A 47,394-nucleotide genomic window follows, 5' to 3' on the forward strand; every position below is an offset into this window, starting at 1 on the left:
TTGCGGGCATTTCTATGCCGCTGTTCAGCGAGGAGCGGGCTCAGGGCAGAATAGAAGCAGCACTGGCCGCCAGAAATGAAGTGACCTATCGCCGTCAGGACGTGTTGCTGCAACTTCATACGCAATTATATCGCGCCTATTCAGGTCGTAGTCAGGCCATCACCAGCATTCAGAAGCTGCAACAACAAATTATCCCCAAACTTAACACCAGCCTGGAGCAGACACGCGTGGGTTATCAGCGTGGACTCTATAGTTATCTGGATTTACTCACTGTCAGACAGGATTTGCTCAACGCCAGACGTGCTGTTATCGAGGCTGCCACAGCAGCGCTCAAATACGAGGCTGAAATTGAGCAACTGACAGCAGAGCCACTGGCTGAAACGGAGTAAACAAAATGTATCAGAAAAAAATGTTTGAAAAACGATGGATTAACTTTTCCTTGAACAGCGGTCTATCAATCCTGTCGGCACTGTTGCTGATAACCGCCGCATCACCTGTTATCGCTCAAAACGAGCATGAACATGCTGATAAGCAAACTGAACAACACGAATCAGAGGCTGACCATAAGCATGATTCAGCGTCTGAGAGTTCTTCGCACAAAGAAGAGAAGTCGCACAGTGTCGATCAGCATCAGCATGACGAACAAACGCATAATTCAACTGAATCTCACAGTGAGCATGCTTCACCTGCGACCGCTAATGAGGATGAGCACGGGCATGGGCATGAAAGTGAAGAGGAAAATCACGTTGAAATCGATGATGAGATGGCCCGTCAACAAGGCCTCGCTACCGCGAAAGCCCTGGCCGGAGAGGTATCACTGACGACCAAGCTCTATGGCAGGATTGTACTTTCACCTGATCAGGTGAGTCAGGTCAGAGCCCGTTTTCCTGGCCGAATTACCCGCGTTAATGTGAACTTTGGTGATGAGGTTAAAAAAGGGCAGTTACTGGCGAGTGTGGAATCCAATAACAGTTTGCAGAGCTACAACCTGCGTGCTCCCATCTCAGGCACGATTACAGCAAAAGAAGCCAGCACAGGCGAAATCGCCACTGATCAAGTCCTGTTCATCATTACCGATACCAATTCACTGTGGGCAGAGCTTAAAGTGTTCCCTGAGCAGGCTGCTGCAATAAAAGCCGGGCAAAAAGTTCACCTGTTGAATGGTGAACGAAAGTTTGAGTCCAGTATCAAGCAACTGCTGCCAAGTAATCAGGCCCAGCCATACAGAATTGCCCGTGTTCCCATTAAAAACGCAGAAGCAACCCTGTTTCCGGGCTTATTAGTGGAAGCACAAGTCATTATCCAGCAAGAAACCGTGGACATCAGAATTCCCAACAGTGCCATTCAACGCTATGAAGGCTCACAAGTTGCCTTTCTCAAAACGGATGGAAAATATCAGGTTAAACCACTGAAATTGGGTATTTCCGATGGCAGATACAGCGAAGTGTTATCCGGACTCCGGCAAGGCGATGAAATCGTCGTAGAGAACAGCTACCTCATTAAGGCTGATCTGGAAAAAGAAGGCGCGGCACACGCCCACTAATACGGAGTTCTGCATGATAAATAAAATTCTATCGTTCTCAATTGAGAGACGGGGCCTGATGTTGTCCCTGATATTCCTCATTATCGGTCTGGGTGTATGGAGTTACCAGAAATTGCCGATTGATGCGGTTCCTGACATCACCAATGTACAAGTACAAATCAATACCAAAGCACCCGGCTATTCGCCACTGGAGGCAGAACAGCGCATCACTTACCCGGTCGAAAGAGCCATTGCCGGTCTGCCAAATCTTGATTACACCCGCTCCATCTCCCGCTATGGGCTATCACAAGTCACTGTGATATTTGAGGAAGGAACGGATCTCTATTTCGCGCGTAATCTTATCAATAATCGCCTTGCGGTCATCAAAGGCTCATTGCCTGAAGGGCTTGAACCTGAAATGGGGCCTATTGCGACAGGACTGGGCGAGATTCTGATGTACACGGTGACAGCCGAACCGGGGGCCAGACAGGATGACGGCACACCTTATGATGCCACCGATTTACGCGTGATTCAGGACTGGGTAATCAAGCCACGACTTGAGCGTGTTAAAGGTATCACTGAGGTGAATACCAATGGCGGCTATGACAAGCAATATCATGTTCAGCCCGATCCCACGAAGTTATTAAATTTTGGTGTCAGCCTCAGTGAACTGAAACAGGCCTTAATGCGTAATAACGATAATCGGGGGGCCGGTTATATTGAACGCTTTGGCGAACAAATTCTGGTTCGATCACCGGCACAGCTCAAGACTATCGAAGATATTCGCCATGTCGTGGTGAAAAATATTAATGATCGGCCAGTATTAGTCAAAGACGTTGCCGAGGTCGTCATTGGAAAGCCGCTTCGTAGCGGTGCTGGCACGCGTGATGGTAAAGAAACCGTTGTAGGCACGGTGATGATGCTGGTCGGTGAAAACTCACGTGAGGTTTCTGAGAGAGTCGCAAAGGAACTTAAATCGATTCAATCCTCACTGCCGGAAGGTGTCATCGCTGAAGCGGTCTATAACCGCACAACACTAGTCGACAAGGCTATCAAGACGGTGCAGAAAAACCTGCTGGAAGGGGCTCTGCTGGTCATCGTTGTGTTGTTTTTGCTGTTGGGGAACATCCGGGCCGCGTTAATTACTGCGGCCGTCATACCGCTGGCCATGATGGCAACATTTACCGGCATGGTCCAAGCGGGTATTTCTGCCAACCTGATGAGCCTGGGGGCGCTCGACTTTGGTTTGATTGTCGATGGCGCTGTGATTATCGTTGAAAACGCGATCCGCAGGCTATCTATCGCACAAAGACAGGCTGGGGGAATATTACCCTTAAAAGAACGTTTACAAGTTGTTTTTGAAGCCACTAACGAAGTAATTCGGCCTAGTCTGTTCGGTGTGACCATCATTACCGTCGTATACATTCCCTTGTTTTCCCTCACTGGTGTTGAAGGGAAGATGTTTGAACCGATGGCTGCAACAGTCATTATTGCCCTAGTTTCTGCCATGATCTTCACACTCACCATCGTGCCGGCTGCCGTGGCGACGTTCATGGGAGGCCGGGTCAAGGAAAAAGAGAGTCTGCTTATCAGTGGTGCAAAATGGCTTTATCGTCCCGTCTTGCTGCTCAGTCTGAAGTTGCGCTGGGTCGTTCTCCTTGTTGCCGCCATTATCGTTGCAGTATCAATCAATGTGGCCAGCAAAATGGGTTCTGAGTTTATCCCGCAACTTAACGAAGGGGATATTGCACTGCATGCGCTTCGCAGTATCGGCACCAGTCTTGAGCAATCCATTAAGATGCAAGAACTGCTCGAGCAACGGTTAAAGGAATTCCCGCAAGTTGATAAAGTCTTTGCCAAATTGGGGACACCGGAAGTTGCCACGGATCCTATGCCGCCGAATGTGGCCGATACTTTCCTGATCCTTAAACCAAGAAGTGAATGGCCGCAGCCGGACCTGCCCAAGCGTGAACTTATCGCTCAAATTGAAGCTGCAGTGAAACAACTGCCGGGCAATAATTATGAGTTTACCCAACCTATCGAAATGCGCTTTAACGAGCTGATTTCAGGGGTTCGCGCCGATGTGGGTATTAAGGTGTTCGGCGACGATTTGGACTTGATTAAGCAAAATGCAGAAGCCGTTCTGGCCGTGATTCAGGAGATACCGGGTAGTGCAGATGCGCGTCTTGAACAAGTGGATGATATGCCCATGCTGACGGTCGAGCCCAAGCGCATGGCAATGTCACGATATGGTCTCGATGTGGATGATTTGCAGGATATGATCTCTACTGCGGTGGGCGGCGGTATGGCCGGTCTCATTTATGATGGCGATCGACGTTTCAAGCTTATGGTGCGTCTACCGGAAAAAATCAGAGAAGATATTGAGGCGCTTTCAGTGCTTCCAGTCAGCCTGCCGGATGGCGATTATGTCCCTCTCTCTGAAGTGGCCACGGTCGAACTGATCCAGGCTCCCAGTCAGATTTCCAGGGAAAATGCCAAACGACGAGTGGTTGTCACCAGTAATGTCAGAGGACGCGATCTCGGGTCATTTGTCCAGGAAGCGCAGCAACGCATTGCAGAGCAAGTTGAGCTGCCCCCGGGATACTGGGTTGAATACGGCGGCACCTATGAACAACTGCAGTCAGCCAGTCAAAGACTGTCCATCGTCGTACCTGTAACGCTACTGATTATCATGGGCTTACTAGTGACCGTGTTGGGCTCGTTCCGTGATGCAGCCATTATTTTTACCGGTGTGCCACTGGCGCTAACGGGGGGCGTAATGGCGCTTCTGCTCAGAGATATGCCGCTCTCCATTTCAGCCGGTGTCGGATTTATCGCCTTGTCTGGGATTGCAGTGCTCAATGGCCTGGTGATGCTGGCATTTATCCGCGACTACTGGCATAGCCACGGAGACTTGCATAAAGCGATTGTCGAGGGCGCGATGACGCGGTTGCGGCCCGTACTGATGACCGCTTTAGTGGCAAGTCTGGGTTTTGTTCCTATGGCACTCAATACCGGTACCGGCGCTGAAGTGCAAAGACCGCTGGCGACAGTCGTGATTGGGGGCATTATTTCCTCAACGTTATTGACGCTGGTTGTGTTACCGGCACTTTATAAGTTGATTCATAGTAGAGATAAAAAAACCTAGCCGGCGATGCTGAGTCCGTTGCTGGTCATGATATGACAGCAGCGGCGTATTTCAGCACAAGAAGTCGCTGTGTTGTTGAGAACATTGGAGCGTTTTTATGCATAATCACAATAGTCAGGATGAGACAAATTCACGACGTATTGGCCTGGTGTTTTTGCTGAATTTTGGCTTCACCATCATTGAGTTTATCGGTGGCCTGCTGACCAACAGTACCGCGATTATGGCCGATGCGGTACATGATCTGGGTGATAGTCTTTCTATTGGTAGTGCCTGGCTGTTATCACGCTGGGGGCAGAAAACAGCTAATAATGAGTTCACCTACGGTTACCGCCGCTTAACCTTATTTGGTGCCTTTTTAAACAGTATTGTGCTTATTGCCGGTTCCATTTGGGTGCTCACTCAGGCCATACCCCGTCTTTCTGATCCAGTGATGCCAGTCACTGAAGGTATGCTCGCCTTAGCCATATTGGGTGTGACCATTAATGGGTTTGCGGCTTATCGTATTAGCAAAGGCAGTACGATGAATGAAAAAGTGCTGAACTGGCATTTACTGGAAGACGTGCTGGGGTGGGTTGCTGTGCTGGTTGTGTCGGTGATTCTGCAATTCGTGGACTGGCCCATACTTGATCCATTGCTATCAGTTGGGTTTACCTTGTTTATCTTGATCAATGTGATTCGCAACCTCTGGGCGACCGGCAAGATTTTTCTGCAGGCAGTACCCGACAAAACCCTGCATGATGAAATCCGACACAAACTCTTAAACATCGATGGTATCAGTGACATTCATCATCAACACCTTTGGTCACTCGATGGTGAACGGCATGTCCTGACGGCTCATCTCGTGATTGAAGGCAGCCTTGAAAACGGACGATACAACAGCGTCAAAGATTCCGTGGCCGAGACCTTAAAACCATTCAGCCTCGCTCATACCACCATCGAGATTGAATTGAAGCAAGAATACTGCCGTGATGAATCCGCTTAGTAATTGACGTTGAGGGACTAGTGACGCAGTTGTAATATGCGTCGGGCCCCATTCATCACAATGAGTGCTATCACCAAACCAATGATCAGGTCGGGGTAATGTGAACCTGTCCATGAAACCAATAAACCTGCCAAGATAACGCCAGCATTGGCTATGACGTCATTAGCGGAGAAAATCCAGCTGGCTTTCATATGAGCGCCGGCATGGCGTTTCTTCGCAATAAGCAGTAAGCAGGTCACATTAGCAGCGAGAGCGATTAGGCCCATCATGATCATAATGTTGGATAATGGTTCACTGCCATAGAGGAATCTTCGCAAGACTTCAGCCAGGACACCAACGGCAAGTATCAACTGCAACCAGCCGGAAAAGTGCGCAGCACGCAGTTTCTTATTAGCGCTATATCCAACTGCATAGAGGGAGACGCCATAAACTGCGGCGTCAGCAAACATATCAAGAGAATCGGCAATCAAGCCGGTCGATTCTGCCCACCATCCTACAAATAATTCAGTCACAAATAAGGTGGCATTGATTGCCAGTAACCATTTCAGAATTCCAGCTTCTTGTTGTGATGCTTTAGCGTCTTCATCTAATGCGCTGGCAAGATCCTTATCTGCCACGGGCACAGTTTTTTCAAGCGTGGCATCCAGCCCCAATGATTGCATCTGCGACTCAATCGTTGTCGCATTATCTCCATGGAATATGCGTACTTTGCGATTAGGCGTGTCAAATTCAAGTACAACGCTGGGTTCAATCCCGTCTAATGCCATGCGGATCATCCCCTCTTCAGAAGGGCAGTCCATTTTCGAAACTCTGTATTCACTGACATAAGTATGTTTAGGCATGAGGAAGCATACTTTCTTGATTCAAAAATATAAACTTAAATTCTATAGTAATCATAAAGTCAATTGACTAACCGATAGAAAGCTTTGACTTGTCAAAAGTACAGGCCGTATCCACCACATACGCATGCATATGAGCCAACAGGAGTAGCATGCTCATGAGACGACTATAGCTTTGTCATACATGGTTAATACCATAACCGTTAAGACAGCTATTGGAAATGAAGTCCTGACTTTGAAACCATAAGATATATGGTGTAATTGAATATTTTTTTAGATTAATTCTTCAAGCTATGACTAATAAAGATGAGAGCAGGAAAGAGCGGCTCCAGAATGATGCAGAATTCAAAAAAATGTATCAACACTAACATCTGCATCAGTTAAGCAGGCCTCTGATAAACTATTCTCAGTAACATCAGAGGAATTAGCTGAGGCATATAAGTCCGACGATTACTTGAATAGCCACCAATTTGCTAGACGCCTTTCAGCCATTCAAAATGGCAATCAGAGAGGTGCAAATGAGCAACAAACGTTATCCCGAAGAATTTAAAATCGAAGCCGTTCGTCAGATCACAGATCGCGGCTACTCAGTAGCTGATGTCTCGCGTCGACTTGGCGTCACGACACACAGCCTTTACGCCTGGATCAGGAAGTACGGTCCTGAAGCACCGCATTTTCAGCAAAAAGCGGATGCCGATGCTGAAATAAAGCGCCTCCAAAAAGAACTGAAACGCGTTACCGAAGAGCGAGACATCCTAAAAAAAGCCGCTGTAGATTCAACCTGTCAACGCAACACGTTTTTCAATTACCTGTTTTGGTGTATCAAATTTAAGTGTTTTCCTCGGGCGGTTATTTAGTTGCTCAGCCACTGCATTCAGTGTCTGTTGTGAATGCTGGGCCAAGGACGTCTTTTTAGGGAAGTATTGGCGAATAAGGCCGTTTGTATTTTCATTCGTCCCTCGTTGCCAAGGACTCTGGGGATCGCAGAAATACACTGCCACGCCTGTATTTGTCGTAAGTTCAGTATGTTTAGCTAACTCCATCCCTCGATCCCAGGTCAGTGACTTTCTAAGCTCGACAGGAATTTCTTTGAACTTCTCTATCAGTGCATGGTTCACCGACGTGGCATCTTTGCCTTTTAATTTAACGAGGATGGTATAGCGGGACTTTCTGTCAACTAAGGTCGCAATATGTGTGTTGTTGCTACCAGATACTAAGTCTCCTTCCCAGTGACCGACAGAGCGACGGTTATCGATATGTCTGGACCGCTCATGAATAGAGACACCGTTGACGATATTGATGGTGCCTCGCTCTCCCTTACGAGAGTGCCGCTTCCCATGTCGAAGGCTATGAGAGCGGCGAAGATGCTTAACTAACTGATGGTGTAATGCCGCCCTAGTGCGGAAATATAATGTCTTGTAGATCGTCTCTGCCGAGATTTGCATTGTTTTTTGACGAGTCATAGTCTTTTTCAGCCACCCCGAGATTTGCTCAGGTGACCATTTTAGTTCCAGTTTTTCCAGAACCAGTTGCCTTAACTCCTGGTTCTGCTCAAGCAGACAAGGCTTTGGCCTCCTTGCCATTCTGCTGGCTCGGTTGTTGGCGTCTACGGCTTTATAGTAGCGTCTGCCACGATTGCGTTGGATTTCTCTTGAAATGGTAGAGGGTGAACGGCCCAAGAACAGGGCTATCTCTCGAATACTTTTCTTCGCTGATAACCCCGCCCTTATTTCCTCTCGTTCTGCCAATGTCAGGTGCAGCGAAGCTCTTTTTCGGTGTGGTGGCTTGATACCTCCGGTGTCTCTTAAAATGGTGAAAATAGTACCTGGTTTCGAATCCAGAATTTTAGCTATTTCACTAAAGCCTATGCCTCTCTTCCATGAGTCAAAAACAAATTCTTTTTCTTGTGTCGTAAACATTCGTTTCATCCAAAAGATCTCCAATAACCGATGTTTTACCATGGTTGTTGCATTGATCCATTGAATCTACAGCGGCGTACTTCGCCAGTCACCCCGAGTGAGGTACGCCTTTATCAAACGATTCCAGCGTATTTGGCCGGTCAGGAAATTGTGTCGGTTGCTGGATGTTCACCCCAGTGGTTTTTATTCCTGGCTCAAAACACCCAAATCAAGCCGTGCTATAGCCGACCAGCGTCTATCAGGGCTTATCAAACAGTTTTGGTTAGAGTCCGGCGCGGTCTATGGCTATCGAAAGATTTACAGCGACCTACGCGAATATGGTGAGCAGTGTGGCCCGAACCGTGTGCTGCGTCTGATGAAGCAGGCCGGTATCAAAGCGCAGGTTGGGTACAGAAAGCCTCGCTCATCAAAAGGAAAGCCGCATATCGTCACGCCAAACAGGCTGAAACGTCAGTTCAGTCCTGCCACGCCCAATGAAGCCTGGGTGACGGACATTACGCATATTCGAACTCACGAAGGCTGGCTCTACCTGGCGGTCGTTGTTGATTTGTATTCCCGAAGAGTAGTCGGCTGGTCGATGCAATCCCGCATCACTAAGGAGTTGGTGCTGAATGCCTTGCTTATGGCTGTCTGGCGCCGAAACCCGGTCACTCCTGTCACTGTGCATTCCGATCAGGGAAGCCAATACACCAGCCATGACTGGAGCGCATTTTTAAAGGCACATGGCCTGGAAGGCAGTATGAGTCGGCGTGGTAACTGTCATGACAATGCGGTTGCAGAAAGCTTTTTTCAGTTGCTCAAGCGTGAGCGAATTAAACGAAAAATCTATTCAACCAGACAGGAAGCGAGAAACGACATCTTCGATTACATCGAGATGTTCTACAACTCAAAACGACGACATAGTTTCAATAATCAGTTGTCGCCTGTAGAGTTTGAAAATCGATTTCATAAACGGCTGATCAGTGTCTAAAGAATTGGTGGCTATTCATTAATCCTTAAACCGATGCTTCTATTTGCCAGAGGGCACAAATAAGTGAAGGTAAAAATACTAGTAGAAAACCTCCTCTGATTCATTACATTTTTGTCATATTCGATGTAATCAATTACAAGTTCATTACATTTGTTCCATATCGAAATAGCCCGTCCTATTATTTCTCTTAAGGCCTGTCTTTACGCATAAAAAAATAACTTTGGGGGCATCGTTCGCACATAGATTTATCCCTCTTCACGGGCGATGAGCAAAAGTTTTTCATATTCTTAACGGCGTTCGATATTCGCCTAACGAGCAGTTCATGACTAATCATCGCGCTATTGACCTATGTCAAGGACACAGGTTTAAGCTTGAACTAAGCTGTTAGTCAAACCAAAGTTTCAAAACGAAGCTTTGATGTTAAAAGTCTGGCAATAGGAGTAGGGCATGCTTGTTAATGAAGTGGCGAAAACATTAAACATAGGTCCTGATACTGTCCGGTTTTACACACGTATGAAATTGCTACAGCCTCAAAAGAATCAATTTAACGGCTATAGAGAATATGGCGATAAAGATATTAATCGGTTGAAGTTTGTATTAGCCGCAAGACAGCTTGGTTTCTCGGTTGATGATATTCAGCAGATCCTGGCCGACGCCGACAAGAAGAGGTCCCCTTGTCCCGAGGTAAGGCGTCTACTGGCTAAGCGACTGCAGGAAACAGAGCTACGTTTCAGGGAAATGCAGCAATTAAGGAAAAGGATGAAACAAGCGCTCGCTCAATGGAAACAAATGCCCGATATGGAGCCTACAGGTCAAATGATTTGCCATTTGATAGAAGAATTTACTGTCCCATTTGCGACGGAGGAAAAGTAATGAAAATACATTCAACACATCAAAGTGAAACAGCTAAGCAAGGTTGCTGCTGTACAAACAATTCCACCGTCGTAACGAAAGTAGGCATTGAGCAATTAGTCAGTGAGTTACCAGTCAAACAATTAAAAGTTGAAGGTGCTAACTGTGGTGGCTGTGTACAGAGCATTGAAAAAGCCCTTCAATCTCTGAACGGTGTAAGCAATGCCAGCATGGATCTGGCCAGTGGTGTCGTATCAGTGGGCGGAACAGTCCAGACAGATGAACTAATTGCCACCCTGGAAAAAGCAGGATACCCAGCGACTGTTTTGGACTAACTCGGGATTTACACATGAACACAAAGAATACAGAAGCCTCAGACAAGCCCGGCCAACATAGTGCTGAAAAAAATACAGCCTATGTTTGTCCGATGCACCCGGAAGTAAGGTCCGAACAGCCGGGCGATTGCCCGAAATGTGGTATGCACCTGGTGCCAGAAACTGAGCTCAAATCTCATCATGAGCATCCACAGCACACGGGCTCAGAAACCTCTGGCAATGAACCTGATTGTTGTGGGGGGCATAAAACTATGTCCCAAATGCATCATCAACATGACACAGCTGTCAAAAGTAAAACTGCTGTGGAGAGTGAAAATGATGGTGTTCCCCAAGGCGGGGAAGGCCCTGTCTATACGTGTCCGATGCACCCGGAAGTAAGATCTGAACAGCCGGGAGATTGCCCGAAATGTGGTATGCACCTGGTGCCAGAAACTGAGCTCAAATCTCATCATGAGCATGCACAACACACGGACTCAGAAACCTTTGGTAATGAATCTAATTGTTGTGGAGGGCATAAGACTATGTCCCAAATGCATCATCAACATGACACAGCAACCAAAAGTAAAAGTGCTGTTCAGGGTGAATACGATAATGTTCCTCAAGGCTGGAAAGGTCCTGTATATACCTGCCCGATGCATGCAGAAGTTCGCCGCACAGAGCCGGGCTCATGTCCAATATGCGGTATGGGTCTGGAGCTGGAATCTGCTGCAATGGCGGTGGATGAACCTAATCCCGAGCTTGTCGATTTTACCCGGCGTTTCTGGGTCGGCGCAGCGCTAACCATTCCACTCCTTATCCTCACAATGAGTCCATACATTGGATTTAGTCAGATTCGTGAGCTTTTGGGAGAAAGCTTATCTCTGTGGTTTGAGGTGTTGCTAGCAACCCCGGTTATCCTCTGGTCCGGCTGGCCTTTTTTCGTACGTGGCTGGAATTCGTTCCGCACTATGAATCTGAACATGTTCTCACTGATAGGCATGGGTGTGTCAACGGCTTATCTATACTCAATGGTTGCCATGATTGCCCCGGATATATTTCCATCTGGCTTTCGGGATCCAGAAACAGGACATGTGGGCGTCTATTTTGAGGCAGCAGCTGTCATCATCACATTAGTACTGCTTGGACAGGTGATGGAACTGCGTGCTCGAGAGGGTACCGGTAAGGCCATTCGAGCACTTCTGGATTTGGCTGCCAAGACCGCACGCGTTATTCGAAAAGATGGTGAGGAAGAGGAAATACCATTAGAAGACGTTCACGTGGGTGATCGGATCAGAGTTAGACCTGGCGATAAAGTGCCTGTAGACGGGGTTGTGGTCGAAGGTCGTTCCTCAGTCGATGAAAGCATGATCTCTGGTGAACCTGTCCCTGTTGAGAAGACTGAGGGTGAGAAGTTAACCGGGGCAACCATTAATGGGACAGGTAGTTTGATAATGGAAGCGACGCGAGTTGGCTCTGACACGATGCTCGCCCAAATTGTGGAAATGGTTGCTGCGGCGCAACGATCACGTGCACCGATACAAAAATGGGCTGACATGGTTGCCGGCAAGTTCGTGCCAGCTGTAATAGGCATTGCAATCATCTCTTTCATTGCCTGGTCAATCTTGGGACCAGCCCCCGCCTTATCCTATGCACTGGTATCAGCAGTGGCGGTCTTGATTATTGCCTGTCCCTGTGCGCTGGGTCTGGCTACTCCAATGTCGATCATGACTGCAACGGGGCGTGGTGCACAGGCAGGTGTATTGATAAAAAATGCTGAGGCATTAGAACGCTTCGAAAAGGTCGATACGCTGATAGTCGATAAGACAGGCACGCTGACAGAGGGTAAACCAAAACTTGTTGCCGTACTACCCGAAGCAGGCCATGACGAGGCAGAGGTGCTTCGACTTGCCGCCTCGCTTGAGCGCGGCTCAGAACACCCACTGGCTGAAGCTATCGTCAGAGGTGCTGAGGAACGAAAAGTAGCGCTAACAGACGCAACAGACTTTGAAGCTGTCACAGGCAAGGGCGTCAAAGGTGTTGTGGACGGTAACGCCGTGGCACTTGGTAACCTCGCGCTGATGACTGATTTGGGGCTGCAAAGTGATGAACTCACCAGCAAAGCCAATAAACGCCGTGACCAGGGTGAAACAGTGATGTTTATTGTTCTTGAAGGTCAGCTCGCCGGCTTGGTAAGCGTCGCTGATCCGGTCAAAGCAACGACACCAGCTGCGCTAAAAACACTTCACCAACTCGGTCTGAAAATCATCATGGCGACGGGGGACAATGAACGCACAGCCAGGGCAGTCGCCGCACGACTGGGTATTGACGAAATTCGAGCTGATGTTCTGCCAGCAGATAAGGCTCGTATCATCGAGGAGCTACAGCAACAGGGTCGCAAAGTGGCTATGGCGGGAGATGGTGTTAACGATGCACCAGCACTGGCCCAGGCCGATGTAGGCATTGCGATGGGTACTGGGGCCGATGTTGCCATTGAAAGTGCAGGATTCACTCTAGTCAAAGGTGACTTGGACGGGATAGTCCGTGCACGACGACTTGCCCACGCCACCATGAAAAATATTCGGCAAAACCTGTTTTTTGCTTTGATCTACAACTCTGCCGGTGTACCGATTGCCGCAGGGATTCTGTATCCATTCCTGGGGATTCTGATTGGACCAATTTTTGCCGCTTTTGCCATGAGCGCTTCCTCCTTGTCAGTGGTACTTAATGCGCTGAGACTCCGGCGGGCAAAAATATGAAAAATCTAGACCTCAATGGGCAAAACAACAGTGAGGGCCTGGATATGAGTATTCACAAATTTGTTGCCATTTTCTATGACGTTTATCCAAGCAATGCGAAACAGGTTCCACTACAACATGAAGTAGAAGGTTTACTTCTCACATGACACACCTGAGGTGAATTATGGACACTCAAAGACCATCATTTTGGAAAACCCCTGCCGGTTTCACCGCACTCGTTTTGATTGTTGTTGTGACTTACTTTCTTCTTATGGAACATCGCCAGCATGTCTGGCAGTTCCTGCCTTACTTGATTCTACTGGCTTGCCCTTTTTTACATCTCTTTATGCATGGCAGTCATGGGGGACATGGTGGTCATCAGCATGGAGGAGGCGAGTCTGAACAGGATGCCTATCAACGCGGACTGGAGGATGGCCGAAAAGAGCGTGAACATGATCATTAAAGGTCAGGATGAGAGAACATTACTGGAGAAAAAATATGCATGGTGAATCAGCATACGGCCTGTGGACGTTGGTTTTAATAAATTCAGCAATATTTATATTTTTTGCCTTTAGTTTTACTAAGCCAAAGACCAAAACAGACTGGCGTAGTCTGGGGGCGTTTTCAGCATTCATTATTGCACTATTCACCGAAATGTATGGGTTCCCACTAACCATCTATTTTTTGTCAGGCTGGTTGGCGGAAAAGTATCCCGGTGTAGATTTCATGTCACACGAAAATGGACATTTATTGCATACGCTACTGGGTTTTGAAGGTAACCCGCATTTTGATCCACTGCATATTGCAAGCAACGTCGTCATTATTCTTGGTTTCTTTTTACTGGCTTCTGCCTGGAGCGTATTACACCACGCCCAACAAAACAGACAACTGGCAACAACCGGCTGGTACGCAAGAATGCGTCATCCACAATACATCGCTTTTATCATGATTATGTTTGGCTTTTTGTTGCAATGGCCAACAATCCCGACGCTGGTCATGTTCCCAATTCTGGTTATTGTCTATGTCCGCTTAGCCAAACGAGAAGAGCGAATGGCACTTGATGAATTTGGCGATGAATACCGAAGCTACATGGCGAAGACACCCGGATGGTTTCCAAAATTCTAATCACGGATGAACAGGCAACAACCCCGCGTCTTATTTAACACTGGAGACGAGAAGATGACTAAGCACAGGCTGGGTATTAATCCCGGTTTTTTGACAAAACATAAGCTGGGGCTAGTTGGGCTTGAACAAACCAATAGCAGTGAGATGATTGCTGAGATCGATTCATTACCATGGGTTGACGATGTCAGGCTAAATACCAATAAGCAAACGCTTAACATTGCTTACGAGGCATCTCTCCACAACATCGATGAATTGCTTGTAATTGTTGAAAAACACGGTGCGTCAATTAAAGACAGTTGGTGGAGCCAGACAAAACTTGGCTGGCAACGACAAACCGACGAAAACATAAAAAACAATGCCAAACATGAGCCCCACTGCTGTAATAAAGCACCTTCAGGTAACAAACTCAGGTAAACAGAATTGTTTTCCCAGTGCTGAGATATAGAGAGATGAGAATCTTTTTTGCATGCGTTCCAGCAGGCTCACTTAATCACTATCGGCATACTGAATTAAGGAATTAAAAATTTAGCCATGACCACATCACACCTACTGACTATTGTTGATATGGGCATAGATACCCACCAGGAGCCGGTGGTATACATGCGAAGTGATTGCCATATCTGTCGTTCAGAAGGCTTCACCGCCAACAGCCGGGTCACGCTCCGTTTTAATGAAAACAGCGTCATTGCAACCTTGAATGTGGTTGATGGACAACTTTTGCCGTCAGGCACAGCAGGCTTATCCAGAATCGCCATGCACCGTCTGAGTGCTATTGAGGGGCAGAAGCTCATGGTCAGTCATGCCCCCATCGTTACCTCATTGAGTCATGTACGAAAAAAAGTATTTGGCAACAAGCTCAGTGACGATGAAATTGCTGACATTATCAAAGACATCAGTGCGCACCGCTATTCTGATATAGAAATTGCCAGTTTTCTCAGTGTTTGTGCAGGAAGTCGCCTGGACGTTGATGAGATAATTGGCCTGACCCAGGCCATGGTTGAATGCGGTAAGCGCCTATCCTGGTCTGGTCAAAACATGATTCTCGATAAACACTGCATTGGGGGCCTGCCAGGTAACCGTACTACACCGCTGGTTGTTTCAATTGTCAGTGCGGCAGGGCTGGTCATTCCCAAAACATCATCAAGGGCGATCACTTCACCAGCTGGCACTGCAGACACAATGGAGGCGCTGACTACCGTCAACCTTAACCTCAATGATATTCAGCGTGTTGTTGCTGACACTAACGCATGTCTTGCCTGGGGAGGTGCTGTTAACCTTAGCCCAGCAGACGATCTGTTAATTCGTATAGAACGTGCACTTGACCTGGACGGAGAGGGGCAACTTATCGCTTCCGTCCTTTCAAAAAAAATTGCTGCAGGTTCAACCCATGCAGTGGTTGACATTCCAGTTGGTCCCACGGCCAAGGTCCGCTCGGACAAAGAAGCCAACAGACTGGCTTCGCTGTTTACTCAGGTGGGTGCTGCTTGTGGCATCAACATTCGCTGTCTTATTACGGATGGTAGTCAACCTGTTGGTCTGGGGATCGGTCCCGTTGAAGAAGCACGGGACGTACTTTCAGTCCTACAGGGAGGCAATGATGCGCCGCTGGATCTCCGTGAGCGTGCTTTGTTCTTAGCTGCAAACCTGTTTTCTCTGTCATATCAGGAAAGTGTTGAACAAGGTCTCTTGCGAGCCACATCAATATTAGATAGCGGTAAAGCCTGGCAGCAATTTCAGCGCATAGTTCAAGCACAGGGTGGTATCAAACAGCTACCAGATGCCCGTTATCAGCATACGGAGCTCGTTCCAGAAGTCTGTTCAATCACTGAGATAGATAATCGTAAGTTAGCGCGTCTGGCAAAACTAGCTGGTGCGCCAGGCAGTCCCGCTGCCGGGGTGAGGCTGCACGCTAAAGTTGGTGACACCCTCAGTAAAGGGGAACCATTATTTACTTTATTCAGTGACAGTGAGGGAGAACGCGATTACGCACTCGCTTATTACAGTGAGCAGGGCAACCCTTTCACTATCAACTTGACTTAAAAGGCCCAGCGATCACATGGCAGCAGATTCAGTAAATCACATTCCTCCAAGTAAACAGGCAGGCATAGCACAACCCCTTGTATTTGCCCTTGAGCCACATCCATTGCAACTATCACTTGCAGATCTGTTAAATGGGGAGACGGGCGAGTTCGACACAAGACAATTTCCTGATGGCGAATCGTATCTTCGTGTCCTGTCTCCAGTCAATGGACGAAGCTGCCTGGTCATTGCCGATTTATCTCGACCAAACGCTAAGTATTTACCTTTGATCTTTCTGTTAAATACTTTGCGTGAACTTGGTGCTGCCAGTGTCGGCTTGATAGCACCTTACTTGAGCTATATGAGACAGGACCGGCGTTTCATGGAAGGCGAAGCAATAACATCAAAAATATTCGCGCAAGACCTTTCCCATCACATGGATTGGTTGGTCACTGTGGATCCGCATTTGCATCGCTATCATGCGCTGGATGAAATTTATCAGGTTCCTTCAACAGTAGTTCAAGGGGCACCGGCATTAGCTCAGTGGCTAAAAGAAAAAAAAGATTTGTTACTGATAGGACCTGACGCTGAGAGTGAGCAGTGGGTGTCTGAGATCGCTGAGCAAAGCAGTCATCCATTCGTTATTGGTACTAAAAAACGCTATGGAGATCGTAACGTCGAAATCTTTTTGCCTGATATTGACCAATACAGTTCGCATACAGCAGTGATTATTGATGATGTGATTTCCAGTGGGCATACCGTTCTGGAGTGTATCAACACACTTAAATCAAAAGGCATCGCTCATATTCTATGTGCTGCTATACATGGCATTTTTGCTGAAGGTGTCGATATGGATTTGATGTCAGCTGGATTGGAATCACTGGTTACAACTAACACGATTGTTCACCATACCAACGGCATTGATATGGCACCGTTATTGGTTACCGCCGTGGAAGCTTTCTTATCAGAAACGACAATTCAGGGAGGTCAGTCATGAGAGTAACTTTTCTTGGCGGGACGGAGACAGTCACCGGTTCAAAATTTCTTGTGGAAACCGAACATAGCCGCATATTGATCGACTGCGGTCTTTTTCAGGGTTACAAATGGCTGCGGGAACGCAATTGGCAACCACTCGATCTGGAAGTCGATGAACTTGACGCAGTGATTCTCACCCATGCGCATTTGGATCATTCAGGTTATATACCCGTCCTTTTTAAACAGGGTTTCCGTGGACCGGTATTTACCCATCATGCTACCAAGAATCTATGTAGGATTTTGTTGGCTGACAGTGGTCATATTCAGGAAGAAGATGCGAGATATTACAGTAAACACAAATTAGGCAAACATGCCCATCCAGAACCACTTTATGACCGTCATACTGCTGAAAACAGTATTGAACTGTTTCAGTCCATCGACTTTGATGAACCAGTGGAAATAAAAGACTGTCGTTTTCACCTGCAACCGGCCGGACATATTCTCGGTGCGGCAAGCATTATCCTGGAAGCAGAAGGCAAACGAATAGGATTCTCTGGCGATGTGGGCAGGTTTTCAGATGTGTTGATGAAAGCACCTCGACCTTTGCCTGCTCTTGACCATTTATTGTTGGAGTCGACATACGGAAATCGACAACATAGTGGTATCGATCCGTTCAAACAATTGGCGGATGTGGTTAATAATGTGGCCCACCATGGCGGCGTCTTACTCATACCCGCTTTTGCCGTGGGACGAGCGCAAGCTTTACAACACATGCTTGCATCAATGATGGCTGACGAAGTTATTCCTGAAATGCCTATATATCTCGATAGCCCGATGGCGATTAAGGTTTCGGATGTTTTTTGCGAATTCAAAGACCAACACCGTCTTGATAGGGACCAATGTCATCGTATGTGTAACGTTGTCACCTATACCCGATCAGTAGAAGAATCCAAGGCACTGGCAGGGCAAACATATCCTCACATCATCATTGCGGGCAGCGGGATGGCCACTGGCGGACGCATTCTACATCATTTCAAAAGGTTGCTGGGCAACAACAAAACAACAGTATTGTTCACCGGTTATCAAGCAGGCGGAACACGGGGAGCTAAGCTTGTAGATGGTGTCGACGCAGTGAAAATTCATGGCGAGTGGATACCGGTGCGAGCCAGGATTGATTCAATATCAGGTTTGTCTGGGCATGGGGATTACATGGAATTAACCAGATGGTTAAAAGATTCAGATTTAAAGCCAGGTACACAAATCCACTTGGTACATGGTGATAGCGAGGCACTTGAAGCTTTCCGCGTTCATCTGAACGAAAATACCCGGTTTGCAGTGAATGTCGCCGAGAATAAAAGTGTTCTACATCTATGAGCCTTTGTAACCCGACATATTTTTCTATCAGTCAGGAGCTATCATGCAGGTTGAAACCTTAAGAGATGTATTACATTGGACAAGCGACTTTCATCAGCACCTTACAGCTTGTTTAAAGCATTGTGTCGACAGTAATGAAAATGCACGAGCAAAAATGCTCTTGCAATACTTGTCAGAGCATGAAGAAAAGCTTGGCCATGTGATAGAGGAGTTCGAAGCCCGGGGTGATGAGCACGCTTTAAACACCTGGTGTTATGAGTACTTAAACAAAAATCCCATAGTTCAACATCACCATTGTGACGCGCCATTTTCTCAACTATCAACCACTGAAATTATGCATGTCATCATCGATCAGCATAAACAGGTGATAGAACTCTATCGTTACTTGCGTGATCGCACAGATATACCCTCGGCTCAAGAGTTACTCGAGACACTCAAATCTTTTGAGGAGCATGAAATGATGTTAATGGTACAGTCCGCCAACCGTTTAGAAGATATGTAACGTAACTCCCATTACGGCGCTCACATTTGGAAAAGCAGATGGATAGATGCAATTCATGTATCACGCTTCCCGATGATGCCAAGGAAGAGTTTATCGTCTTCGTTGAAGGTGATGAACTGTATGCAAGCATGCTATCTGCCATTTCAAAAGCGCAGCACTCAATACAATTGGAAACATATATCTTTGCCTATGACCAGATAGGAAAAGCTTTTGTGAGTGCACTCGCAGAAAGAGCCAGAAATGGTGTTCAAGTCAGGGTGCTTCTTGATGCCGTGGGTTCATCTCGCTGGTCATCACAGCAACTGATTAAAGCTTTGCGACAAAGCGGTGTGGAACTGCATTGGTTCCATACTTGGAGCTGGCAGCATCCATTACGTTATAACTGCAGGGACCACCGAAAACTGCTGGTTGTGGACAGTAAAGTCGCATTCTTAGGCGGCTTTAATATTCACAAGGAAAATTCAAAAAATTTGTACGGGGATTCTCGCTGGCGAGATACACATATTCGGTTTACAGGTGTAAAAGCGAACGAGGCATCACAGTTGTTCGATCTTTTCTGGTCTGGGCACTTGCGAGAGGTAGTCAGCCAGCCAGCCACTGGCAGCCAGTTGTTACACAATCATACTTTAGCTTGCCGACACCGGCTAAGATGTGAATATGCCTCTGTTTTTGAGCAAGCAAAGCGCACTGTCTATATAACAACACCTTATTTCGTCCCTGATTCTTACACTATTAACGAGATCATTAAAACCTCAAACCGTGGTGTGGATGTGAAGTTACTCGTTCCACGAAAAAGTGACGTCCGTGTTGCATTATGGGCATCCCGAAGTCTCTACGCGCCAATGCTTGCAAGCGGTATAGAGATATACGAATTTTTACCCAGGATACTTCATGCGAAAACGGTGGTTATTGATAAAACCTGGACGATTATTGGCACGGCTAACCTCGACTATCGAAGTTTCTTCATTAATTACGAGCTGAGCATGGTCAGTGCAAACAGGCATTTAAGCGAAACGCTCGAGGAACAATTCTTCCATGACATTAGTGAGGCTGAGATGGTGCCTTCAGGCATATGGTTCAGACGAGATCTGCGTTCCAGACTGGCTGGTGTAGTTGCTTCATGTTTGAAGCGATGGCTGTAAAGCCCTATGTCATTAAACGAGATAAAAACGGTGATCATTCTTTTATGAGACTGAGAAGTGAGATTACTTTATACACATTGAATGAGGGAATACATTTATGAGTTCTGGCCGTAACGACAGCGTACGAGGATCAACTCTAGAAAAAATGCACGCCTACTGGCAAGCCTGTAACTATTTAGCAGCGGGCATGATCTATCTGAAGAATAACCCGCTCCTGAAAGAACCTTTGACTCCTGAACACATCAAGGATCGTCTGCTGGGGCACTGGGGAACGAGTCCTGGCCTGTCTTTTGTTTATGTACACATGAACCGGCTCATTAACAAATATGATCTGAACTCAATCTTCATTGCCGGACCTGGTCACGGTGCACCTGGTGTGTTGGCACCTGTGTATCTTGAAGGCACTTACTCTGAAGTGTACCCAGAAAAAAGTGAAGATCTTGATGGAATGAGAAAGCTGTTTAAAGATTTCTCTTTTCCAGGAGGGATAGGCAGTCATTGCACGCCCGAAATGCCGGGCTCTATCCATGAAGGGGGAGAGTTAGGCTACAGTATTTCACATGCTTTCGGCGCTGCCTTTGATAACCCAGACTTGATAGTCACTGTGGTTGTCGGTGATGGCGAATCTGAGACAGGGCCTTTAGCAACATCCTGGCATTCAAATAAGTTTTTAAATCCCAGACGCGATGGTGCAGTGTTACCCGTATTACATCTGAACGGCTACAAAATTAACAATCCGACAATCTTATCCCGTATCTCTCATGAAGAGCTGGAAAGCCTGTTTATTGGTTATGGTTATACACCATACTTCGTAGAAGGCCATGAGCCTATGGAAATGCATCGGAAGATGGCTGAAACCATGGAACAATGCGTTGTTGAGATTAAACGTATCCAGCAACAAGCACGAACTCAGGATAGTTTTGAGCGACCCAGATGGCCGATCATCATCCTCAGAAGTCCCAAGGGGTGGACTGGCCCTGACTATGTGGACGGGCACAAAGTCGAAGGTTTTTGGCGGGCACATCAAGTCCCCCTGGCAGGGGTCAAAGATAATCCCAGCCATCTGGAACAATTGGAAAAGTGGCTACGTAGCTATCAACCTGAAACACTGTTTGATGAGCAAGGTAAGCTAATTCCTGAAATAAAAAGCCTGGCACCGACAGGCAGACAAAGAATGAGTGCCAACCCCCATGCTAACGGGGGCGTATTAAGAAGGAAATTAAGGTTACCGGACTTTAAAAACTTCGGGGTCAGTATAGAGCAGCCGGGTGTCAGCCAAGTAGAAAATACCCGGCCACTGGCAAAGTTCCTCTGTGAAATCATGAAATCCAATGAGGATAATTTCCGTGTTTTTTCGCCTGATGAAAATACATCGAATAGGCTAGACGCGATATATGCTGCCAGTAAAAAAATGTGGCTTGCAGAACGCTATCCTGAGGATGAGGATGGCGGGGAGTTATCGCGTGATGGTCGTGTCATGGAGATGCTGTCTGAGCACACTCTTGAAGGGTGGCTAGAGGGGTATTTACTGACGGGACGTCATGGGTTCTTTTCCAGTTACGAAGCCTTTGTTCATGTCATTGACTCCATGTTCAATCAACATGCCAAATGGCTGGACATCAGCAATCAACTATCCTGGCGAGCGCCAGTTTCATCCCTGAATCTTCTGATTACCAGCACAGTCTGGCGTCAGGATCACAATGGATTTACTCATCAGGACCCGGGTTTTCTGGATATTGTTGTCAATAAAAGTCCGTCTGTGTGTCGTATTTATTTGCCACCAGATGCAAACACCCTACTGTCAGTCTCCGATCATTGTTTGAGCTCGGAAGGCTATATCAACGTTATTGTTGCTGATAAGCAGAAACACTTGCAGTTTCTGAGCATGGATGAAGCGGTTCGGCATTGTACAAAAGGCATAGGTATCTGGGACTGGGCGAGTTCAGATCAGGGGGCAGAGCCTGATGTTGTAATGGTGGGCTGTGGTGATATACCCACTCAGGAATCACTGGCGGCAATTTGCTTGCTACATGAATTTTTCCCTGATTTGAAAATTCGATTTATCAATGTCATTGATCTATTCAAATTACTTCCCAGTACCGAGCATCCTCATGGTTTGAGTGATAAAGATTTTGATAGTCTTTTCACTAAAGACAAACCGGTCATCTTTAATTTTCATGGCTATCCATGGCTTATCCATCGTTTGGCGTATAGAAGAACGAACCACAAAAATATTCATGTTCGTGGTTATAAAGAGAAAGGGAACATCAATACGCCACTGGAGCTCGCGATACGCAATGAAATCGATCGATTCAGTATTGCGATGGATGTTATCGATCGTGTGGAGATATTGAGTCCAATCGGTGGACATGCCAAGGAAAAGCTGAAAAATGCTCAAATAGATTGCAGACAGTATGCATATGAATATGGTGTTGATGCACCAGAATACGCGAACTGGACCTGGCCAGCATAATGCAGACTATATTGGTTTTAAACAGTGGAAGTTCTTCACTGAAACTAAAAGTCATCGACCTGGAGTCAGACACTACAGTCTTTGAACTCAATATATCTGAGACTACCAGAAATTTCAGTTATGAACTGGTACTGACTCAAGCTATCAATAAGCTCAAAGAGCACATGGCTGTAAGCCCGATAGAACTCGATGCTGTGGCTCATCGTGTCGTGCATGGTGGTGAACTATTTACTGCACCTGTGTTAATCACTGAAGCGGTTATTGGAGAGATTGAAAAGCTTATCCCACTGGCCCCGCTGCACTTGCCTGGTAATTTGGCTGGTATTCAAATGTGTCTGGACAAGTTTCCAGATGTGCCGCAAGTTGCATTATTTGACACTGCCTTTCATAAAGATCTTCCTGACTATGCCTATCTTTATCCGTTGCCTAAACAATGGAGGACAGAATACGGCATAAGAAAGTACGGATTTCATGGGGCATCACATGGCTATTTGGCAGTGACAACTGCTAAAGCAATGCAACAGCCGGTTCACTCACTCAACCTTATCACTCTGCATCTGGGTAACGGTGCGAGTCTTTGCGCTATACGTAAGGGTATTAGTGTTGATACATCGATGGGATTTACGCCTGTGGCAGGCGTGATGATGGGAACCAGGAGCGGTGATCTTGATCCCATCATTCCTTTATATGTTCAGCACAGCTCTGGCATGGGTCAAGATGAAGTAAACAACAAATTGACCGCTGAATCGGGGTTAGAAGCAGTCTGTGGTTCCCACGATATGCGAGAGATCCTCAGTCGCATGCATTGTGGTGACGTGGATGCAAAGCTGGCAGTGGATATGTTCGTTTACCGAGTCCGTAAAGCCATTGGTGAGTATATGGTGGTGCTTGGTCACGTCGATGCCATTGTTTTCTCTGGCGGCATCGGGGAAAACTGTTCTGAAATACGAGTACGTTGTTGTGAGAATCTGGAGCGGTTTGGTATTTGTTTGGATGAAGAAAAAAACAACCAGTTTCTCAATGGACAGTGTCAAATCTCCAGTGACGAGAGTTTGACAGGTATTTTCGTCATCAACACGAATGAGGAATACCAGTTAGCGCAGCAAACCAGGCTATATCTGTCCAATTTCAGCTAGAACCTGTATCAGTATCAATATGTCGTCGCTTAAACAGCTATGGATGAAAAAATGGCACTGCTGATAATTTTCCCGTTTATTTTAATGACTACAATTATTGTCCATTACATCTTCCTGAGTCGTATGGGTAAGATTTTCGAGACAAAATGGCATCAGTCGACTAAGTTGATTACAGTTTTGTGTGGATTATTCATCGCACATCTCATCGAAATTTTCATCTATGCCATGGTTTACCAAATCACTTCTTCCCTATCTGATATGGCTGCCACACAGCAGGCAAACTTCGCATCTTGGCTAGATTCGCTTTATTTCTCATTTTTGGCATACAGTTCTCTTGGCGCTGGTGATTTATCAGTATCTCAGCCATTCAAGATTTTATATGGGCTGGAAGCCATTAACGGTCTGTTGTTAATTGCGTGGTCAGCATCATTTTCTTTGTTAGCAATGAACAGAGTTCACTTTTGCGAGCCATGTATAAGCGATGCAAAACAGCGTTAAATCCAGAATTATCAGCAGAGTAAAAAGGATTGTGAGACAGGAATCAGCTTATGATTCACTTTTCCTGTTTCCATTTGCGACTGTCACCAGCAAAATAGCCACGATGATAAGTCCTGCACCTAACCACTGTAGCTCTGTTAGTGTTTCTGAAAAAAAGTTAAGTCCCAGATACAGACCGAATACAGGAGTCAGGAAATTATATACGTTGAGCTTGTATAAAGGGGATCTGTGCATGAGCCAGAACCATGTGACAAAGGGAAGTGCTGTACCCACCAATGCCAGTGTCAGAAGGATAAGCGTGTAATTTAATTGCCAGTCTAATAAAGAAAAATCACTTGTGTTAAATGCCAGGAAAGCCAGAGGGATTGAACCAAATAATAACTGGAATCCCATTGCGATAAGGACATCAACCTGGCCCGCAATTTTTTTTAGCAAAACATTGCTAATAGCCACGCCGGTCGAAGCCAGAAACACATAAAGAATCCCTTGCAGTACAGTTTCCCCAGTATCAAATAGGGTGTTTGTTGAGATTATGATAATGCCGACAAAACCCACGACAGTTCCTGCCAGCGATATTTTCCCTAACTTTTCATTGAGTACATACCAGCCCAACACGCCGGCAATAAGTGGCTGGGTGTTGGTTAGAACAGTCGCAAACCCGGGATTGAGTAATTTGCCAGCATAGAACATACCCCACAGGCCAAGTCCTGTTCCGCTAAACCCTATGATGCAGATATAAACCCAAATTCTGATAGTGTTGGGAAAGCGGCGATTGATGAGTAGCGCGATTGCAATAAGGACAGCACCCGCAGTGATTGCCCTCAAAAAAGCCGTTATCATCACTGGCGCATAGGGCAGACTTAGCTTGATGAGTGGGTAACAAAGCGCCCACATCAGCATTACAGCAATCGCACCAAAGTTAATAACTTTCAAACTAAAGCTCGAATCAATGAAATCATTGGCTTGTTGTTATTCACGATACTGAGTTTGATGAGCAGCCATTACAGTCATTCAATGACTGTGTGGGCTCTCCTCGCTGCCCCTGGCAGTCAGAATTTGGTACTGATCCGGAGAGAGTTCAGGCAGTTTTTTCAAGAAGGCAACAATATCCCATATACGTTGATCATCATGACCTGGAGCCCATGAGGGCATTGCCGAGGCCTTGATGCCATGCTTGATGATCCAGAAACGACGTTGATCAGCTGCTATTTCATCAATATTCCAATCAGTTGGCTTGGTTAAATTTGGCGGCGATGGGTAAAGTCCGAGCGTAAAATCAGTTTTCGACACTGATGGGCTTAGATGGCAGGAAACACACATTTCGTTGTAGTCAGGTCCGCCTCTAAGTAATCTTGCTGGTGATGACAAATCATCTGGCACATGCACATTAGCTGCAGCTTTCGCGACAGATCTTTCTCTTAGGGTTTCTAGCAGCCAAAAAGTCACTTTGTTGTGTGGCACGTCAGCGCCTATCTGGTATGTACCAGAGTAGATAAATATCAATATTGCCAAGATAGTTGCCAGAATTAAAAGCAATAAAATTTTGATGTAACGAAAAAGGCAAGATTTCATTGTTTATCCACTGGCGTTATCAGTCATCGTCTGCTGGATGCGAGTTTAAAAAGGCTTTTTCTACAAACCAGATAGTGGCCATTATGCCCAGAGCAACACCCAGTATGACTGGGTCGCTCAACCACTTACTGAGACTAAATCCAGCAAGCAAAACCACATTGAGACAAATGGCGATGACAGGGATGACAGGGCTGGCATTAATATCCTCACGCAGGTGCCTCAATACCCCCCAGTGAATCGCCATATCCATGACCAGGTAAAGGATAATACCCAGAGAGGCAATCCGGCTCAGATCAAAAAATAGTGTTAATACCAGCCCCAGAACGACAGTATAGACAAGGGTGTGCTTTTGAATACTGCCGGGCATGCCAAAATGGCTGTGTGGCACCAGTTTCATTTCAGTCAGCATTGCCAGCATCCGGGATACAGCAAAAACACTGGCCATCAGACCGCCAGCAGTTGCCACAATGGCGATGATGACTGTGAACCAGACGCCGATTTCACCCGCTGCGGGCCTTGCTGCAGCGGCGAGGGAGTAGTCCCGCGCAGTAATTATCTCCTCAATCGTGAGATTCCCTGCCACGGACCAACCAACAAGGGCATAAATAATAATGCAAGCGGCAATAGAAATGATAATGGCCCTGCTGATGTTTTTCCGTGGGTTTACCACCTCAGAACCACTATTGGTAATTGTGGTAAAGCCTTTAAATGCGAGAACGCCGAGTGCCGTGGCAGCGATGAAAGCATTCCAGTTGCCCGGTATGGCTGAAAGATTGATGTCAGATTCGAGACCTTGTCCCGATCTCAGCATGAGGTAGAGGCCTAACAAGCCGAAGACAAAAATGCCAACAATTTTGACTACGCCCAGGAAATAAGCCGTTCCTTGAATATATTTGTTGCTTGTTAGGTTAATCAGAAAAACGGCGACTAACAGACATGCCCCAAGCACAGGCACCCAGAAAGCCGTGTTTTCAACATCAAAAAGTTGCAGGGTGTAACTGCCAAAGGTTCTGGCCAGAAAGCTCTGGGCGATGACCATGGAGACATACATGAGCAGGGCATGAAATGCCGTAGTCAGGGAGTGGCCATACATCTTATGCAGATACATGCCGATACCGCCTGCTGACGGGTATTTGTCAGAGACCTTGATGTAGGAGTAGGCGCTGAAACTGACGACGATAGCTGCTGCCAGAAAGGCAAAGGGAAAGGCAGATCCTGCCAGTTGTGCCATCTGGCCGGTCAGTGAAAAAATCCCGGCCCCAATCATCACGCCGGTGCCCAAAGCGACGGTGCCTGTCAGAGATAAACTGTTTTTCTGATAATGCGTGCTGTGATCACCGTGATCTGACATCTGTCATCCTTATTAATGCTGTAAATTTGTGACTAGAACCACATACGAACGCCGGCTACCAGGCCAAGTTCATTGTGATCTTTCCCCTGAGCCTGTTCCAGGTCCGCAGTCTGTCCAAGGGCACTACGCCAGTAAGCGCCAATGTAGGGGGCAAACTCTCGACTTAACTCATATCGATAGCGAAGTCCCAACCTGACACTATTGATGCCACTGGGCCGGTCATACTCCAACGCGTCAGTGAATGCCGCATTCAGTTCCAGTCTGGGTTGCAGGTAAGAAACCTGTGACAGGCGAATGTCATATTCAGCTTCTACTTTAGCTGAGACATCACCATCCTCATTAATCTGTAATGCGTTATCCATTTCAAAACGGTATGGTGCCAGCCCGAACAGACTCACCACGGCATAGTGTTCAAGGTTGACATCAGACTTTAACGAGCCTCGCGCCCCCAGACCGGCCTGCAGCTCCCAGAAAGGGGAGATCAGCTTGCTGCCCAATATCTCAGTTCGCTCGAGGTCCGAGGGCTCGCCATCATTGAGCTGGTTCTCGCCTTCGCTTTTGAAGTACACCCGTGTTTCATCACCGCCATACCAGGCCAGCATATCCCAGGTCGCGACATTGTCACCATTGTCATTCTGACTGATTTCCAGGCGATCAATCATCAACTGTCCGGTGTAATAGGGCTTGATAGGTTCTGGCCAGTCATCCTTGGCATGCTGAGCCATGACTGCGGATGCCATTAGCGCTAATGGCATTGATAACAATGCAATAACTCTCTTCATAGCGGACCTCTTAAACAACAGAGACGACACGGAACATGCCGGCTTCCATGTGATAAAGCAGGTGACAATGGAATGCCCAGCTACCCGGCGCATCAGCACTGATTTGTAATGACACCACCTCGCTGGGTTTGACGCTGATAGTATGTTTTCGAGGTCTTGGATATTGACCATTTTCAAGCTCCATCCACATCCCATGCAGGTGGATCGGATGCTCCATCATGGTGTCATTAACGAGTATCAGCCTCAGCCTTTCGCCATAGTGAAACTCAATCGGACCATCAACCTCTGTGAACTCGATACCGTCAAAAGACCACATGTATTTTTCCATGTTGCCGGTCAGGTGTAACTCGATTTCTCTTGCGGGTTCCCGTTCATCCGGCCATGGATGGGCCCCAATCAGATCCCCGTAAACCAGCACACGGTGATCAACATGCTCAAGTCCCACGCCAGGCTCATTCAGACGACTGACCGGGTTCTCGGCAATCATCGCGGCACCGGGGCCATGGCCGCCGTCCTTGTGCGTGACTTTTATTTTCGGGGCAGAGGGAAGGCCAGCATGACCTGAATGGTCGTCAGTCATCTGCTTCATATCCATGTCGGACATATTGTCCATCTGATGGCTCTGATTACCATCGGACATCGTCCCCATATCATCCTTCATAGCCATCGCTGACATATCATGGCCCATGCCCATCGCTGCCATGCCTCGTTCTGGGGTCGGTCTCAGAGCGGGCACCTCGGCTGACTGGCCCATTTCCGTGGCGAGCGTGCCGCGAACATAACCACTTCGGTCCATACTCTCGGCAAAAAGCGTATAGGGGCGGGTGTCTTTGGGTTGAACAACGACATCATAGGTCTCTGCCACACCTATTCTGAATTCATCAACCGCGACAGGCTTGACGGGTTGACCATCGGCAGAGACGACAACCATCTCCAGCCCTGGAATTCTGAAATCAAAGAACGTCATGGCCGAGCCATTGATAATTCTGAGACGCACTTTTTCGCCCGGTTTATAGAGTGCCGTCCAGTTAGTCTGGCTATCGCGACCGTTCATCAGGTAGGTATAGGTGGAGCCGGTGACATCCAGAATGTCCCGAGGACTCATACGCATACCGTTCCACATCGAGCGCTCTTTCCAGGTTTGTTCGAATCCCTGTTTTTCTATGTCATCAAACGTGTCGAAAATGGTGCGCTGATGATAGTTGTAGTAGCCTTCGGCCACTTTAAGGTGTCTGAATACATCATGCGGATCTTCAAAAGTCCAGTCACTGAGCACAATCACATGCTCCCGATCAGCACCGATGTCGCCGTCCGCCGAGTCGATGATCAGAGGTCCCAGGTGGCCAAGCTGTTCTTGCAAGCCTGAGTGACTGTGATACCAGAAAGTCCCGTGCTGTTTGACATCGAACTCGTAATTAAAGGTCTGTCCCGGTTTGATGCCCGCATAGCTCACACCGGGCACACCGTCCATATTTTCCGGCAGGATGATGCCATGCCAATGAATAGACGTGTCCTCATCGAGTGCATTCGTCACGTTCAGCCTGGCACGCTGACCTTCCCTGAGTCGAATCAGCGGGCCGGGCATGGAACCATTGATACTGATCGGGCTGGTCGTCTGGCCTGCAACAGTCATAGGCTGGCGCTCGACCAGCAAATCGACTGTCTCATTGCTGTCGATAATCTGCCCATAACTCCGACCCAGGGGACTTGCCCAGGCAGGCGCCATTTTTGCCAGCAAGAGTGCCGAACTTAATTTTAACGCTGACGAGATAAACTTTCTTCGACCTGTTAGCGGTGACTTCATAATTGATAATCGTTTATTGATTAATAAGTTTCACTTACTGGTGATTGTGTTGCATGTCAGATTTTTTATCTGCGTTTGAATTCATATGATCATTTGAATGTCCCTGCATGTCATGGCCATTCATGTCATGAGACATACATTTTTGCATCATTGCCTGCATGACCGGGTCATTCATGTCCATCTTACCGTGATCCATATCTTTCATTGCAGCACAATTCGGTTCTTTGCTGCTACCCATGTCTGCATGATTTCCCTGTTCATGTGCATAAACACCAATAGGAGCCTGGAATGCAAAAATTGCCATAATTATGTGCGGTAATTTTAATTTCATCGTCTGTTCCCTATTTAATTCCGAGTTTCTATTAGAAAAACAATATCGTATCGCTACATAATGCAGACTACCTGGTCACCAATTACATAGACATGACTCAAACATGACAATAATGTAATGCCGAACAAAGATGCAGCACGTATGCTGAACAAGAAGTCTTAGTCCTGGTAAGGCGTTTATTAATTGATTTTTCGGGAAGGTGTAAATGCGCATACTCGTTGTTGAGGACGAAGCAAAAACAGGTAATTACATTAAGCAGGGATTAACCGAAGCCGGTTTTCTCGTAACGCTCTCTTCAAATGGCTTGGATGGATACCACCATGCTATGACTGAGGCTTTCGACTTGGTCATCCTGGATGTCATGCTGCCAGATGTTGACGGCTGGAAAATTCTTCAGTCACTACGTGAATCAGATAACCAGACCCCGGTGTTATTTTTAACAGCACGGGATAGTGTTAATGACAGGGTAAAGGGCTTGGAGTTGGGGGCGGATGATTATCTCGTCAAACCTTTTGCATTTGTGGAACTACTGGCAAGGGTGAGAAGTTTGTTACGTCGCGGGACTTTGTCAAATATAACTGATCAGTTCAAAATCGCTGACCTCATGGTAGATATATCATCGAGGAAGGTCAGCAGGGCAGGGAAAAAAATTGCTTTGTCTCAAAAGGAATTCCTGTTGCTTGAATTATTCATCCGTAGAGAAGGTGAGGTGTTGCCAAGATCATTGATAGCCTCTGAAGTCTGGGATATGAATTTTGATAGTGATACCAATGTGATTGATGTCGCAGTAAGGCGGCTACGCGCCAAAATTGATGATGATTTTGGAGTCAAACTGATACATACCATTCGTGGCATGGGGTACAAATTTGAGGATGAGACTCAAGGCAATGACTAGGTTTAATCTGGGTCAGCTATCCTTGACTTTGAGATTGATGATGTTCGTCGGAACTGCGATAGCACTCAGCTTGATAGTAAGCGGTTTCCTGGTGTTGAAGTCAGTCAAGAACCATTTTGCAGAGCAGGACTATGAGGAATTAGTTGTCGTACTCGAGAGTATCAAGCACCAACTAAACAGCATTGATGCTGATACAGCAAAAGTTCAGCAGGCTTTATCAAAAGCGGTCTCAGGCCATCACGGTATTTTTTTTCGTGTAGACACTGTAAATGGAAAACAGTTATTTCTCTCCAAGGGGGCTGAGTTTCTTGAGCGTCTTGAATATGAACAAAAATTAGAAAGCGCCAGCCGGGAACAATTGAAAAAATGGCAAATCGGCAATGGTCTTTATCGAGGCTTGATTGCTGAGCTCTCTGTTAATGGCCAGACATATAACGTAATAACTGCAATGGACATGGCCTTTCACAAGCAGTTTCTCGATAAATTTACTATCAAAATGTGGTTGATGATGTTAGCCATAGGCATCGTCACCATGAGTGCGACCTGGTTTGGCATCTATCAGGGCCATCGGCCACTCAAGTCTCTAAGTACAAAAATCAGAAACATTCAGACAAACCAGCTGGATGAGAGACTTAATCCAGATGATTTGCCTATTGAGCTGAGAGATCTGGCTTTATCGTTCAACGAAATGCTGCAGCATGTAGAAGAGGGGTTTGAGCGGTTATCCAATTTCTCAGCTGACATAGCCCATGAATTAAGGACGCCGTTGACAAATATCATTACGCAGAACCAGGTCATGGTGGTTCAGCACCGATCATCAGATGAATACAGGGAACTGCTCTATTCTAATCTGGAAGAGCTAGAGCGTCTTGCCAAGATGGTCAGCCAGATGCTCTGGCTGGCTCAGAGCGACAACAAGCTCATCAAACCCGCTGCAAAATTTATTAATCTGAACCAGGAAGTAAAAGAACTATTAGAGTTTTTTGAGGCATTAGCTTCAGAAAAAAATATCAAGCTTATCCAGGAGGGTGAGCTGCCGAGGATATATGCTGATAGAGACCTCTTACGACGTGCAATATCGAACCTTATTTCGAATGCTATCCGACATACACCCAGTGGCAAGGCAATCAGGGTCGTTGCAAGTGCCAATCAACAGGACAAAATCCAACTTGATTTCATTAACCCGGGTAAGCCGATTCCTGGTCAGCACCTGACAAAAGTATTCGATAGGTTTTATAGAGTGGATCCATCCAGAAGTGAGCACCCTGATGGTACCGGGTTGGGACTTGCCATAACGAAATCAATCATCGAGGCACACGGCGGAAATATCAGCGTCGATTCAAATCTCCAACAAACCGTATTCACAATATGGTTACCTATCAATGAATCGGACAAAACGACAATTGAGCTTGCCTAGGGCATGGGCTATTTTGTGGGTCTCTGTCCCCCGCGTGTGTCGAGTTCACTCCCACTTGATGTTGCCAACACATGATGAATAGAAGTGCCGCAATGGGTGAGCAATGGTTCACGGCTTCGATCTCGCATCCACATCAATGCTCCTATAGCAATAACGGCCCAAATCAAGGTCAATGCAACTGGTGCCAGTGCGGAGCCACTAATGAGAATTAACCAACTCGCTAGCATGGGTGTCGTGCCGCCAACCAGCCCGAGCCCGACATTGAAAACGATGGAATAGCCTGTCAGTCGGTCATCCTCCGGAAACAGCTCAGCAAACATGGCTGGTGCAGCGCCAAGGGGTACCGCCAAAATCAGCCCGGTAATAATCTGACCAACAAAAATTGCGATAGGATTTCCATTTTGCATCCAGATAAATGCAAGGGCGCATGCAGCTCCCAAAAACGTAAAATCCCATACCAGGAGACGGGTTCGTCGAATTAATCTGTCCGAGACCCAGCCACCGAGAGGAATAACAGGCAACAGCAACGCCAATGTCAGGGTATTGGCCTGCATGGCTTCACTCAGTGAAATATCACTAATTTCGCTAACCCAGGTAGGCAAATAGACAAGGGCAAGGTAAAACAACGCGCCGTATCCAGATGAGAACAGTACACCCTGAGCCATTTGTACACGGTTACATGTGAATGCCTCTTTAAGTGGGGAGTTCGGGCAGCGAGCTTTCTCATAGAGCTTAAATTGTGGGGACTCCGGTAAGTTTTTACGCAAAAGAATGGCAATAACCCCTAGTATCCCGCCGACCAAAAACGGTACACGCCAGCCCCAACTTGCAAGCACATCAGCTGAAAACACATCAGTAGCTATCGCTGCAGCACCAGATCCTAGCAACATTCCGATTAGGCTGCCTGTATTGGCCCAACTACCTGCCAAACCACGCTCTTTAGGCGGTGCCGTTTCTACCAGATAGGTCACTGAGGTAGAAAATTCGCCTCCCACTGAAAGCCCCTGAATCATCCGTACAAGCACAAGGAGGAGAGGGGCAAGTATTCCGGCAACTTCATAGCTTGGTAGTAAGCCAAGTACCAAGGTAGGAAAAGCCATCATGGCAACGGATAAAAGTAGTGTCCTGCTGCGGCCAATAGTGTCGCCGAGCCAACCGAAGATAACTGATCCTAATGGCCTCATAATGAAGCCGACCGCGAAGACGCCATATGTGGCAATTAGTGATACAAGTCTGTCTTCACTGGGGAAAAATACATCAGAAAGTACTGATGCCATAAAACCGTAAAGCGCAAAATCGTACCACTCGATGATATTACCGATAACGCCTGCCGCGATGGCTGTTGTTCGTTGGTCCTTGCGGAAATGGAAAAGCATAGCTCTGTAAATAATTTCTAATCAATAATTAATCAGAGCATTCTATTTATTAACATTCCCTGTCACAAGATAACTGGTTGAATGAGAGCATTTACTGTTGCCTCACGTTATAATTTTGATTGAATTTAACTGAACCCGATCCCTTGATCAATTCTGCTATGTTCTCTATATTTTCTCTACTCATTATTTTCTCATTCGAGAATGAGCATCTGGCCAATGTAGTGGAGCTATCCCTGAATCATGCAAGCACACCATCAAATTCAATACTGGTCACGCATGATTGCCTTGGTGGATATGAACTGTTTCTTTGCGCAGATTGAGCAGCAGGATTATCCATTCTGGCGAAATCGGCCCGTGGGTGTGACCAATGGTAAGCTCGGTAGCACTATTATCACAGCCTCCTATGAGGCTCGGAGTTACGGTGTTAAAACTGGAATGGGGCTTAAAGAGGCAAGACAGCTATGTCCAGAAATCATTCAGGCACCAAGCAGGCCAAACCGTTATGCAGCTGTCTCCTCATCAATCATGGCGGCCTTATACGATATTGCACCGACAGTCGAGGTGTATTCAGTCGATGAGGCATTCCTGGACTTAACGGATTGCCAGGCGATATATCAGGGAGCTGAACATATTGGACGCCTGATTAAAGACACCATAAGCAATGTTTCAGGGCTTACCTGCAGTGTAGGCATCAGCGGTGATAAGACGACTGCTAAATTTGCAGCCAAACTGAATAAACCTGATGGCTTAACCATCATAGAGCCCTGGAACGCACAAACTCGCTTAGCTAATGAAGATGTCACAGAGCTCAGTGGTATCAATAAAGGCATAGCGAGATTTCTGGCTCAATACGAGATCTACAAGTGTGGTGACATGAAAAAGGTGCCTATGAGCCTTATAGCCAAAAGGTTTGGTAATCCGGGGCGTCGTATTTGGCTGATGGCTCAGGGTAAAGATCCGGAACCTGTTATCACAGAAGTCAAAGACCCCAAATCGATAGGTCACGGAAAAGTGTTGCCACCAGGCACCAGAGATAAGGCTGTCTTATTGACCTATTTTCAGCACATGTCTGAAAAAGTAGGCGTGAGACTGAGAAGGCACCAGTTTCAGTCAGATACCTTTTTCATTGGCATAAAGACAGAACAGGGCTGGCTATCAGCCAAGGCTAAGCTACAAAACAGCACCGATGATGGTGGCACTATATATAAACTCTGTTTGGACTTTGTTGATAAATACTATTTTGGTCAGGAGTCCAGGCAGGTCCAAGTAACAGCTCTATCCCCCTTGCATGGTAAGCAGCAGGACTTATTCATTGATAACGACGCCAAACAGAAGCGTGACTCGTTGAACCAGGCAATGGATAACATCAATGAAAGATACGGTGAGTTCACTGTGGCTCCGATGCGTGTTGTTGGCAGAAGTGAAATGCCGAACGTCATTGCGCCAGCATGGAAGCCATCAGGGCACAGGAAGACAATCTGATGTGCGGCGGTGTTTATTTCCAGTATGGTGATGATGTCCTTAGAATTTTCTATCCCAATCCCAAAGCTGTACTGCCCGTACTAATGAATGATGGGGAAGTGCAGTTAGTAGCCTGGGGTAGGAGACAAAAACAATCCGGCAATCTACCCATGACTGGGTGGGCTCGTCTGGATTCCATATATGCCGGACGTTGGGACAAATACTTTCCTAAACCTGTAAAAATACCGGTGCTGAGTTTTATGGAAAAAGACTTGGAAGGTGTGAGTCATTGGTATGACTTACAAAAGGGACAATTTATTCAGGGTCTGATAGCCAGAGAAGGTAATGAAAAACGTATCTATGTGGTGACAATTGAGCCAGAGCTTGAAGATGCTCAAATTCATAGTCGTTGGCCTCGTATAGTTCAAAAGGGCGAACGATCCAGAATCAATCAATTTGATATGTAGTTAGGAAAGAAAATGAAAGGACTTAAAACAGTTTTTTTGTTGGCGGCATTATTGCTGCCATTCACAGTAGCAGCAGAACCAACAGACTCATTTAGTAAAGCAAAAAAACTGATGATGGAGAGGGTCTATTTTGATCACAGAGAAACGCTTTACTGTGGTGCTAAATTTGATGCCAAGAAAGACATAGCACTGCCCACTGGTTTCCATACAGATAAATATATAAAACGTTCTAAAAGGCTAGAATGGGAACATGTTGTGCCTGCAGAAAACTTCGGACGAACATTCAGCGAGTGGCGTGACGGCCATCCGAACTGTATCGACTCAAAAGGTAAAGCTTTCAAAGGTAGAAACTGTGCCAGCAAGGTCAGCATCGAATATCGCTATATGCAAAGCGACCTATATAACCTCTATCCTGCTATTGGTGCGGTTAATGCCATGAGAAGTAACTATAATTTCACCATGATGCCAGATGCTGCAGCAGTCTTTGGAACATGTCAGGTGAAAATTGATGGAAAGAAGGTAGAGCCACCAATGGAGTCCCGTGGGCAGATAGCCAGAACTTATCTTTACATGGAGCAACGTTACCCACGTTATAGGATGAGCAAGAGTCAAAAGCAACTTATGACGGTCTGGAATTCTCAATATCCGGTCACCTCAGCTGAGTGCAAAAGAGCAGACAGAATTGCGGCTATTCAAGGTAATGAAAATCGCTTTGTCAGTGAACAATGTCAGAACTAGCTAGTATCGCTGTAGGTACCATGCAGGCTTAACGTCGAGTCTTTGCGATACTTTTACAATTAGGGCTAACATGAAGGTTAACTGCTCTAGAGGTCTGCAACTATGAGTGATGAAAAGGAGAAGTCAGAAAGTCCCGTCCTTTCAGAGAAAGATCAGGGTGAGCTTTATGACAGACTGACCTCAAAAGCTTCACGCTTGGGCGCTGATGAGTTGTTCTATGCTTCAGAAGATGAGCTCAACGCCAGCTTTACTTCTTACGAAGATCAGGACTGAGTTTAGGCCTCGTTCAAAAGAAACTCCTTCAGTCTGTGCAATACAACATCTAGCTCGTTATCCTGCATGTCAGGCATCGCATGCGTATATGGCTCCATATACTGTTTAATTTCTATCAGCCTGTGTTTCTGAGTCTGTTTAATATACGGCGGATAGTCGTCCACGATAATGACCTTATCGATGTCTTCCCTGACGAAACGTAAGTCTTTGTGTTCACCGACCCAATCAATGTATCTAGTCGTGGAAAACCACTTTGGTGCATAGCCGTTAGCAACTAAACGGTCTGCAATCGCTCTGAATCGCTCCTCATCCACCGTAGTGAAGACGCAGATATTTTCTCTTCCAAACAGTAACTCACATTGAGACAGAAATGACATTAAGCCCGGCCGAGAGAACTGGCTTATAGCGCTCGTGATGAGTACCCCCTCAAAATCTAAAGCCAGCGTTAAGTCAGTCATTCGATTCTCCGAATTACTCATATTCGTAAGTACATAGCCTAGTAGCTATCAATACATAAATACAACGCGCAGGGATGACTTTGCGCAAATTCTGATGACCGAAAAAAGTGGTTTAAGGGGGGCTTTTTCAAAAATTACAAACTAAAACAGTAATGTACCTAAAAACTCATTTTGTGTATCTAGATAACATTATGAAATTATTGGAAAAAACAAAATAACTGTGCAACAAATTGAGTAGGTTTTATGGGAGTTGGTTGCGCATGGTTCAGAAAATTCCACCTGGCAAGGTCACGATGAGCGACTGGAATATTGTGATAGTCGAGTTCGAAGGGCACGTGGTTGAGAAATTCCTCGGCTATTGCTACGAGCTCTCACATTACAGGTTCAGCTCACAAATTGTTGAGTATGACCCTGAGTCAAATACCGGCAAGACGGTGTCTGGCTCAAGTTATGTCTTTTTAGAAAGACCCGGGAAACTTCATCCCTTAGCACAGGCATATTTACATCAGTTCAGTCGGTGTCCGGGTATTCATGTTCGATTGAAATATGAGTGCTGAGCCATGAAGCGAGATTTCTCAGGAAAGATAGCCAAGCAGTGCCCCCTGATATATCGCAGCGGAGGTCATTTTGACTGTGAGTCAGCTTGGTATGAGCTCACTCTCAATTTATCTCTTGAGCTTGAGAGGCTCACGCGAGAATTGAAAGACGATGAGTGGCGGAGCTTGGTGGCCTGCCCATTGTGACTCAAGTGAAACAAAACTATGGCGGCCTACGCTTTTACATGAGCGCCCCTCTCACGGATGACATGCGACGTCTGATTTCAAAGGCAGAAGACGACTCGCTCCATATTTGTAAGATCTGAGCTGCTAAAAGCAGGCTGATTGAAGTTAACGGCTGCTATTACATGACCTGCTGTAAAGAGCACCAGATTGAGGGGCTGCCATTCAAAGAGGTCGACCTCGATGATTGGGAGTAGCAGTGGTGCCGGCTTAACGTTCGATCGGCAAGGTGTTTGATTTTCAGGTGCGTGAAGCATATTGAGTTTTACAAGGAGGCAAGCATGATTATTCCCGTAGCACCAGCCCACGTCACAATGTCCAAATGGAACATTATCGTGATAATTCACAAAGGCAAAACGATAGAGAAGTTTCTCGGGTATGACGTCAATGCCCGGAACTACCGGATCAGTAGCCAAATCATCGAGTACGACGCTGAAAACAAGCGAGGAAGGACGGACTCCGGGTCAATCTATGCATTTCTCGATGAGCCGGGGCAGTTACACCCGCTCGCCAAAGAGGTTTTTGACAGGCTCAATGCCTGGGATGAAGTTGAGGTCTCACTTAAGTTTAAGGACGCTCAGAATGAGGAATGATTTATCTGAGCGGCTCATGATGCGTTGTCCCATTATCTATCGAGGCGCCATACCGGGTCCCAACCGAATCGTCATGCATTTTGGCTTTGAGTGTAGTTCGGGCTGGTTTGAGATGGTATTACTGCTCTCTGAAGCCATCGAGCGAATTGCGGCAAGGCTAAAAAATGAAGGCGTTGAAGAAAGTAGGCTTCCCATGGTCTGTCAGGTTAAACAAAAGTTTGGCGGGCTTCGTTATTACATGGAAAACGGTAATGAAGAAATCTACGCACTGATTCAAGAAGCTCAAGCAAAGTCATTTCACATCTGTGAGATTTGTGGCGCGTATGGCGAGCGTCTAATCATTGGTGGCTTCTACACGACGCGTTGCAACGAGCACACACGTCCGGATTTGGGCGACTGATGCCGACACCTCCTTTAGATGAGATCACACGATGAAATTCCAGCTGTATTCAGACATTCATATTGAGACACGCGGCTGTTTTTCTATACCTAAACTGGATTCGGATTTGATTATCCTGGCGGGCGACATTGATGTTGGATTGGAGGGGCTGAGCTGGGCTGAAGAACTGACGAGGTTTCATAAACGGCTGATGAGTGTCTAAGGAATCGATGGCTATTCAAATAATAGAGAAATTTCTTGGTTACAGCGTGTACGATGAACATTATCGAATCAGTAGCCAGGTACTCGAATATAATGAGAATACCAAAAGGGGTATAACTACCTCTGGTTCAGTTTATGAATTCCTTGATGAGCCAGGTAAGCTGCATCCATTGGCCCAAAAAGTTTTTGATAAGCTAAATGCTTGGGAAAAAGCCGACGTTTCATTTAAGTTTGACGTGTCGACTGATGAGAGGTGATTCACCCGAAAGGATTATGAAAAGCTATGCAATCATTTAACGAAGGCATAAATATGTTTCTCATACAAAACAGATTTGCTTGATCATCGTACGTCGCTGTGGTTGGCAGGTTTGAAATGATTCTAATAATCTGTGACTAGAGAGTGTAATCAACAATGTCGTTGACACTTACTGATTACCACCAATTTTCATGTGACAGCGTTTCGATGTCTTGTCTTTTGTAAAAGTAGTTTTTGAAATCATCTATCCCAGGGCCAGATATTGGTCTTAGTTTACTTTGTTTTCTTAGGTTATTTATTACGTACTTTTCTACACCTAAGAGCTCAGCTGCATCAGCGCCTGAGAGTGCCTTCTCCTTAAATTTCTTGATCTTAACTAACTGTTTAAAATCCACATACTCATTGCCCAGGCCATCTTTAATGACTTTGAGCCGACGAGACCTTATCCAGTTGTAATAAAAGCGTGTCGTACTCTCATTCAAACTATTGCTCGCTTTATTGAAAGACATTAGGTACGGATTGTTTAGATAACGGATTCTGTATGTTCGGAGTTGTGAAAGCCTTATGTATTTTTTGCTTACTGGCAACTCTGGATTTCTTTCTAGTTTGATGTAATTTTTTTTGATCAATATGGCGAGCTTCTGTGATGAGATATTCAGAAATTTTGCTGCTTCTGTTGATGTGAGTAGTGATAAATCTTCAATAAGCGTTTGGTAATATGCTCTATGAGCTCGTTTGGGTTTTCGGCCTGTATTCGTATCATATTTTTTTTTGTTAACGACAGATAACATGTCTAGCCGGCGAATATCACTACGCTTGAAGATATAGACTTTATTACCGTCACAAAGTGGCCCTGACACGGGGCTGATACCTTCATCGATTATTTTTTCTGAAAGGTTGGTTGGATTCGTTTCACAATCTTTGGCTAATTCAGAGATGAGTACATAATTCTCATGAAATTCCACGACGTCTTTAATGTGGATAAATTTCCTGTTGCTGAGATTTATGCATGGGATAAGTTTGTCAAGAGTTGAATATATGACTGCAGGATAAGTTTTCAGCTTTTTAGCAGCTTGATCTACTGAGATATAAGCTTGGTCATGTTTTCTTTTGCGTGTACGATTGATGAATGCCTTTAAAGACTTTTTACTGAGCTCTATGTCCAAAAGTCCATGTGCAGAAGCTTTTATTACGAACTGAACTTTGCCATCAAGCATGGAAGAAATAAGCATTCCAAATGGGCGCTTATTGGCGACGCTACAGGTTTTTAGGTGTTCTCCAATAGTGATGGGGTCTTCAACGTCCGAAATACTATTGGCACTTAATTTGTCCAGTATTTGGGAAACATGGTTAAGTGAATAATGGTAGTCACCACTACTGTCGACAGGGGGGCCTGAAACAGGAAGTAAGGCTCCCTGGAGTTCCATGCTATGCAGCAATGTTTTTGAGATATTTAAACACGCACATAGGTCACTTTTTACAATTGTGTTTGTTTGCCTGTAAAAGTAATCTGATTGTAAGTAAAAAGTCTTTTGCTCAATGGTCTTGTTACTGTAAATATTTTTGAGGCCTACAGCTCTTGCCAAGACATTTTTATCAGAGACTGGGATGAAGTATTGACTTAGATACGGCCCAGTATCTAAATTGCAAACAGTAAACATTAATGTTTTATGCAAAGCATAATTCGGTTGCCATTGCAGTTCATATCTGTATTGCTTTCTTTTTGAGTCAGCGAGCTTATAGCTCTTATCGTTAATGAGATTTATGAGGTCAATTAAGTCATCAAAACGACGTGTAGATGTCTCGTCAGAAATTATTAGTCTTTTGTCGTCTGAAGTGTAATTAAGAAGGTATTGGATCTCTTTGGACAACCAATTTTGGTTGTGATCAACTTTAATGGGATTAATCCGGGTCAGGTCAAAGCCACATTGACAATATCTTACCCCTTTTCGATTCCAGGTAAGCTGAGAGTTACATTCAATGCAGTAGTCAACCAATAGTACATCATGTTCAGGACAGCAAGTCAGAGGCGCAAAGTCCCATATTGACCTGTGATAAGAACTCTCTCTCAAACATTCGACACATACCTTAGGGTAGGCAAACCGAAGAAAATTTGATGGGACATCATAGTAGAAGAATTCATGGATGTCTGGTTGATGATCAGCTGAGGCTAGAACGATCGGATAGCGAAGGCTTTCCAACGTATCAACTGATTCTTGTGTGAGTTCTGAAAACCCCAACAAATCAATATCTCCAGAAGACAATAGCTTTACATAATCGTTGACATTGGCCTTTTCCGGTTCACTTTCTAACCCAGCTTTAACGATATTAAAAGGAGTCGAATAGTAATTTATTTCAGCTAGTCTCAGTAGATACCCCATAAAACTCTCAGACTCATAGGGAGCGGGGCGAGCTAGCAGCCTTGGATAAGTACTCACAGTCAAAAAATGTCTTTTACAAGCTGCGTACTTTTACGACGTACTTTTTGAGGACCCTGTGTATCAGAGCTGGTAACGATACCTTTGTACGCATCCTGAATACAGCGCCATGACATTACTTTGTTAATTGGGGTTCTGAATGGATTCCCCTCTGCAGTTTGATTTTTACCAGGTGCATTTTCAAAAGCTTCAGCTAGGTACTCAAGACTGATACAGGAAGCCTGCTCTTCAATAGCCTCTTCACCCGCTGCATGAATGATCCGCATAATGTCGTCAATGAAGCCATTCGAAGCGGCATATAATCGAATCGCAAGTTCCTTATCGGCCAACTTACTCAGGGTTTCAAAAGGCATTAATTTATCGACTTCAGCCAAGAATTTTCTAAAGGTTTTGAAATTATCATCGTCACTAATCATGAAAGGACGCATTTCAACAGAAGCATGAAATCTTCGTGAAACTTCTGGATCAACATCGAATACTATGCTGGCACGGCCCGTTCCTACCATGATGATCGGAATTCCGGTTTCAATAATCATGACTTTTATTGTTTTAGCCAGTTCTAATAACACTTTATTTGATGAGTCAGTTTTGTTTGAAATGAGATGTTGGAATTCATCCAAGATTATTAACTCGACGCCTGAATCTTGAAGGTATTTATAGAATCGAAGTTTTGTTGTGTCAGAGTCTTGGTCGTTGACTAAATTTACAGGTACATCCTGAGGTTTGCAGTTGCTGATTTGTGCAAGTAATGCCGTAAGGAGACTTCTGATAAATTTCCTCGGAGTTGAATCAGACGGAATAACTGCGTTAAAGATAGTGAGCTGTGAAGATTTAGCCTTAATGGATGGTGGATGTTGCTCCATGTACTTCTTGATAACTGTGGACTTACCTGAACCTGTGGGACCAATAATGCTCATAGATTTTGGCTCCGGGGAAATGTCCTTGCTTCTATGAGCACGCTGCATCTTTTTAAGGATTTCTTGAGATTGAGGGTGAGCGATATATATATTATTGAGTAGGATTAGTCGCTCACGCTCGCTGAGTAAGTGTTTATTTCGTTGTTCTGCCATTATTTAATCTTTTTTTAGAGAATAGTCAGCTTGCCAGTCAGCACTGTCCTCGTAGAGTTCATCCAGATCGTCATCTGATATACCGGGCAATGCTGAGCTTTGACGTGAAACGCTTTGATCTAATATCTGTCGTGTTGTGTTTTTACCAAAGTCAGATAAACCTGCATAGGTATTTTGTGAGTCATGCACCGTGGTGAGTTGGCGTTGGGTTTGCTGGCCCACATTGCGATAACGAGCTTTTTTTGAAGCTCTTCTGATGCTTTTAGTTACTAACCTCTCTTGCTCAATAATTTCTTGAATTCTTTTTTCCGCATGCATCAGTGCATCAACGTCCGTTGAATCGAAGTTCTGCGCAGCATGTTTTTTTATCATCTGATGTTGGAACAAGGTTTTGTTACTTGCATATTGAAGGTCGAGGCAAGGAGCAACAATATAGACTTCTTTGAATGGGTCAAAGACAAAAATTTTTCCAATATCACTAGGATCGAATTTAATTTTAACTCTATTGTCGTCTTTCAACTCTCTTCTCAGTAAGCTTAACTCCCTTGAGTTATATCTCAGCGATTCGAAATCAATTCCGTAGTGCTGCAGACTACGTTCCTCCGTTTTACCCAGCGTTATTTGAAGCATATTAAGGTTTTTAGGCATACGTGGTGGGTACCACTCTATTTCTGAATTCCACAAAGCATTGGGTGGAACATTAGTGCTGCTATTTTTGCTGTTGTTGTATATATCAACAATCCACTGATGAACAATTTCTACTAATGCACTAAAGCTGATGATGGCATCTTTCTGGGGGTCGTATTCATGCTTTTCAAAAATATTGTTAAAAGTTTTACCCGGTATGTCATTAAGTAATCCATCAGCAATCGTTCTAAAATGTCTTTCAACGAGCCCTTTATACCAGGGGTGCCTTGGAGGAGAGCGAGGTTTTTGTATCCCCAAACTTCCACAAATCTCATTAAAATCGTTACTTAAAAACTCTTTGCCATTATCGACTAAGATGACTTCAGGTATACCGTAAGCAAGCCAATCCAGCTGAATATCTGGATATATGATCTTGAGTTCAGTTTTAGGCAAAATGGCATGCCTTAAACACTCAATCACACTAAGAATACTGGGTGGGGAAAAGCTCAGATAAAAGCCCAAGACCATCTTGGAATATTTATCAATTAGTGTTGTCAGTGTCGGACGACCAAGTGGGAGCCTTGTTTCATCATCAACAACACAAAATGGAATGGGGGTGTGATCAATCTCTGTAATCTCCAAGGGCCTTGTTGGCCTTGAGCCAGCTCCGTAATATCTGAAGTACCTCTCTGCTGTCCGTCTATTGAATCTTCGCTCGTAAACAAGAAATTGGTCTAAAGCTTCAATACGCTTACGGAAAGAGTCGTAGCAAGGGTAACTCGTTATTTCAGACTCCCAAGCTAGAGTAGCAAGGCGCTTATATGATTTTTTAATTGTTGGTCTTTCGCGGGTTAAGTAATGATCGATTGCCTTTTGAATAAGGGCTTCGACCTCTATACCGAAACGCGGCGTTCTGTTTCCCTTTTTAAAGTGTTCATCAACCAGGGAATTAATATTCTCATCAGCGTTAATGTAGCTTTTGAGCCAACGTGTGATGGTGGTCCAGCTTTTTGGGGGCTTTGTGTCCTGAATTTCTTCTGCTACACGGTTAATCAGATCAAGCTTTTGTTTCTTGGTAAGGCGGACATCATAGAAGTGTTTTGCTTCATTGACATAAGCTAACTTCCTCAGTGCATTTTCTTTTAAATGTTTGGGGTGAGCTTGAAAGTCAACTAAGGGTGATGTTTCCGTGATTGATGTTAAGTCGATTTCATCATCATCAAGAAAGGTCAATTGCCCATTGCTAAGCTTTGAGTGCAGCTCACTTTCTCTAAAGTATGAGTTGATGGCTGTTTTGAGATCTGTCAGCTGATATGTTTTGTTTTTTTGGGTTGAGGTGATCTCATAAACCCGCTTTTCCATGAGTACCTTTGCACCCACTTCAAATTTATAATTAGCCATTAATCTGCACCTGACTGAGTCTGAGAAGTGTATCCGGGCCAAGTGGGTGAGTTGCCAGCTCAAACTCAAAGTATTTTTTCGCTATAGCGGCGTAACAGTCTACGAGTTGAAGCCCGTGTGATTCTGCAAGATCTTTAAGATCAGATAGAGTGAGAATACCGTCGTGAATTCGGTCAACATCGTTGAGAAGTGAATCAGTTTCCGCTGGCGGGAGTTCCTGCCAGATATAACGATATAGCAATTTGAGATTACCGAATAAAGGCTCGACGCGAAGGTCGACATCTGTTACGACAGCATAGTCGAATCCGTCTAGTTCCATCGCTGCTGTAATGGCAGCAGTTTTTTCAATAAATTCGGGTTTTTGTGTGGTGGAATACGTTTTTACTTCCACATACTTCAGTTTGGGGGTTGACCTGCGGACAACCTCGAAATCAGGGAAATGGTTATGGTATTTATTCTTGAAGGAATAAGGGTATTTGATAGGTTGAGGATGGTACTCAATAACATCATCATCGAACTCAAGGTAAAAAAGGAAATCACGCTCTACCTGTGAGTCCCATTCAACCATGCGTCTCATTTTGTAGCTGGGAAAATTTCCAATAACACGGTCCTTACCGCCATTGTTGATCTTCCGTGCTGGTTTTCTCACCCATATGCTCCTTTGCAGTGGCACTTTTCTATGCCAATTAATGGAGGCAATATAGGTTAGTGGTATCAGAAATGCAACTTATGGTCGTTTAATGTGACAGGGGTAATTTAAAAGCGGCAAATAATATTATCTTGTTCGCTGACTATAGATATTTTGAAAGCGGCTCATCCTTGTCTGTCTTATCAGTGATCTTTGTAAGCTTTAAATTTCCTGCTGTATTTAGGCCCTTCCACCACATACGACGGGTCCAATAAATTCCAGTCAGAAGGTTTGGGGTTGATGCAGACCAAGCAAGATCTGCTGCACCTCTATGAGCATCCTGATCAGAGGTTTTAGGTTCTGGAGTTACCTGTTCATATACATAAACAAGGTTGACTGTGTCTGCATCATGCTTTCTGAGCATTGATGAGGAAAGGCTATGAGAGTCACCAGCAGTACTGCTAAGTTTTCCTTTAACTTTGACACAAAAAAGAGAGGCCTTTATTTCTAGCACCATTTTATCGGCTTTTAATTGAATTTGACCGAGCTTCTCTGCCGAAACTTTTTCTCCTGTTAGGGCTGCATGATTTACGCACTCAATGATTGGCCAGTTTGATTCACTTGAGCCCACCCATATGCCATTAATATCAGGGAAAACGTGTTTATTTAATGCAGGGAACTTCCTCCATATCAGTCTCCAGCCAGAATAATATGATGGGGCTCCAAACCAGAGGGTAAAACAAAAATAAATCAACATGACAAAGAACCTAACCACATCCACTTTAGATGCATCAACAAGGTCACACAATGAAATCAAAACAACTAGAAAAAGGCTGTAGCCGATTAAGATTCCATACCACCATGATTTAGGTATGAGCCTATACATAATTATGTCACCAATCCAAATGTTCGGTTATAGGTAATTTGCAAAGTGATTCTTCATTCCTGAGTGTGTAGGGACAATGCTTTTATTTGATTACCAAGCTTTTTCCCTACCCAAATATTCCTTCGCCCAATAATTAAGAGTATTGAGGGGGCTGGATCTGTTAAGTTTTTTTTCCAACTTGTTAAGTCGAGCAATGAAGGAGATGGGACATCTTCAGGGTGTGTGTGCCATTCGCCAACATAATTGAGTATTCCTTTGGATGCATAGAAAGCCTGATTCACGGCTAATTGATGATGACGTCCCTTGCGATTAACTGAAAACCTTGTTCTGATGTCACCTTGTCCAGGTTCAGAAATATGCCTAATGATGATGTGCTCCCCTCGACGCTCACCGATAAGTACGCCTGCAGCTTCATCATTTTCCAGGTTCATTTGTCTATGAAAATATAACTTTTTGTATGCTGAGGATATGATAACGACCAAGTTTCCATCACTATCTTTAAAAGTCAGATCCGTCTCATGCATTACAAACTACACAAGGGTTCTACCCCGATTTTGCGGACACTTCAAAGAAGCCTGATAATGGGCAAAAGGAGTGTTTATGTCAAAGAGAAGAAAATACAGCCCCGAGTTCAAACAGGGTGCTGTTGAGCAAACCCGGCAGCC

The 47,394-nt window shown here is 45.5% G+C and carries 44 protein-coding genes and 2 pseudogenes; 30 read left to right on the plus strand and 16 right to left on the minus strand.

Annotated features, from left to right (window positions below):
• The 4 genes from FH755_RS01225 to FH755_RS01240 all read left to right on the plus strand — a co-directional run.
• Nucleotides 1-389, plus strand: a 389-nt coding sequence (locus FH755_RS01225) for a TolC family protein (protein ID WP_292437889.1), incomplete at its 5' end; no start/stop codon positions are given.
• Between the two features lie 20 nt (nucleotides 390-409).
• Complete coding sequence (locus FH755_RS01230; protein WP_292437891.1) at nucleotides 410-1,543, plus strand: efflux RND transporter periplasmic adaptor subunit; 1,134 nt, start codon at nucleotides 410-412, stop codon at nucleotides 1,541-1,543.
• A 13-nt stretch (nucleotides 1,544-1,556) separates the two neighbouring features.
• Nucleotides 1,557-4,670 carry a CusA/CzcA family heavy metal efflux RND transporter gene (locus FH755_RS01235; protein ID WP_292437893.1) on the plus strand — a complete coding sequence of 1,038 codons (3,114 nt, stop codon included), beginning with the start codon at nucleotides 1,557-1,559 and terminating at the stop codon, nucleotides 4,668-4,670.
• 97 nt (nucleotides 4,671-4,767) lie between these two features.
• Nucleotides 4,768-5,652, plus strand: coding sequence for a cation diffusion facilitator family transporter (locus FH755_RS01240; RefSeq protein WP_292437895.1), 885 nt, complete (start codon nucleotides 4,768-4,770; stop codon nucleotides 5,650-5,652).
• A gap of 17 nt (nucleotides 5,653-5,669) precedes the next feature.
• Here the strand turns inward: FH755_RS01240 and FH755_RS01245 are convergent, their stop codons facing one another.
• Complete coding sequence (locus FH755_RS01245) at nucleotides 5,670-6,494, minus strand: cation transporter (protein WP_292437897.1); 825 nt, start codon at nucleotides 6,492-6,494, stop codon at nucleotides 5,670-5,672.
• A gap of 515 nt (nucleotides 6,495-7,009) precedes the next feature.
• Here FH755_RS01245 and FH755_RS01250 point away from each other — a divergent pair.
• A pseudogene (locus FH755_RS01250) lies at nucleotides 7,010-7,255 on the plus strand (transposase); the annotation flags it as partial.
• Nucleotides 7,256-7,267: 12 nt separating this feature from the next.
• Here FH755_RS01250 and FH755_RS01255 read toward each other — a convergent pair.
• Entirely contained in the window at nucleotides 7,268-8,419 is a 1,152-nt protein-coding gene (locus tag FH755_RS01255; protein ID WP_292437898.1) for an IS30 family transposase, read from the minus strand.
• Between the two features lie 67 nt (nucleotides 8,420-8,486).
• Between FH755_RS01255 and FH755_RS01260 the strand changes: the two are divergent.
• From FH755_RS01260 to FH755_RS01330, 15 genes and pseudogenes are all read left to right on the plus strand, one after another.
• Nucleotides 8,487-9,380: pseudogene (locus FH755_RS01260) on the plus strand (IS3 family transposase); the annotation flags it as partial.
• 447 nt (nucleotides 9,381-9,827) lie between these two features.
• Nucleotides 9,828-10,253: a MerR family DNA-binding protein gene (locus FH755_RS01265; RefSeq protein ID WP_292437899.1), complete on the plus strand. Its 426-nt coding sequence runs from the start codon at nucleotides 9,828-9,830 to the stop codon at nucleotides 10,251-10,253.
• Nucleotides 10,253-10,567: a heavy metal-associated domain-containing protein gene (locus FH755_RS01270; RefSeq protein ID WP_292437900.1), complete on the plus strand. Its 315-nt coding sequence runs from the start codon at nucleotides 10,253-10,255 to the stop codon at nucleotides 10,565-10,567. The genes FH755_RS01265 and FH755_RS01270 overlap by 1 nt, the downstream gene beginning before the upstream one ends.
• A 14-nt stretch (nucleotides 10,568-10,581) precedes the next feature.
• A complete protein-coding gene (locus FH755_RS01275; RefSeq protein ID WP_292437901.1) occupies nucleotides 10,582-13,302 on the plus strand; it encodes a copper-translocating P-type ATPase in 2,721 nt (906 codons plus the stop codon).
• Nucleotides 13,303-13,465: 163 nt separating this feature from the next.
• Nucleotides 13,466-13,744, plus strand: coding sequence for a DUF2933 domain-containing protein (locus tag FH755_RS01280; protein WP_292437902.1), 279 nt, complete (start codon nucleotides 13,466-13,468; stop codon nucleotides 13,742-13,744).
• Between the two features lie 35 nt (nucleotides 13,745-13,779).
• On the plus strand, nucleotides 13,780-14,406 hold the full coding sequence (locus FH755_RS01285) for an isoprenylcysteine carboxylmethyltransferase family protein (protein WP_007146155.1): 627 nt from the start codon (nucleotides 13,780-13,782) through the stop codon (nucleotides 14,404-14,406).
• 54 nt (nucleotides 14,407-14,460) lie between these two features.
• Nucleotides 14,461-14,820 carry a hypothetical protein gene (locus tag FH755_RS01290; RefSeq protein WP_292437903.1) on the plus strand — a complete coding sequence of 120 codons (360 nt, stop codon included), beginning with the start codon at nucleotides 14,461-14,463 and terminating at the stop codon, nucleotides 14,818-14,820.
• A gap of 117 nt (nucleotides 14,821-14,937) precedes the next feature.
• On the plus strand, nucleotides 14,938-16,446 hold the full coding sequence (locus FH755_RS01295) for a thymidine phosphorylase family protein (RefSeq protein WP_292437904.1): 1,509 nt from the start codon (nucleotides 14,938-14,940) through the stop codon (nucleotides 16,444-16,446).
• Between the two features lie 16 nt (nucleotides 16,447-16,462).
• Complete coding sequence (locus FH755_RS01300) at nucleotides 16,463-17,422, plus strand: ribose-phosphate diphosphokinase (protein ID WP_292437905.1); 960 nt, start codon at nucleotides 16,463-16,465, stop codon at nucleotides 17,420-17,422.
• Nucleotides 17,419-18,774: an MBL fold metallo-hydrolase gene (locus tag FH755_RS01305; RefSeq protein ID WP_292437906.1), complete on the plus strand. Its 1,356-nt coding sequence runs from the start codon at nucleotides 17,419-17,421 to the stop codon at nucleotides 18,772-18,774. The genes FH755_RS01300 and FH755_RS01305 overlap by 4 nt, the downstream gene beginning before the upstream one ends.
• Before the next feature lie 43 nt (nucleotides 18,775-18,817).
• Nucleotides 18,818-19,276, plus strand: coding sequence for an ATPase (locus FH755_RS01310; RefSeq protein WP_292437908.1), 459 nt, complete (start codon nucleotides 18,818-18,820; stop codon nucleotides 19,274-19,276).
• A gap of 38 nt (nucleotides 19,277-19,314) precedes the next feature.
• Complete coding sequence (locus tag FH755_RS01315; protein WP_292437914.1) at nucleotides 19,315-20,418, plus strand: phospholipase D-like domain-containing protein; 1,104 nt, start codon at nucleotides 19,315-19,317, stop codon at nucleotides 20,416-20,418.
• 97 nt (nucleotides 20,419-20,515) lie between these two features.
• Complete coding sequence (locus FH755_RS01320) at nucleotides 20,516-22,891, plus strand: phosphoketolase (RefSeq protein ID WP_292437916.1); 2,376 nt, start codon at nucleotides 20,516-20,518, stop codon at nucleotides 22,889-22,891.
• Nucleotides 22,891-24,027, plus strand: coding sequence for an acetate/propionate family kinase (locus tag FH755_RS01325; protein WP_292437918.1), 1,137 nt, complete (start codon nucleotides 22,891-22,893; stop codon nucleotides 24,025-24,027). Before FH755_RS01320 ends, FH755_RS01325 begins: the two co-directional genes overlap by 1 nt.
• A gap of 51 nt (nucleotides 24,028-24,078) precedes the next feature.
• The gene (locus tag FH755_RS01330) at nucleotides 24,079-24,525 is read left to right on the plus strand and encodes an ion channel (RefSeq protein WP_292437920.1); all 447 of its coding nucleotides are present in this window, start codon (nucleotides 24,079-24,081) and stop codon (nucleotides 24,523-24,525) included.
• A 48-nt stretch (nucleotides 24,526-24,573) separates the two neighbouring features.
• On the opposite strand, the gene FH755_RS01335 is transcribed toward FH755_RS01330, so the two are convergent.
• From FH755_RS01335 to FH755_RS01360, 6 genes are all read right to left on the minus strand, one after another.
• Nucleotides 24,574-25,458 (minus strand): DMT family transporter, encoded by an 885-nt coding sequence (locus tag FH755_RS01335; RefSeq protein WP_292437922.1) that lies wholly within the window; start codon nucleotides 25,456-25,458, stop codon nucleotides 24,574-24,576.
• 78 nt (nucleotides 25,459-25,536) lie between these two features.
• Nucleotides 25,537-26,097 (minus strand): cytochrome c, encoded by a 561-nt coding sequence (locus FH755_RS01340; RefSeq protein ID WP_292437924.1) that lies wholly within the window; start codon nucleotides 26,095-26,097, stop codon nucleotides 25,537-25,539.
• 19 nt (nucleotides 26,098-26,116) lie between these two features.
• A complete protein-coding gene (locus FH755_RS01345) occupies nucleotides 26,117-27,448 on the minus strand; it encodes an APC family permease (protein WP_292437926.1) in 1,332 nt (443 codons plus the stop codon).
• A gap of 32 nt (nucleotides 27,449-27,480) precedes the next feature.
• Nucleotides 27,481-28,230, minus strand: a complete 750-nt coding sequence (locus FH755_RS01350) for a copper resistance protein B (protein WP_292437929.1) — start codon at nucleotides 28,228-28,230, stop codon at nucleotides 27,481-27,483.
• Between the two features lie 10 nt (nucleotides 28,231-28,240).
• Complete coding sequence (locus tag FH755_RS01355) at nucleotides 28,241-30,034, minus strand: copper resistance system multicopper oxidase (protein ID WP_292437931.1); 1,794 nt, start codon at nucleotides 30,032-30,034, stop codon at nucleotides 28,241-28,243.
• A 34-nt stretch (nucleotides 30,035-30,068) separates the two neighbouring features.
• Nucleotides 30,069-30,365: a hypothetical protein gene (locus tag FH755_RS01360; RefSeq protein ID WP_292437932.1), complete on the minus strand. Its 297-nt coding sequence runs from the start codon at nucleotides 30,363-30,365 to the stop codon at nucleotides 30,069-30,071.
• A 205-nt stretch (nucleotides 30,366-30,570) separates the two neighbouring features.
• Here FH755_RS01360 and FH755_RS01365 point away from each other — a divergent pair, with 205 nt between their 5' ends.
• Nucleotides 30,571-31,260, plus strand: a complete 690-nt coding sequence (locus FH755_RS01365) for a heavy metal response regulator transcription factor (protein ID WP_292437934.1) — start codon at nucleotides 30,571-30,573, stop codon at nucleotides 31,258-31,260.
• Nucleotides 31,253-32,677, plus strand: coding sequence for a heavy metal sensor histidine kinase (locus FH755_RS01370; protein WP_292437936.1), 1,425 nt, complete (start codon nucleotides 31,253-31,255; stop codon nucleotides 32,675-32,677). The genes FH755_RS01365 and FH755_RS01370 overlap by 8 nt, the downstream gene beginning before the upstream one ends.
• Before the next feature lie 8 nt (nucleotides 32,678-32,685).
• Here FH755_RS01370 and FH755_RS01375 read toward each other — a convergent pair whose 3' ends face one another.
• Nucleotides 32,686-34,053 carry an MFS transporter gene (locus FH755_RS01375; protein WP_292437937.1) on the minus strand — a complete coding sequence of 456 codons (1,368 nt, stop codon included), beginning with the start codon at nucleotides 34,051-34,053 and terminating at the stop codon, nucleotides 32,686-32,688.
• Nucleotides 34,054-34,293: 240 nt separating this feature from the next.
• Between FH755_RS01375 and FH755_RS01380 the strand changes: the two genes are divergently transcribed.
• The 4 genes from FH755_RS01380 to FH755_RS01395 all read left to right on the plus strand — a co-directional run bounded on the left by FH755_RS01380 (nucleotide 34,294) and on the right by FH755_RS01395 (nucleotide 36,992).
• On the plus strand, nucleotides 34,294-35,535 hold the full coding sequence (locus FH755_RS01380; protein ID WP_292437940.1) for a DNA polymerase IV: 1,242 nt from the start codon (nucleotides 34,294-34,296) through the stop codon (nucleotides 35,533-35,535).
• Nucleotides 35,502-35,981: a hypothetical protein gene (locus tag FH755_RS01385; protein WP_292437941.1), complete on the plus strand. Its 480-nt coding sequence runs from the start codon at nucleotides 35,502-35,504 to the stop codon at nucleotides 35,979-35,981. Before FH755_RS01380 ends, FH755_RS01385 begins: the two co-directional genes overlap by 34 nt.
• 12 nt (nucleotides 35,982-35,993) lie before the next feature.
• The gene (locus FH755_RS01390) at nucleotides 35,994-36,719 is read left to right on the plus strand and encodes an endonuclease (RefSeq protein WP_292437943.1); all 726 of its coding nucleotides are present in this window, start codon (nucleotides 35,994-35,996) and stop codon (nucleotides 36,717-36,719) included.
• Between the two features lie 102 nt (nucleotides 36,720-36,821).
• Nucleotides 36,822-36,992: a hypothetical protein gene (locus FH755_RS01395; protein ID WP_292437946.1), complete on the plus strand. Its 171-nt coding sequence runs from the start codon at nucleotides 36,822-36,824 to the stop codon at nucleotides 36,990-36,992.
• A 2-nt stretch (nucleotides 36,993-36,994) separates the two neighbouring features.
• Here the strand turns inward: FH755_RS01395 and FH755_RS01400 are convergent, their stop codons facing one another.
• On the minus strand, nucleotides 36,995-37,450 hold the full coding sequence (locus FH755_RS01400; RefSeq protein WP_292437948.1) for an NIF family HAD-type phosphatase: 456 nt from the start codon (nucleotides 37,448-37,450) through the stop codon (nucleotides 36,995-36,997).
• Nucleotides 37,451-38,510: 1,060 nt separating this feature from the next.
• Between FH755_RS01400 and FH755_RS01405 the strand changes: the two genes are divergently transcribed.
• From FH755_RS01405 to FH755_RS01420, 4 genes are read left to right on the plus strand one after another with little or no spacing between them, the layout of a single operon-like run.
• Nucleotides 38,511-38,822 carry a hypothetical protein gene (locus FH755_RS01405; RefSeq protein ID WP_292437950.1) on the plus strand — a complete coding sequence of 104 codons (312 nt, stop codon included), beginning with the start codon at nucleotides 38,511-38,513 and terminating at the stop codon, nucleotides 38,820-38,822.
• Complete coding sequence (locus FH755_RS01410; protein ID WP_292437952.1) at nucleotides 38,812-39,222, plus strand: hypothetical protein; 411 nt, start codon at nucleotides 38,812-38,814, stop codon at nucleotides 39,220-39,222. The genes FH755_RS01405 and FH755_RS01410 overlap by 11 nt, the downstream gene beginning before the upstream one ends.
• Before the next feature lie 31 nt (nucleotides 39,223-39,253).
• On the plus strand, nucleotides 39,254-39,424 hold the full coding sequence (locus tag FH755_RS01415; RefSeq protein WP_292437955.1) for a hypothetical protein: 171 nt from the start codon (nucleotides 39,254-39,256) through the stop codon (nucleotides 39,422-39,424).
• Between the two features lie 7 nt (nucleotides 39,425-39,431).
• A complete protein-coding gene (locus FH755_RS01420; protein WP_292437957.1) occupies nucleotides 39,432-39,680 on the plus strand; it encodes a hypothetical protein in 249 nt (82 codons plus the stop codon).
• Between the two features lie 175 nt (nucleotides 39,681-39,855).
• Here the strand turns inward: FH755_RS01420 and FH755_RS01425 are convergent, their stop codons facing one another.
• The 6 genes from FH755_RS01425 to FH755_RS01450 form a co-directional block, all read right to left on the minus strand.
• Complete coding sequence (locus FH755_RS01425; RefSeq protein WP_292437959.1) at nucleotides 39,856-42,117, minus strand: TniQ family protein; 2,262 nt, start codon at nucleotides 42,115-42,117, stop codon at nucleotides 39,856-39,858.
• 2 nt (nucleotides 42,118-42,119) lie between these two features.
• Entirely contained in the window at nucleotides 42,120-43,187 is a 1,068-nt protein-coding gene (locus FH755_RS01430) for a TniB family NTP-binding protein (RefSeq protein WP_292437960.1), read from the minus strand.
• A gap of 3 nt (nucleotides 43,188-43,190) precedes the next feature.
• Nucleotides 43,191-45,215, minus strand: a complete 2,025-nt coding sequence (locus tag FH755_RS01435) for a DDE-type integrase/transposase/recombinase (RefSeq protein ID WP_292437962.1) — start codon at nucleotides 45,213-45,215, stop codon at nucleotides 43,191-43,193.
• Nucleotides 45,208-45,864, minus strand: coding sequence for a TnsA endonuclease N-terminal domain-containing protein (locus FH755_RS01440; RefSeq protein WP_292437964.1), 657 nt, complete (start codon nucleotides 45,862-45,864; stop codon nucleotides 45,208-45,210). Before FH755_RS01440 ends, FH755_RS01435 begins: the two co-directional genes overlap by 8 nt.
• Nucleotides 45,865-46,006: 142 nt before the next feature.
• Nucleotides 46,007-46,729: a hypothetical protein gene (locus FH755_RS01445; RefSeq protein WP_292437966.1), complete on the minus strand. Its 723-nt coding sequence runs from the start codon at nucleotides 46,727-46,729 to the stop codon at nucleotides 46,007-46,009.
• A gap of 53 nt (nucleotides 46,730-46,782) precedes the next feature.
• Nucleotides 46,783-47,253, minus strand: coding sequence for a Mov34/MPN/PAD-1 family protein (locus FH755_RS01450; RefSeq protein WP_292437968.1), 471 nt, complete (start codon nucleotides 47,251-47,253; stop codon nucleotides 46,783-46,785).
• Nucleotides 47,254-47,394: the final 141 nt, after the last annotated feature.

The organism is Methylophaga sp. (assembly GCF_009711715.1).
Taxonomy (GTDB): Bacteria; Pseudomonadota; Gammaproteobacteria; order Nitrosococcales; family Methylophagaceae; genus Methylophaga.

Bases quoted from the DNA above. Each gene is read 5' to 3' on its own strand.
- FH755_RS01360 (WP_292437932.1), bottom strand. From the start codon at position 30,365: ATGAAATTAAAATTACCGCACATAATTATGGCAATTTTTGCATTCCAG.
- FH755_RS01435 (WP_292437962.1), bottom strand. From the start codon at position 45,215: ATGGCTAATTATAAATTTGAAGTGGGTGCAAAGGTACTCATGGAAAAG.
- FH755_RS01405 (WP_292437950.1), top strand. From the start codon at position 38,511: ATGATTATTCCCGTAGCACCAGCCCACGTCACAATGTCCAAATGGAAC.
- FH755_RS01280 (WP_292437902.1), top strand. From the start codon at position 13,466: ATGGACACTCAAAGACCATCATTTTGGAAAACCCCTGCCGGTTTCACC.
- FH755_RS01400 (WP_292437948.1), bottom strand. From the start codon at position 37,450: ATGACTGACTTAACGCTGGCTTTAGATTTTGAGGGGGTACTCATCACG.
- FH755_RS01295 (WP_292437904.1), top strand. From the start codon at position 14,938: ATGACCACATCACACCTACTGACTATTGTTGATATGGGCATAGATACC.
- FH755_RS01415 (WP_292437955.1), top strand. From the start codon at position 39,254: ATGAAATTCCAGCTGTATTCAGACATTCATATTGAGACACGCGGCTGT.
- FH755_RS01245 (WP_292437897.1), bottom strand. From the start codon at position 6,494: ATGCCTAAACATACTTATGTCAGTGAATACAGAGTTTCGAAAATGGAC.
- FH755_RS01315 (WP_292437914.1), top strand. From the start codon at position 19,315: ATGGATAGATGCAATTCATGTATCACGCTTCCCGATGATGCCAAGGAA.
- FH755_RS01275 (WP_292437901.1), top strand. From the start codon at position 10,582: ATGAACACAAAGAATACAGAAGCCTCAGACAAGCCCGGCCAACATAGT.
- FH755_RS01450 (WP_292437968.1), bottom strand. From the start codon at position 47,253: ATGCATGAGACGGATCTGACTTTTAAAGATAGTGATGGAAACTTGGTC.
- FH755_RS01320 (WP_292437916.1), top strand. From the start codon at position 20,516: ATGAGTTCTGGCCGTAACGACAGCGTACGAGGATCAACTCTAGAAAAA.
- FH755_RS01330 (WP_292437920.1), top strand. From the start codon at position 24,079: ATGGCACTGCTGATAATTTTCCCGTTTATTTTAATGACTACAATTATT.
- FH755_RS01350 (WP_292437929.1), bottom strand. From the start codon at position 28,230: ATGAAGAGAGTTATTGCATTGTTATCAATGCCATTAGCGCTAATGGCA.
- FH755_RS01340 (WP_292437924.1), bottom strand. From the start codon at position 26,097: ATGAAATCTTGCCTTTTTCGTTACATCAAAATTTTATTGCTTTTAATT.
- FH755_RS01290 (WP_292437903.1), top strand. From the start codon at position 14,461: ATGACTAAGCACAGGCTGGGTATTAATCCCGGTTTTTTGACAAAACAT.
- FH755_RS01235 (WP_292437893.1), top strand. From the start codon at position 1,557: ATGATAAATAAAATTCTATCGTTCTCAATTGAGAGACGGGGCCTGATG.
- FH755_RS01395 (WP_292437946.1), top strand. From the start codon at position 36,822: ATGAGTGATGAAAAGGAGAAGTCAGAAAGTCCCGTCCTTTCAGAGAAA.
- FH755_RS01380 (WP_292437940.1), top strand. From the start codon at position 34,294: ATGCAAGCACACCATCAAATTCAATACTGGTCACGCATGATTGCCTTG.
- FH755_RS01305 (WP_292437906.1), top strand. From the start codon at position 17,419: ATGAGAGTAACTTTTCTTGGCGGGACGGAGACAGTCACCGGTTCAAAA.
- FH755_RS01445 (WP_292437966.1), bottom strand. From the start codon at position 46,729: ATGTATAGGCTCATACCTAAATCATGGTGGTATGGAATCTTAATCGGC.
- FH755_RS01270 (WP_292437900.1), top strand. From the start codon at position 10,253: ATGAAAATACATTCAACACATCAAAGTGAAACAGCTAAGCAAGGTTGC.
- FH755_RS01265 (WP_292437899.1), top strand. From the start codon at position 9,828: ATGCTTGTTAATGAAGTGGCGAAAACATTAAACATAGGTCCTGATACT.
- FH755_RS01390 (WP_292437943.1), top strand. From the start codon at position 35,994: ATGAAAGGACTTAAAACAGTTTTTTTGTTGGCGGCATTATTGCTGCCA.
- FH755_RS01285 (WP_007146155.1), top strand. From the start codon at position 13,780: ATGCATGGTGAATCAGCATACGGCCTGTGGACGTTGGTTTTAATAAAT.
- FH755_RS01240 (WP_292437895.1), top strand. From the start codon at position 4,768: ATGCATAATCACAATAGTCAGGATGAGACAAATTCACGACGTATTGGC.
- FH755_RS01370 (WP_292437936.1), top strand. From the start codon at position 31,253: ATGACTAGGTTTAATCTGGGTCAGCTATCCTTGACTTTGAGATTGATG.
- FH755_RS01255 (WP_292437898.1), bottom strand. From the start codon at position 8,419: ATGAAACGAATGTTTACGACACAAGAAAAAGAATTTGTTTTTGACTCA.
- FH755_RS01345 (WP_292437926.1), bottom strand. From the start codon at position 27,448: ATGTCAGATCACGGTGATCACAGCACGCATTATCAGAAAAACAGTTTA.
- FH755_RS01310 (WP_292437908.1), top strand. From the start codon at position 18,818: ATGCAGGTTGAAACCTTAAGAGATGTATTACATTGGACAAGCGACTTT.
- FH755_RS01365 (WP_292437934.1), top strand. From the start codon at position 30,571: ATGCGCATACTCGTTGTTGAGGACGAAGCAAAAACAGGTAATTACATT.
- FH755_RS01300 (WP_292437905.1), top strand. From the start codon at position 16,463: ATGGCAGCAGATTCAGTAAATCACATTCCTCCAAGTAAACAGGCAGGC.
- FH755_RS01430 (WP_292437960.1), bottom strand. From the start codon at position 43,187: ATGGCAGAACAACGAAATAAACACTTACTCAGCGAGCGTGAGCGACTA.
- FH755_RS01230 (WP_292437891.1), top strand. From the start codon at position 410: ATGTTTGAAAAACGATGGATTAACTTTTCCTTGAACAGCGGTCTATCA.
- FH755_RS01385 (WP_292437941.1), top strand. From the start codon at position 35,502: ATGGAAGCCATCAGGGCACAGGAAGACAATCTGATGTGCGGCGGTGTT.
- FH755_RS01375 (WP_292437937.1), bottom strand. From the start codon at position 34,053: ATGCTTTTCCATTTCCGCAAGGACCAACGAACAACAGCCATCGCGGCA.
- FH755_RS01325 (WP_292437918.1), top strand. From the start codon at position 22,891: ATGCAGACTATATTGGTTTTAAACAGTGGAAGTTCTTCACTGAAACTA.
- FH755_RS01410 (WP_292437952.1), top strand. From the start codon at position 38,812: ATGAGGAATGATTTATCTGAGCGGCTCATGATGCGTTGTCCCATTATC.
- FH755_RS01355 (WP_292437931.1), bottom strand. From the start codon at position 30,034: ATGAAGTCACCGCTAACAGGTCGAAGAAAGTTTATCTCGTCAGCGTTA.
- FH755_RS01420 (WP_292437957.1), top strand. From the start codon at position 39,432: ATGGCTATTCAAATAATAGAGAAATTTCTTGGTTACAGCGTGTACGAT.